A 57,182-nucleotide genomic window follows, 5' to 3' on the forward strand; every position below is an offset into this window, starting at 1 on the left:
CCGAACACAGCAGTTAAGCCCTAGAACGCCGGAAGTAGTTGGGGGTTGCCCCCTGTGAGATATGGAAGTCGCTTAGCAAGAGGAGTCAGGGAGCTGGCTCCACTCTTTTGGGAGTTTAGCTCAGCTGGGAGAGCATCTGCCTTACAAGCAGAGGGTCAGCGGTTCGATCCCGTTAACTCCCATATAGGTCCCGTAGTGTAGCGGTTATCACGTCGCCCTGTCACGGCGAAGATCGCGGGTTCGATTCCCGTCGGGACCGTTTAAGATAACGGAAGTTATTTTAGACTCGTTAGCTCAGTTGGTAGAGCAATTGACTTTTAATCAATGGGTCACTGGTTCGAGCCCAGTACGGGTCATATTTGCGGGTTTGGCGGAATTGGCAGACGCACCAGATTTAGGATCTGGCGCTTAACGGCGTGGGGGTTCAAGTCCCTTAACCCGCATAATAGAAAGCAGCCGGCTTAGCTCAGTTGGTAGAGCATCTGATTTGTAATCAGAGGGTCGCGTGTTCAAGTCATGTAGCCGGCATTTTTTTATATAGAATAAGAGGTCGATGCGAACGTAGTTCAGTGGTAGAACACCACCTTGCCAAGGTGGGGGTCGCGGGTTCGAATCCCGTCGTTCGCTTAGAGAGGCCGGGGTGGCGGAACTGGCAGACGCACAGGACTTAAAATCCTGCGATTGGTAACGATCGTACCGGTTCGATTCCGGTCCTCGGCATATAATGATGAGCACCCTTAGCTCAACTGGATAGAGTACCTGACTACGAATCAGGCGGTTAGAGGTTCGACTCCTCTAGGGTGCATTTTTTTATTTAACGCGGGAAGTAGCTCAGCTTGGTAGAGTACTTGGTTTGGGACCAAGGTGTCGCAGGTTCGAATCCTGTCTTCCCGATCGATTAAGGGGATACTTAAGTGTATCTTTTTTATTTGATAAATTGTAAAATATAGTGCAACAAAAAAACTCATAGCGTTTCATTGGTGTAAACTGTAAGTAACCACACAAACAGAATCCCGAGGAAAAACTATGAGCTACTCCCATCTTACCATAACGGACCGAATAAAGATAGAAATCTACATCGAATTAGGTTTAAAATCTTGCCAAATTGCAAGTAAACTTAGCGTCCATAAGTCTACCATTTCAAGAGAGTTAAGACGATGTCAAAATGGTTACTCCGCAGTCTTAGCACAGGAACAGTACGACCACAGGGCTAAGCAAAAAGGTCGGAAGTCTTGTTTAACACCAAAGTTGAAAAAGGAAATTAAGAACGGTTTAAAATCCTCTTGGTTGCCTGAACAGATTTGTGGGCGCTATCAGCTTGAACAAAAGCCAATGGTCGCTTTTAAAACCATCTATAACTGGCTCTATGCTGGTTTGATTGATCTAGATTTAAGCGTCCTTCGTCGTAAAGGGAAGACTCGACAACCCAAAGAAACACGTGGAAGATTTAGGATTAGCACGTCGATTGTCAAACGTCCTAAAGAGATCCGGAATCGTAAAACTTTTGGCCACTGGGAACTTGATACTGTAGTGTCTTCCAGAGGCAAAAGCAAGGGATGTTTAGCGACTTTTCTAGAGCGAAAAACTCGTTTTTACTTAGCTTTCAAGCTACCAGATAGAACAGCCAAAGCCATGTTTTCACCCATCGAACAACTTTGTAAGCTATTTCCAAAAGAGACTCTTAAAACCTTTACTTCAGACAGGGGAAAAGAGTTCGCCTGCTATCCTCTGGTAGAGAATTTAGGAATTTCTTTTTTCTTTGCGGACGCCTAATCATCCTGGCAGAGAGGAAGCAATGAAAACGCAACTGGCTTACTAAGAGAATATTTCCCAAAGAAAACAGATTTAGCTGTATATCTGATGAGGCTTTGAACAAGGCCTTATATGATATCAATCACAGACCGCGAAAATGTTTAGCTTATTCTTGCAATTTATCATTTAGTAAGGAGATTCCGAGAATCTTCTTTTTTTGTTTATCGAACAAAGTTGTCTAAACTAGCAGTGCTTAAGGAATGGTAGTGGTTATATATTTTCTTTAATTATGGTAAAATAGTAAGAGAATAATGTGAGGAAATTGGATGTCAAGTAAGTTTGAAATTTTAATGAATCAAATAGGAGTCTCTGATCAATTGAGACAGGATCCTGCTCTTGTTAATGCAAGTATTGAGCGTGTTGTGGTTCATAAAATTAGTAAGATTTGGGAATTTCATTTTGTATTTTCTAATATTTTACCGATTGAAATCTTTTTAGAGTTAAAGAAAGGACTGAGTGAAGAATTTTCTAAGACAGGGAATCAAGCTGTTTTCGAAATCAGGGCTCTCTCTCAAGAATTTTCAAATGAACTCTTGCAGGTCTACTATAAGGAGGCTTTTTCTGAAGGTCCATGTGCTAGCCAAGGGTTTAAGTCTCTTTATCAGAATTTACAAGTTCGTGCAGAGGGGAATCAGCTCTTTATTGAAGGTTCAGAGGTGATTGATAAGGAACACTTTAAGAAAAATCATCTTCCTAATTTAACAAAGCAACTTGAAAAATTTGGTTTTCCAGCTTTTGTCTGCCAAATCGAAAAGAATGATGCTCTTACACAGGAGCAGGAGGAAGCCTTCCATACGGAGAATGAACAAATCGTTCAGGCTGCTAATGAAGAAGCTTTGCGTGCTATGGAACAACTGGAACAGATGACTCCCCCTCCAGTAGAAGAGAAGTCGGCCTTTGATTTTCAGGCTAAAAAGACTGCGGCAAAACCAAAATTGGATAAGGCTGAAGTTACCCAGATGATTGATGTGACGACTGAGGAAAATCGTTTGGTCTTTGAAGGGGTCGTTTTTGATGTGGAGCATAAGGTGACCAGAACTGGTCGCGTTTTGATTAACTTTAAAATGACGGACTACACTTCAAGTTTTTCAATGCAAAAATGGGTTAAGAATGAAGAAGAGGCTCAGAAGTTTGACATCATTAAGAAAAATTCTTGGCTTCGTGTTCGTGGGAATGTAGAGATGAATAACTTCACACGCGATTTGACAATGAACGTGCAGGATGTGCAGGAAGTTGTTCACTATGAGCGGAAGGATTTGATGCCAGAAGGTGAGCGTCGGGTTGAGTTTCATGCTCATACTAATATGTCGACCATGGATGCTCTGCCAGAAGTAGAGGAAATCATTTCGACAGCTGCAAAGTGGGGACACAAGGCGGTTGCCATCACGGACCATGGAAACGTTCAGTCTTTCCCACATGGCTACAAGGCAGCTAAGAAAGCTGGAATTCAGCTGATCTATGGAATGGAAGCCAATATCGTTGAAGACCGTGTTCCTATCGTTTACAACGAAGTGGAGATGGACTTGTCAGAAGCAACCTACGTGGTTTTTGACGTGGAAACGACGGGACTTTCAGCTATCTATAATGACTTGATTCAGGTTGCGGCTTCTAAGATGTATAAGGGAAATGTTATTGCCGAATTTGATGAATTTATCAATCCTGGATATCCCTTGTCAGCCTTTACTACCGAGTTGACTGGAATTACAGATGATCATGTCAAAAATGCCAAACCACTGGAACAAGTTTTGCAAGAATTCCAAGAATTTTGCAGGGATACGGTTCTAGTTGCCCACAATGCTACCTTTGACGTTGGCTTTATGAATGCTAACTATGAGCGTCATGGTTTGCCTAAGATTAGCCAGCCAGTTATTGATACGCTCGAGTTTGCTAGAAACCTCTATCCTGAGTATAAACGTCATGGTTTGGGACCTTTGACCAAGCGTTTTGGTGTGGCACTGGACCACCACCACATGGCCAACTACGATGCGGAAGCTACTGGTCGTTTGCTCTTTATCTTTATCAAGGATGTAGCAGAAAAACATGGTGTGACTGATCTGGCTAGACTGAATATTGATTTGATTAGTCCAGACTCTTATAAAAAAGCTCGGATCAAGCATGCGACCATCTATGTCAAGAATCAAGTAGGTCTAAAAAATATCTTTAAGCTGGTTTCGTTGTCCAATACCAAATACTTTGAAGGGGTACCACGGATTCCGAGAACGGTTCTAGATGCTCATCGGGAGGGCTTGATTTTAGGAACAGCTTGTTCTGAAGGTGAAGTTTTTGATGCAGTCGTTTCCCAAGGTGTGGATGCGGCGGTTGAGGTGGCCAAGTATTATGACTTTATCGAGGTTATGCCACCAGCTATCTACGCTCCCTTGATTGCTAAGGAGCAGGTCAAGAATATGGAGGAGCTCCAGACTATTATCAAGAGTTTGATAGAGGTCGGAGACCGTCTTGGCAAACCTGTTCTGGCTACGGGAAATGTCCACTATATCGAACCGGAAGAAGAGATTTACCGTGAAATTATCGTCCGTAGTTTGGGCCAGGGGGCTATGATTAACCGAACCATCGGTCACGGTGAGCATGCCCAACCAGCTCCTTTGCCAAAGGCTCATTTTCGAACAACCAATGAGATGTTGGATGAATTTGCCTTCTTGGGCGAGGATCTAGCACGCAAATTAGTCATTGAAAACACCAATGCCTTGGCAGATATCTTTGAACCTGTTGAGGTCGTTAAGGGTGACTTGTATACACCTTTCATCGACAAGGCTGAAGAAACGGTTGCTGAGTTGACCTATAAGAAAGCTTTTGAGATTTATGGAAATCCGCTGCCAGATATCGTTGATTTGCGGATTGAAAAAGAATTAACTTCCATTCTGGGGAATGGATTTGCCGTGATTTATCTGGCATCGCAGATGCTGGTGCAACGTTCCAATGAACGGGGCTACTTGGTTGGTTCTCGTGGGTCTGTTGGGTCCAGTTTTGTTGCGACCATGATTGGGATTACGGAGGTTAATCCTCTCTCTCCTCACTATGTCTGTGGTCAGTGTCAGTACAGCGAGTTTATCACGGATGGTTCTTACGGTTCAGGTTTTGATATGCCCAATAAGGATTGTCCAAACTGTGGTCACAAACTCAGCAAAAATGGGCAGGATATTCCGTTCGAGACCTTCCTTGGTTTTGATGGAGATAAGGTTCCCGATATTGACTTGAACTTTTCGGGAGAAGATCAGCCTAGCGCTCACTTGGATGTGCGTGATATCTTTGGTGAAGAATATGCCTTCCGTGCGGGAACGGTTGGTACGGTGGCTGCCAAGACTGCCTATGGATTTGTAAAGGGCTACGAGAGAGACTATGGGAAGTTTTATCGTGATGCAGAGGTGGAACGCCTCGCTCAGGGTGCGGCTGGTGTCAAGCGGACTACAGGACAACACCCAGGGGGAATCGTTGTTATTCCGAACTACATGGATGTCTACGATTTTACGCCTGTTCAGTATCCAGCAGATGACGTGACGGCTGAATGGCAGACGACTCACTTTAACTTCCACGATATCGACGAGAACGTCCTCAAACTTGATGTACTGGGGCATGATGATCCGACCATGATTCGGAAATTGCAGGACTTGTCTGGTATTGACCCTAATGAAATTCCCATGGATGATGAAAGCGTTATGGCTCTCTTTTCTGGAACGGAAGTTTTAGGGGTGACGCCTGAGCAAATTGGAACTCCGACGGGTATGTTGGGAATTCCAGAGTTTGGAACTAACTTTGTACGTGGAATGGTAGATGAGACACATCCGACGACTTTTGCGGAGTTACTTCAGCTGTCTGGTCTGTCCCACGGTACCGATGTGTGGTTGGGAAATGCCCAGGATCTGATCAAGCAAGGAATTGCGGACCTATCAACTGTTATCGGTTGTCGGGACGATATCATGGTTTACCTCATGCATGCAGGTCTCGAACCTAAGATGGCCTTTACCATCATGGAACGGGTACGTAAGGGTTTGTGGCTAAAGATTTCCGAAGAGGAGCGAAATGGCTATATCGAAGCTATGAAGGCCAATAAGGTGCCAGAGTGGTATATCGAGTCCTGTGGGAAAATTAAGTACATGTTCCCTAAAGCCCATGCGGCAGCCTATGTTATGATGGCCTTGCGTGTAGCCTACTTCAAGGTTCACCATCCAATTTATTACTACTGTGCTTACTTCTCAATCCGTGCTAAGGCTTTTGATATCAAGACCATGGGTGCGGGCTTGGATACTATCAAGCGTAGAATGGAAGAAATCTCTGAAAAACGGAAAAACAACGAGGCTTCTAATGTGGAAATCGATCTCTATACAACTCTTGAGATTGTCAATGAGATGTGGGAACGTGGGTTCAAATTTGGGAAACTCAATCTTTATCGCAGTGATGCGACTGAATTCCTCATCGATGGGGATACCCTCATTCCGCCATTTGTAGCAATGGATGGTCTAGGAGAGAACGTTGCTAAGCAGTTGGTGCGAGCGCGTGAAGAGGGAGAATTCCTCTCTAAAACAGAACTACGCAAGCGTGGCGGACTCTCATCAACCTTGGTTGAAAAGATGGATGAAATGGGGATTCTCGGCAATATGCCAGAGGACAACCAGTTGAGTTTGTTTGATGATTTGTTTTAAGAATTAGAACGGAGAACATCTTTATGAAACTTAGAATCTTTGCGGAAGACAAACCAGCTGAAAAGGTTTTTGACTATCAGCTAGAGCTGGCAGATGAAACAATTATCCTATCGACAGTGCTTCTGTCGGGTGCCATTGCTTTAGCAGGATTGTTTTCTGCTTTAAAAGAAAAATAGAAAAGGAAGAATAGAATGGTTTTACCAAATTTTAAAGAAAATCTAGAAAAATATGCGAAATTATTGGTTGCGAACGGAATTAACGTGCAACCTGGTCACACCTTGGCTCTCTCTATCGATGTGGAGCAACGCGAGTTGGCTCATCTGATCGTGAAGGAAGCCTATGCCTTGGGTGCGCATGAGGTCATCGTTCAGTGGACAGATGATGTCATCAACCGTGAGAAATTCCTCCACGCGCCGATGGAGCGTCTAGACAATGTGCCAGAATACAAAATTGCTGAGATGAACTATCTCTTGGAGAACAAGGCTAGCCGTCTTGGAGTTCGCTCATCTGATCCAGGTGCCTTGAACGGAGTGGATGCTGACAAATTATCAGCTTCTGCTAAAGCGATGGGACTTGCCATGAAGCCAATGCGTATCGCAACTCAATCCAACAAGGTTAGCTGGACAGTGGCGGCCGCTGCTGAACTTGAGTGGGCTAAGAAAGTCTTTCCAAATGCTGTGAGCGATGAAGAAGCAGTTGATCTCCTTTGGGACCAAATCTTCAAAACTTGCCGTGTCTACGAAGCAAATCCTGTTAAGGCTTGGGAAGAACATGCAGCCATCCTTAAGAGCAAGGCGGAAATGCTCAATAAAGAGCAATTCTCAGCCCTTCACTACACAGCGCCAGGGACAGATTTGACACTTGGTTTGCCTAAGAACCACGTTTGGGAATCAGCTGGTGCTATCAATGCACAGGGCGAAGGGTTCTTACCAAATATGCCAACAGAAGAAGTCTTTACGGCGCCTGACTTCCGTCGTGCAGATGGTTATGTCACTTCTACAAAACCACTTAGCTATAACGGAAATATCATTGAGGGAATTAAAGTAACCTTTAAGAATGGAGAAATAGTAGATATCACTGCTGAGAAGGGTGATCAGGTCATGAAAGACCTTGTCTTTGAAAATGCGGGTGCGCGTGCCTTGGGTGAATGTGCCTTGGTACCAGATCCAAGTCCAATTTCTCAGTCAGGCATTACCTTCTTTAATACCCTTTTCGACGAAAATGCTTCAAACCACTTGGCTATCGGTGCTGCCTATGCGACCAGCGTTGTTGGTGGAGCAGAGATGAGCGAAGAAGAGCTTGAAGCAGCAGGACTTAACCGTTCAGATGTTCACGTGGACTTTATGATTGGGTCTAGTCAAATGGATATCGATGGTATCCGTGAGGATGGAACACGCGTACCCCTCTTCCGTAATGGAGACTGGGCAAATTAAGGAGAAGCTATGATTGGAAGCATGTTTGTCGGCCTTTTAATCGGACTATTAGCTGGAGCTATCACCAATCGTGGAGAACGTATGGGATGCTTTGGGAAGATGTTCCTCGGCTGGATTGGTGCCTTTCTAGGACAATTACTCTTTGGTTCTTGGGGGCCAAGCCTAAACGGTACAGCCATTATCCCAGCAGTTCTCGGTGCCATGATTGTCTTAGCTATCTTCTGGGACAGAGGAAGTTAGCTTTCCGACTCTGAAAAGGAAAGGAGGTTGGTCATTGAGCCAGCCCCTCCTTTTGAGTATGATATAATAGTTCTATGAGATTAGATAAATTTTTAGTTGCCTGTGCTGTGGGGAGTCGAACAGAGGTCAAAAACTTGCTCAAGGCTGGGCGCGTGACGGTAAATGGTAAAAAAGAAAAGTCAGCAAAGCTGCAAATAAATGAAGAAAAAGATGAGATTCACTTTGATGGTCAAGTGCTAGAGTACGAGGAGTTTGTTTACTACATGATGAACAAGCCCCAAGGAGTCATTTCGGCGACTGAAGATCCCAAGCATAGAACTGTTTTAGACTTGTTAGATGACTATGCTCGCGCCAAGGAAGTCTTTCCAGTGGGGCGCTTGGATATTGATACCCATGGTCTTTTGCTTTTGACTAATGATGGTCAACTGGCTCATGCCCTTCTTTCACCCAAACGTCATGTGGATAAAACTTACTTGGCTCAGGTCAAGGGGATTATGACCCAAGAAGATGTGGAAACATTTGCCAAGGGCATTTCTCTCAAAGACTTTACCTGCCAGCCTGCTAGACTGGAGCTTGTTTCTACAGATACAGAAAAGAATCAAAGTTTGGTTCGTGTAACCATTGCAGAAGGGAAGTTCCATCAGGTCAAGCGTATGGTATCCTACTGTGGCAAGGAAGTAGTGGACCTACAACGTTTGACGATGGGAACTTTAGCTTTGGACGAGAATTTAGAACGAGGAGAATGGCGTCGCCTGACCAAGGAGGAGTTAGAAATTCTCCTTGCTAGTATTGCTTAGTTTGGATTATGTTAGGAAAGGTGAGGGAGAATGTCCTTACCTTTTTCGTTTTTCAGTTGCTTCCTTTGTGAAAAGAGTTATAATAGACAGTAGAATAAAAGGAGGAATCTATGAACGCGATTCAAGAATCATTTACAGATAAACTTTTTGCCAACTATGAAGCAAATGTCAAATACCAAGCGATCGAAAATGCTGCCAGCCATAACGGAATTTTTGCAGCCCTAGAACGTCGCCAAAGCCATGTAGACAATACACCTGTTTTCTCGCTTGATTTGACCAAGGACAAGGTGACCAACCAGAAAGCATCTGGTCGTTGCTGGATGTTTGCAGCTCTCAACACCTTCCGCCACAAACTCATCTCTCAATACAAACTGGAAAACTTTGAGTTGTCACAAGCCCACACATTCTTCTGGGACAAGTACGAGAAATCCAACTGGTTCTTGGAGCAAGTGATTGCGACTGCAGACCAAGAATTAACGAGCCGCAAGGTTAGCTTCCTACTCCAAACTCCACAACAAGATGGTGGACAATGGGATATGGTCGTTGCCCTCTTTGAGAAATACGGTGTCGTTCCTAAGTCAGTTTACCCTGAGTCCGTTTCTTCTAGCAGCAGTCGTGAGCTCAATGCCATCCTTAACAAATTGCTCCGTCAAGATGCTCAAATCTTGCGTGACTTGCTCGCTTCTGGTGCAGATCAAGCGACTGTTCAAGCTAAGAAAGAAGACCTCTTGCAAGAAATCTTTAACTTCCTTGCTATGTCACTAGGACTTCCACCACGTAAGTTTGACTTTGCTTATCGTGATAAGGATGATAACTACCAAAGCGAAAAGGGGATCACACCACAGGAATTTTACAAGAAATATGTCAATCTACCTCTAGAAGATTATGTTTCTGTTATCAACGCCCCAACTGCTGACAAGCCTTACGGTAAATCTTACACAGTTGAGATGTTGGGGAATGTCGTTGGTAGCCGTGCAGTTCGCTACATCAACGTACCTATGGAGCGTTTGAAAGAATTGGCGATTGCCCAAATGCAAACAGGAGAAACTGTTTGGTTTGGTTCAGATGTCGGTCAACTTAGCAACCGCAAAGCTGGAATTCTTGCGACTGATGTTTATGACTTTGAATCAAGCATGGATATTCAACTCACTCAAGACAAAGCTGGACGTTTGGACTACAGCGAAAGTTTGATGACTCACGCCATGGTCTTGACAGGTGTGGATTTGGATGAAAATGGCAAGTCAACCAAGTGGAAGGTTGAAAACTCATGGGGAGACAAGGTCGGTACAGATGGTTACTTCGTTGCCTCAGATGCTTGGATGGATGAATACACTTACCAAATCGTTGTCCGTAAGGAATTGCTGACAGCAGAAGAACGGGCTGCTTATGAAGCAGAACCAATCGTACTTGCACCATGGGATCCAATGGGTGCCTTGGCAGAATAAAGTATAAAGAAAAGAGGTTAGGGGAATCCTAGCCTCTTTTTAAGTTCTTCTTAAAGTGGCGATAGATGATGCTTGCCAAGGGAGTTCTTCTTATTTTGAGTCTTTAAGTGACAGAGAAAAGGATATGTGTTACTATAGTAGTACAAAAGGATATCGGAGTAGAAATGAAGTATTTAAGTAGTCAAGACATCAAGGATCGTCAACGAAATATCAGCGACATTAAACCTTATAAAACAACCAAGGAAATTGTCGTTTCAAATATCTTTACCTTTTTTAATGCTATGAACTTGGCTCTGGCAGTTCTGGTAGCCACAACCTTGCGATTTGAAAATATGCTCTTTTTAGGTGTGATTGCTATCAATACAGCCATTGGGATTTTCCAAGAAGTGCGTTCAAAAAATACTTTGGAAAAACTAAGTTTGCTTGGTAAAAGTAAGTACAAAGTCAATCGAGATGGTCAAACAATCGAGATTGATCCAGAGGACATCGTTCTGGGTGAGTATCTGCATCTCAATCTGGGTGATCAGGTGCCTGTCGATGCAGAAGTCCTTGAAGGGAATATTGAAGTGGATGAGTCCTTGCTGACTGGTGAGAGTGATTCGGTCTTTAAAACAGCAGGTGACAAGCTGATGAGCGGAAGCAATGTTGTCAGCGGTACTTGTCTGGTTACGGCGACGGCTGTGGGTCCAGATAGTTATATCAATAAACTCGCAAAATCCAGCAAGGAATTCAAAAAATATCCTTCTCAGCTGCGCGATTACATGGATAAGATTTTAAAAATCGTCTCCATCTTGCTGGTGCCAGTTGCCATTCTGCTTTATGTCAGAGGTTTTAGTCTAGGACGGTCTTATGTTGAAATTGTTTTGGGAAGTTCAGGTGCCTTGGTCGGCATGATTCCAGAGGGCTTGATTCTCCTGGTTAGCGTCTCCCTAGCGGTAGCGGCCATGAAGCTGGCTAAAAAGAAGGTTCTGGTGCAGGAGCTATACTGTGTGGAAACTTTGGCGCGAGTAGATGTTCTTTGTTTTGATAAGACAGGAACTATCACGACGGGGAATATGAAGGTCCAAGAAATGGATGCTAATGTAGCAGAGAAACTATCTTCTTATTTGGCTTATTTTGAGGATGAAAATGCAACTTCACGAGCTCTGAAGACTTACTTAACCTGTGAGAAAAAGTGGGAAGTTCAAGAAGTCGGTGCCTTTTCAAGCAAAAACAAGTATTCCTTTGTCCAAGTAAAAGATGGTGGGACCTATTTCTTCGGTGCCTATGAGTTTTTAGGCTTTACCCAGCCGATGGATGCCTACTATGAACATCTGAAGCGGCAAGGTTTTCGAATCTTAACACTTGCCCATAGTAAGGACCAGATTACGAGTCCAGCCAATATGGAACTACTGGGGCACGTCGTTTTGTCAGATGAGATTAAGGACAATACCAAGGAAACCTTTGACTATTTCGAATCTCAAGGTGTTGAGGTGAAGATTATCAGTGGTGATAATCATGTGGCTGTATATGGGGTGGCTCGTAAGGCAGGTTTTAAGGAAGAAGCACAGGCGATTGATATGAGCAAGGTGAGCAATGATGACTTTGAAAGAGTAGTTTTGGAACATGATATCTTTGGGCGCGTGACACCAGAACAAAAACAAAAGATGGTGACCGTTTTGCAAAATGCTGGTAAGACAGTTGCCATGAGTGGTGACGGGGTCAATGATGTTCTAGCTCTTAAGAAAGCAGATATTAGTTTCGCCATGAAGGGAGCAACGAGCGCAGCCAAAAGTGTGTCCAATATTGTTTTTTTGACCGATGATTTTGCGGTATTTTATGATATCTTGATGGAAGGTCGCCGGGTCATCAATAACATCCAAAAGGTAGCCTCTCTCTTTCTGACAAAGACCTTCTTCTCCATCGTGTTTGCGATTTTAAGTGTGGTATTTGGTTTGGAATTTGCCTTTATCCCCATTCAGTTTACAATCATTTCAGCCATTACGATTGGGATTCCATCTTTCTTCCTAACTTTTGAGTCCAATAAAGAAAAGGTTAGCACACATTTTATGCGAGATATTTTGACCAATGCTGCGATTGGTGGTGGCATTCTGGTTGCTAGTGTTCTCCTGACGAACTTCTTTATCACTGTCCCAGGTCAGGTCAAATTTATTTGCTTCCTCCTTGCCCTGATCAATGGTCTGTGTCTAGTTGCCAAGGTCAGTCTGCCTTTTAATCGATACAAACTGGTCTTGCTCGTACTTTTGAGCCTTACAGCCCTTGTTGGAGTGCTTGCCAATACCTTTATCCTGCAAGGAGCGTATGTGCCTTTAGAAACCACCCAAGTTGTCTATGTAGCCATCCTAGCAGTGGTGATTGGGGGCTTGCATTATTTGACTAGAAGAAAAAGTTGATACACAAAAAGAATCAAGACTTAATCCTGATTCTTTTTTATTTATATTCTCGATGGTTTACATGATACCGAAGAAACGAGCTGCAATACCTACTGCAAAGAGAGCAAGGATGATTGCGATTGGTGATACTTTTTTCTTAAGCAACCACATGCAAAGGAAAGTAAGGAGAAGTCCCATCAATCCTGGAATCAATGAGTTCAACTGACCTTGAAGAGTTTGTGGTTGAACGCTATCCAAGCTCAATCCGCTGAGTGCTTGACCAAGGATTCCCTTCAATTCTCCACCTGTTACAGCGCCTTCTGGGAAGTTGATGTAGGCACCTTCAGCCAATTGTTTACCTGGAAGGTTCACAGTAAAGTTGATAGATACCCAACGTTGTACAAGAACGGCAAGGATGAACATACCAAGGATAGATGCTCCTTTAGTGATATCTTTCAAGATGCCACCAGACATGTCTTTAGTGATTTCAGATCCAGCTTTGTAACCGAACTCTTGTGTATACCATAGGAAGGCCATACGGATAGCATTCCATCCAAAGAAGAAGAGAAGAGGACCAACAATATTACCAGATGCAGCAAGTGATGCACCAAGGGCTCCAAGGATAGGACGAACTGTAAACCAGAATACTGGGTCACCAATACCAGCAAGAGGTCCCATCATACCGATCTTAACCCCTTGGATAGCCGCGTCGTCGATCTCAACACCGTTAGCGCGCTCTTCTTCAAGTGCAAGAGTAACCCCCATGATTGGAGCAGCTACGTATGGGTGAGTGTTGAAGAATTCAAGGTGACGCTCAAGAGCAGCCGCTTGGTCTTCTTTTTTAGTGTACAATTTTTTGATAGCTGGGATCAATGAGTAAGCCCAACCCAAGTTTTGCATACGTTCGTAGTTCCAAGAACCTTGAAGGAATTGTGAACGCCACCAAACTTTTTGACGATCTGATTTTGATAATTGAATTTTTTCAGCCATGATTGTTCCCCTTTCTAGTAGTCTTCTAGGATATCACCGATTGGGTCGTTAGAAGTCGCAGCTCCGCCGCCACCGTTTCCACCTTGTTTTGAAAGGTTAAGGTAGATGAAGGCAAGAGCAACACCGATGACACCAAGGGCAATCAAAGTCAATTGAGAGATTGCTGCAAGAGCAAAACCGATAGCGAAGAATGGCCATACTTCACGAGTTGCCATCATGTTGATAACCATAGCGTAACCAACGGCAACGACCATAGCACCACCGACAGCCATACCACCATTCAACCATTCTGGCATTAGGCCAAGAGCGTCTTGAACAGCAGAAGCAGGGATAGCGATAAGGAAGGCTGCAGGGATAGCGATACGAAGACCTTGAAGAACAAGGGCAAAGTAGTGAGCGCGTTCAACAGCCGCAATGTTTCCTTCTTTTGCAGCTGCGTCAGCTGAGTGAACCAAGGCAACTGAGATTGTACGAACAATCATTGTCAAGAAAAGTCCAGCTACAGCAAGAGGGATAGCTGTGGCTGTTGCGACGGCGATACCTTCAGTAGTAAAGTTACCACCTTTGATCAAGATGATCGCTGCAGCAACAGATGCAAGAGCAGCGTCAGGAGCTACGGCAGCTCCGATGTTAGCCCAACCAAGGGCGATCATTTGAAGAGATCCACCAAGCATAACACCTGCTTCGAGGTTACCTGTTACAAGTCCGATAAGGGTACATGCGACGATTGGTTGATGGAATTGGAATTGGTCGAGGATACCTTCAAGACCTGCAAGGAAGGCAACAACTACAACCAAGATAGCAGAAATGATTGAAATATCTGACATGGTTTTATTCCTTTTCTATTTAGTTTTAATAAAGTACTTAATCCTGTTTTCAAAAATGATAGAAACAGATTAAAATTATTGGACGTTCGCTTTGTTAATCAAGTCAAACAAATCTTTTTTCGTGTCGTTTGGTACTTTACGTACATCAAATTCAACACCGAGGTCACGCATTTTTTCAAATGTTGCAACATCATCTTTGTCCATAGACAAGACGTTATTGATCATTGTTTTACCTGTTGAGTGGGCCATAGAACCAACGTTAAGGGTCTTGATTGGTACGCCACCTTCGATGGCACGAAGAGCATCTTGAGGTGTTTCAAATAAGATAAGAGCATGTGTGTTACCAAAACGAGGATCTTTTGCAACCTCAATCAATTTTTTGATTGGTACAACGTTGGCTTTTACTCCGTTAGGAGCTGCTTGCTTGATCAATTCTTTACGCAACTCGTCGTTTGCAACGTTATCTGAAGCAACGATGATACGGTCTGCTTTTGAATCTGGTGTCCAAGCAGTTGCGACTTGTCCGTGAAGAAGACGTGTGTCAAGACGGGCAAGATTGATTTTCAATTTACCGTCTCCGATAACAGTTCCTTCTGGAATAGCAGCTTGGGCAACTGGAGCAGCCGCAACACTAGCCCCTTCCTCAACTGGGTTAAGCTCTTCTGGAAGAGCTTTGATGCCATCTTTGGCTTCTTTAATGATATTCGCAGCGACTTTATCCACACCTGCAGTAGCGTCCATAAGGCGCTCAGTATAGGCTTGAATCAACATCGGCAAGTTAAGCCCTGTGATGATGGCAAATTTACGCTCAGGGTTTTCTCCCATCACGCGGCTAGCTTGGTTGAATGGAGATCCACTCCAAAGGTCAGCCAATACTAGAACCTCATCTTCTGCGTCAAATGCAGCCACAGCGTTGTTGAATTTAGCGTAAAGATCATCTGGACCTTCATTTGGCATAAAGGTTACAACTTGAACCTTTTCTTGTTCACCAAAGATCATAGATCCTGACTGATGAATACCCGCAGCAAATTCGCCGTGGCTCGCAATAATGATTCCGATACTCATTATTGTCATTCCTCCTTTTAAAATGTTTGACTTATAGGTTTCCTAAAAAACCTCAGACGTACCTAGTATAAATCGTTTTTATATAAAAATCAACTACTTTTTCGAAAATTGTAAAAGTTTTCAATGAAAATAGGCTTACAAAATGTTAATATATAAATAATTTCAAAAAATATATGAAAATAGAAATAGAAAATTTAATATAAAAATACTGAAAATGAGTGACCTCTATGAAAATAGAATGAAAATAAAAAAGAAAAGATTGCAGAGCAGCAATCCTCCTTTTTATAGGAATAAAGTTTGTAAAGCGTGGGCTACCCCGTCTTCTTCGTTGGTCAGAGGAAGTTGCTCGTCTGCATATGGAAGGAGAGCAGGATTGGCGTTTTTCATAGCATATCCCTTGCCTGCAAATGCCAACATTTCGGTGTCATTATGTTCATCACCAAAGGCGATTAAGTCTTTTTTATCACGATTCATAACATTGAGCAAGTACTCTAGAGCAAAGGCTTTGTTTACCCCCTTGGGTGTACATTCGAGGATGTTGAGAGGGCCACCCCAGGTATTGATAGCTAGTTGATGCTGATAAAAACGATTCATCTCGTCCGCTAGAGCGTATTTGTCCTCAACCCTTGTTTGCAAGAGAATGCAGTTAGGATTCTTGGTTACTCGTTCGGGTTTGAATTGATTTTCCGGTTGGAAGTTCTCTACGCCAAATAGTTTAGGGTCCGCAATTTCTTCATTTGGAGCTGTAATGTAAAATTTCTTACGGTATTCTCCTGCAATAAAGTCGGCCTGAATATCCTCTTTACGTTTGACCATATCTAGGAGATATTTTTTGTCCAAGGTTAAGCATCTTTCGTGCTCCCAAGCCTGTCCTGGTAGATGGGTGAGGGAACCATTAAAGTTAATCATAGGAGTATGTAGCTCTAGTTCGCGGTAGAAGTCTTTTGCCATGCGATACGGACGCCCCGTCGTGATGATGACATGGTGTCCTTTTTCTGAAATTTTTTTGATCGTCTCTTTGGTAAAATCGGAGAGCTTGCTTTCGCTATTCAGCAGGGTTCCGTCCAAATCGACTGCGATAATTTTTTTAGTCATATAAACCTTCCTAGTCGTTTCCAGATAAGATGTCTACTATTATATCAAAAAGAAAGAAGAAAAGCAGACTCGAGATAAAAAACAAAAATTGTTCCAATTTGGTAAATAAACCAAATAAATATATTGAAAAGGTGAATGATAAGTGGTATAATACTAATATTGTTCGTAAAAAACAAAAGGAGATTCATAATGGATAAACTATTTAAACTAAAAGAGAACGGGACGGACGTTCGTACGGAGGTTCTCGCTGGTTTAACAACTTTCTTTGCAATGAGTTACATTCTCTTTGTAAACCCACAAATGCTTGCGCAGACAGGGATGCCTGCTCAAGGTGTTTTCCTAGCAACAATTATTGGTGCAGTAGCTGGTACCCTGATGATGGCCTTCTATGCGAACCTGCCATACGCTCAAGCACCAGGTATGGGACTCAATGCCTTCTTTACCTTTACAGTCGTATTTGGGCTTGGTTATTCATGGCAAGAGGCCTTGGCTATGGTCTTTATCTGTGGGATTATTTCGCTAATCATTACCTTAACAAATGTTCGTAAAATGATTATTGAATCCATTCCCAATGCGCTTCGTTCGGCTATTTCAGCAGGTATCGGTGTCTTCCTTGCCTATGTAGGGATTAAGAATGCTGGTCTTTTGAAATTCTCTATTGATCCAGGAAGTTATACAGTTGCTGGTGAGGGTGCTGATAAGGCCCAAGCAGCCATTACAGCAAACTCTTCAGCAGTTCCAGGTCTGGTTAGCTTTAATAATCCGGCTGTTTTAGTGGCTATTGCAGGTTTGGCTATTACGATTTTCTTTGTTATTAAGGGCATCAAGGGAGGAATTATTCTTTCTATCCTAACAACGACAGTTCTTGCTATCGCTGTTGGTTTGGTTGATGTATCAAGCATTGATTTTTCTAATAACCATGTAGGTGCAGCCTTTGAAGATTTGAAGACAATCTTTGGTGCAGCACTTGGCTCACAAGGATTGGGTGCTTTAATCTCAGACACTGCTCGTCTACCGGAAACACTTATGGCTATTCTGGCCTTCTCGTTGACAGATATTTTTGACACAATTGGTACCTTGATTGGTACAGGTGAAAAAGTCGGTATCGTAGCGACAAATGGTGAAAATCACCAATCAGATAAGTTGGATAAGGCTCTTTACTCTGACTTGATTGGTACTTCGATTGGTGCCATCGCAGGTACTTCAAACGTGACAACCTATGTTGAGTCTGCAGCGGGTATCGGTGCGGGTGGACGTACTGGTTTGACTGCCTTGGTAGTTGCGGTTTGTTTTGCAATTTCAAGTTTCTTTAGTCCACTTTTGGCAATTGTTCCATCAGCTGCGACGGCTCCAATTTTGATTATCGTTGGGATTATGATGCTCGGTAGCTTGAAAAACATCCACTGGGATGATATGGCTGAAGCTGTCCCTGCCTTCTTTACGTCTATCTTCATGGGATTCAGCTACTCTATCACACAAGGGATTGCAGTTGGTTTCTTGACTTATACGTTAACAAAAGTTGTCAAAGGTCAAGCCAAGGATGTGCACGCGATGATTTGGATTTTGGATGCCTTGTTTATCCTTAACTATATCAGTATGGCGCTTTAAATGATATAATAGTAAGAGGGGGGTTCCCCCTTTTACTATAAGGAGGTATATCATGAAAGAAAAGACGATCTGGCGAGAGGTTTGGGACAGAGGGAAGTGGATCCTCATCCTTTTAGCAGCTTTTGTCCTATCACAATTTCCTTTAGGGTTATCCGCTTGGTTGACTTCTAGACAATTTCCGCTTTTGCAGTCAGGACTCTTAGTTGGTGCCTTGTCTATTGTCGTTTTGGTGGTATTTATTATTGGTGCGCGGAAAACAAAGCTTGCTACCTTTAATCTATCCTTTTTTAAAGCTAAGGACCTAGCTCGCTTGGTATTGAGTTATCTAGTAATCTTTGCTACTAATTTATTGGGCTCAGCTTTGCTTCGCATGATGAATGAAACAACGACGAGTAATCAATCAACGCTTAATGGTTTGGTTCAGAATAGTTCCTTGATTTCTACCTTCTTCTTGATTGTATTGGTTGCTCCGATTTGTGAGGAAATTTTGTGTCGTGGGATTATTCCCCAAAAGATTTTCCGTGGAAAAGAAAAACTAGGTTTTATTGTTGGTGCAATCGTCTTTGCCTTGCTCCATACGCCAACTAATTTGCCTTCTGTGATTATTTATGGAGGGATGTCAACAGTTTTGACTTGGACAGCCTATAAGACTGAGCGTTTGGAGATGTCCATTTTGCTTCATATGATTCTCAATGGTATTGCATTTTGTTTGTTGGCCTTATTGGTATTGATTAGTAGAAATCTAGGTCTATCATTCTAAGCCATTGACCTACTTGGAAAAGATGAATACTAGCGTGTCCATCTTTTTCTTTTTATGGTAAAATAGAGGGATAATATGGTAAAGAACCTTAAGGAAGTGACCGTTATGTCCAATAAAGTCAACCACGTAAAAACAGCCATTTGTGGCATTATCAATGTAACCCCAGATTCTTTTTCAGATGGTGGGCAGTTTTTTGCTCTTGAGCAGGCACTCCAGCAGGCTCGTAAATTGATAGCAGAAGGAGCGAGCATGCTAGATATCGGTGGAGAATCGACTCGGCCGGGCAGTAGTTATGTTGAGATAGAAGAGGAAATCCAGCGAGTTGTTCCAGTGATTAAAGCTATCCGTGAGGAAAGTGATGTTCTCATTTCCATCGATACTTGGAAAAGTCAGGTGGCAGAGGCTGCTTTGGCTGCTGGTGCCAATCTGGTCAATGATATCACTGGTCTCATGGGAGATGAGAAAATGGCGGATGTAGTTGCTAAGGCTGGAGCAAAAGTGGTTATCATGTTTAATCCAGTTATGGCTCGTCCTCAGCATCCTAGTTCGCTCATCTTTCCTCATTTTGGTTTTGGACAAGCTTTTACAGAAGAAGAGTTAGCTGACTTTGAAAAAGTGACAATCGAAGACTTGATGGAGGCTTTCTTTGAACGTGCCCTAGCGAGAGCGAATCAAGCTGGGATAGCAAGAGAAAACATTTTGCTGGATCCAGGAATTGGTTTTGGTCTCACCAAGAAAGAAAATCTGCTCCTTCTACGGGATCTGGATAAACTACACCAGCAAGGCTATCCGATTTTTCTTGGAGTTTCGCGTAAGCGGTTTGTCATTAATATCCTGGAGGAAAATGGCTTTGAAGTTAATCCCGGGACCGAACTTGGTTTCCGCAATCGAGACACAGCTTCGGCTCATGTAACCAGTATCGCTGCGAGACAGGGTGTGGAAGTAGTGCGCGTGCACGATGTAGCCAGTCACAGGATGGCGGTTGAAATTGCGTCAGCCATTCGATTGGCAGAAGATGCGGAAAATCTAGATTTAAAACAATATAAGTAAGATGAACGAAATTCAAAACAATCAATGGATTGCCCACTATCGGACCGACCAACCGCATTTCGGTTTGGAACGAATGGTAGAACTCCTAGCTCTGCGAGGCAATCCCCATCTCAAACTCAAGGTTATCCATATCGGCGGAACAAATGGTAAAGGTTCAACCATTGCTTTTTTGAAAAAGATGCTGGAAAAGCTAGGTCTAAGAGTTGGTGTGTTCAGCTCGCCCTATCTCATTCATTATACAGACCAGATTAGCATCAATGGGGAATCCATCCCAGAAGCGAGGCTGGAGGCCCTCATGGCAGACTATCAGTCTTTGCTTGAGGGGAAATCTGCTGACAATTTGCAGGAAACGACTGAGTTTGAGATTATCACAGCCCTAGCCTATAATTACTTTGCCTCAGAGCAAGTAGATGTAGCCATCATGGAAGTCGGTATGGGAGGCCTTCTGGATAGTACCAATGTTTGCCATCCAATTTTAACAGGAATTACGACCATTGGACTGGATCATGTGGCCCTACTTGGTGACACCTTGGAAGCCATAGCAGAGCAGAAGGCTGGTATTATCAAGCAAGGCATTCCCTTGGTGACAGGTTATATTGTTCCAGAAGCCCTGGCTGTTATTGACCGCATTGCGGAAGGGAAAGATGCACCGAGAATAAGATATGAGAGAGATTATCAAGTCAGTTATCAAGAAAGCGTAGTAGCGGGTGAAATCTTTGATTATACCAGTTCTGTCAGACAAGGTCGCTTTCAAACAGGCCTGCTCGGTTTGCACCAGATTGAGAATGCGGGGATGGCACTTGCTCTCCTAGACACTTATTGCCAGGAGACTGGGCGGGAGTTAGCAAGTAATGACTTGGTTGCTCAAGCTTTGAAAGAAACCAGATGGCCAGGGCGTTTGGAGGTCGTGTCTAGTGCCCCCTTCTTGCTTTTAGATGGGGCCCACAATCCCCATGCTATCAAGGCCTTATTAGCAACCTTGCAAGAACGCTTTGCGGATTATCATAAGGAAATCCTCTTTACCTGCATCAAAACCAAGGCCTTGGAGGATATGCTGGATTTGCTAGAAACGGTGCCAGATAGTCAATTGACTGTAACCCATTTTGACGATAGTCGGGCGACTGATGAAAGCGTGCTGAAAGAGACAGCCAAGTCTAGAAATCTCAATTACCAAAGTTGGCAGGATTTTCTAGAGCAGAAATTGACAGATAAAAATGAAGAGAAACAAACAGTTAGGATTGTCACGGGTTCCTTGTATTTCTTGAGCCAAGTGAGAGCCTATCTGATGGAGAGGAAGAACGAGAATGGATATACAAAAGATTGAAGCAGCTGTAAAAATGATTATCGAGGCTGTAGGAGAGGATGCTAACCGCGAGGGATTGCAGGAAACACCTGCTCGCGTAGCCCGTATGTACCAAGAGATTTTTTCAGGTCTTGGCCAAACTGCTGAGGAACATTTATCAAAATCCTTTGAGATTATTGATGATAATATGGTAGTGGAAAAGGATATCTTTTTCCATACTATGTGTGAGCACCACTTTTTGCCATTTTATGGTAGAGCCCACATTGCCTACATTCCAGATGGACGTGTGGCAGGCTTGTCCAAGCTAGCCCGTACGGTTGAAGTTTATTCTAAAAAACCACAGATTCAAGAACGGTTGAATATCGAAGTGGCCGATGCCTTGATGGAGTATCTGGGGGCTAAAGGAGCCTTTGTTGTCATTGAGGCGGAACATATGTGTATGAGCATGCGTGGCGTCAGAAAACCAGGCACAGCAACTTTGACGACAGTAGCTCGTGGTCTATTTGAAACAGATAAGGACCTCCGAGATCAGGCTTATCGTCTAATGGGACTATAAAAGAATCCGCTATAAGCGGATTTTTCTAGAAAGGACTAGTTATGGATCAACTGCAGATTAAAGATTTGGAAATTTTTGCCTATCATGGTCTTTTTCCTAGTGAGAAGGAATTGGGGCAGAAGTTTGTTATTTCCGCAAGCTTATCCTATGATATGAGCAAGGCGGCTACAGACTTGGATTTGACAGCCTCTATCCATTACGGAGAACTGTGTCAGCAGTGGACGACTTGGTTTCAGGAAAGCACTGAGGACTTGATTGAAACGGTAGCCTACAAACTAGTTGAACGTACCTTTGAGACCTATCCTCTTGTCCAAGAGATTGAGTTGGAACTAAAAAAACCGTGGGCGCCAGTGCATTTACCGCTAGATACCTGCTCGGTGACCATTCACCGTCGTAAGCAGCGGGCCTTTATCGCTCTAGGAAGCAATATGGGGGACAAGCAAGCAAACTTGGAACAAGCCATTGACAAGCTGCGAATTCGAGGTATCCATATTCTCAAAGAGTCCAGTATCTTGACGACGGAGCCTTGGGGTGGTGTGGAGCAAGATAGCTTTGCCAATCAGGTGATTGAAGTAGAAACCTGGCTTCCAGCATCAGTCTTGTTAGAAACCTTGTTAGCCATTGAGTCAGAAATGGGACGGGTTCGAGAGGTGCATTGGGGGCCACGTTTGATTGATTTGGACCTGCTTTTTGTAGAAGACCAAGTCATCTATACAGACGACCTCATCTTGCCTCACCCTTATGTAGCAGAACGCCTCTTTGTCCTTGAACCGTTAGTGGAAATAGCTCCCCATTTTATCCATCCAATCTTAAAGCAACCAATTCGCTACTTGGTTGACCAGTTGGAGCAAGGAAATGCCTAAATTTTCCGAGAGCTATAGCAAGTGGAAGAGTATTGGGGAGGGGCTACTTGCTATTGTTTTAGGGATTCTCTTGATTCGTTTTGGACAAGTTGTGCCACGGATAGGGTACCAGTTGCTGATGGCCTACTTTTCCTTGTCAGCAGTTTGGCACTTGTTGACTCGCTGGTTTCAGGATAAAAAACGTCGGGAAAATATCTTTGTAACCTTGGGCAAGCTGGTGGTTGCGGCTCTCGTGTTTGACTCCATCATCTTGCAAGACCTTGCCCTCTATCTCCTGGTTTTTATCATTGCGAGCTACCAGCTGTTTACAGGCATCATTAGTCTTGTGACCTGGTCTCTCTATCGAAAAAATGCCATTCATCCTCGGCTCCATCATCTCTTCGATGCTGTATGGATGATAGGATTCGGTCTTTATAGCATCTCTCCTTTTCACGATGCAGCGAATTTTGAACTGCTCTTGCTTGGATTTTACTTGCTCATGCTAGGAGCTAGCAGTCTTCGAGACGGTTTCTTTTTTGAGAGGATAGAAAGCAATCCCAACCTGAAACGGCGAATGCGAATGACCTTGCCAATCTTTGTGACGGCTCTGATCCCTATCAGCACCTTGCGCAAATTGAATGAGTGGTTGTCAAATCATGAAAGCCAAGAAGGAAAAGTTCATTCAGAAAGAAAAAATGACCAGACGGTTGATTTGGAAATTTTTGTCCATACATCTGAAACCTCTTTTTTCCTCGCCATGGGACATGTGGATATTTGTTATCAAGGGAAGGTTATTTCCTATGGCTCGTATGATCCCCAATCGGAGCGTTTATTCGGCATGGTTGGAGATGGTGTTTTGTTTAAGGCCAATCGGGAAAAATACATCGAGCTCTGTAAGAGGGAAAGTCAGAAGACCTTGTTTGCTTATGGTCTGAGTTTGACAGATCAACAGAAAGTGGCTATCCAAGCTCGTTTGGCAGAGATAGAAGACCTGTTAATTCCTTGGGAGCCAAGCTCGCAGTTGATGAAAAGAAGAGAGGGTGAGGTCAAGCATACCTACTCCTACCAACTGAAACAGGAAGCAGATGCGACCCTCTATAAATTTAGCTCATCTGAGTTTAAGACCTACTTTGTTCTCAGTACCAATTGTGTCTTACTGGCAGACTCAATCGTGGGAAAAGCTGGGACAGATATATTAAGTCCTCAAGGCTTCATTGTACCAGGGACTTACCAGGATTACCTTGACTTAGAGTATACAAAACCCAATGGTCTGGTTGTTAGTCGCTCCATTTATTAGAAAAAGAAAACTCTAGTTCCTCAGCAGTTTGCGCCGAGAAACTAGAGTTTTTAAAATAGGTCATTTTCTTCTGGAAGGAGGATGGTTTCTCTGCCGTCCATGTCTACAACAAGGACTCTAGGAGGGTAAAGGGGATCAAAAGGATGATTGAAGTCAAAAATCAATGCTAGTCGGAAGGTTCTGACTAGAGAAATGGAAGGTGATTGTCCCCTTATTGTTGATCAGTTGAAACTCAAGCTCTTCTTCTAATTCAAAGACATTTTTCAGGAAATGATCAATAATATACCATAAAGAGTCAATGACATCATCAGGCAAGCTGGTCACGACACCAAAACTAGCGGATCGTCTCTGTGTATTTGTAAAAGCCATGCTTTCCTCCCCCCTTTTATTTTCCTTATCATACAGCAAAATGTCTTAAAAATCAAGAAATCGTACTTGCTTTTTCAAAATGGGAATAAACTGTGAAATTTTTTCAAAGTTTCTCTAAAAAATACTTGAAAGTGTTTACAATAAGTGATAAAATGGAGTAAGTAGATGCGTGAAAGCGAAATTTTCATTATAGAAAGGAAACGGAATGAACACAGATGATACAGTAACGATTTATGACGTCGCCCGTGAAGCAGGAGTTTCAATGGCAACAGTTAGCCGTGTCGTTAATGGCAACAAGAATGTTAAAGAGAACACTCGAAAAAAAGTCCTAGAAGTGATTGATCGCTTGGACTATCGTCCAAATGCGGTAGCCCGTGGTTTAGCTAGCAAGAAAACAACGACAGTCGGAGTTGTGATTCCTAACATTACCAATGGTTATTTCTCAACACTTGCTAAGGGGATTGACGACATTGCTGAAATGTACAAGTATAACATTGTCCTAGCAAATAGTGATGAGGATGATGAAAAGGAAGTTTCAGTGGTTAACACGCTCTTTTCAAAACAAGTCGATGGGATTATCTTTATGGGCTATCACTTGACTGAAAAGATTCGTTCAGAATTCTCTCGTTCACGGACACCGGTTGTTCTTGCTGGTACTGTGGATGTAGAACACCAACTTCCAAGTGTGAATATCGACTACAAACAAGCAACGATTGATGCTGTGGGCTACCTTCTCAAAGAAAACGAGAAAATTGCTTTTGTAAGTGGACCACTTGTCGATGATATCAATGGCAAGGTTCGTTTGATCGGTTACAAGGAAGCGTTGAAAAAAGCTGGACATTCTTATAGCGAGGGATTGGTCTTTGAATCAAAATACAGCTATGACGATGGTTATGCCTTGGCAGAACGCTTGATTTCATCACAAGCTACAGCCGCAGTTGTAACAGGCGATGAATTGGCAGCAGGTGTCCTAAATGGTTTGGCTGACCACGGTGTGTCTGTGCCAGAAGAGTTTGAAATCATTACGACAGATGACTCTCAAATTGCACGATTCACTCGTCCAAACTTGACGACTATTGCCCAACCTCTTTATGACTTAGGTGCTATCAGCATGCGTATGTTGACTAAGATTATGCATAAGGAAGAGTTGGAAGAACGCGAAGTTCTCCTACCTCATGGTTTGACAGAACGCCGCTCTACACGAAAACGTAAATAGAAAAAATCAGGGAATCGTGAAGATTTCCTGATTTTGCGTTCTAGAGAAGGAGTTATACTCAATGAAAATCAAAGAGCAAACTAGGAAGCTAGCCGCAGGTTGCTCAAAGCACTGCTTTGAGGTTGTGGATAGAACTGACGAAGTCAGTAACCATACCTACGGTAAGGCGACGCTGACGTGGTTTGAAGAGATTTTCGAAGAGGATTAGCCTTCCATATAGTCTTTTAAGGCCTGTCCTTTTAGTCCAGCATTAAGGGCGATTAATAATTTGAGACGAGCTTTTTGGGCGTTGAGTTCTTTAACAAAGAAAACGCCTGCCTTTTGCAACTGCACGCCCCCACCTTGGTAGGCATAAACTGGTTCAGCAATACCGTTAAAGCATCGTGAGACCAAGGCGACTGGGATTCCTTTTTGGAGGAGATTTTCCAACTTTTGAGCTGTTTCTTTGGGAACATTGCCTGCTCCGAAGGCCTGAATGACTAAGCCATCCAGCTGTTCCAAGTCTAACATATCGATCAGCTCGTCTGTCATACCGGCATAGGCAGAGATGATGGGAACCAGACCCTGAATATGCTCGAGATCAAAACGGACACGAGGTTCAGCCGTTTTGAAGTAGAGGATTTCTTGCTTCATGATGAGGCCAAGTGGTCCATGTGTTGGGGTTTGAAAGGTGCTGACGTTGGTCGTATGAGTTTTGGTAACATACTTGGCTGCGTGGATCTCGTCGTTCATGACGACCAGCACCCCCTTGTCGGCTGCTTTATCATCGCTAGCAACTCGCAAAGCGCTCAGATAGTTATAAACACCATCGCTACCAAGTTCGTTTGAACTACGCATGGCCCCTGTTAGAACGATGGGGATGGGTGGGATTTTCATGGTATCAAGGAAGTAAGCTGTTTCTTCTAAGGTATCTGTACCATGTGTGATGACAACACCATCGTAGTTATCAGCTTCTTCTTTGATTTTATGATAGAGCACAAGCATATGCTTGGGTTTGATATGGGGACTGGGCAGATTAAAAAAGTCTAGGGCATGAACTTCAATCCCTTCAAGTGGATTGGAAACATGGTTCATGGGATTGTCTTGGCTAGTTACAACTGCCCCAGTGGCGTCAGCTTGCATGGAAATAGTCCCACCTGTATGTAAAACAAGGATTTTCTTAGGCATGATTTAGTCACTCTTTCTGAAATGTGGTATAATCATTGTAACACAAAAGGGGAGAATGGGATAGGATGGAAGTCAAGGCTGTTTTTTTTGATATCGATGGAACGCTAGTCAACGATCGCAAGAGTGTTTTGAAATCCACTAAGGACGCGATTAAGATTGTCAAAGAGCAAGGGGTACTTGTTGGAGTAGCGACAGGACGAGGGCCGTTTTTTGTCAAGGAATTGATGGAAGACTTGGACTTAGACTTTGCGGTGACCTACAATGGCCAATACATTTTTAATAAAGAAAAGGTACTCTTTGCAAGTCCGATTGCTAAATCAAGCCTGCGTCAACTGATTGCTTATGCTAAAAAGGAGCGTAAAGAAATCGCTCTTGGAACTGAGCATGCCGTTGTTGGTTCGAAGATTATGTCATTTGGTCTCGGATCCTTTTCCCAACTGGTTAGTCGTTTTATTCCGACTGTGCTGACAAGAACTGTTAGCCGTTCTTTTAATCGAATGGTCAGCAAGGCAGTTCCTCAAAGGGAAGACGACTTGCTTAACTTGATTAATCAACCCATTTATCAAGTTTTGATGCTGATGACGCCAGAAGAATCTGAGAAGGCAGCAGCTGATTTTGAAGATTTGAAATTAACTCGAAGCAATCCTTTTGCCGCAGATATCATTAACCAAGGAAATTCCAAACTAGAAGGCATTCGCCGAGTAGGAAAAGAATATGGCTTTGATCTCAATCAAGTCATGGCCTTTGGTGATTCAGATAACGACCTGGAAATGTTGGCAGGTGTTGGTATGTCAGTCGCTATGGGAAATGGCAGTAGCAGTGCCAAAGAGGTTGCTAAACACATTACAGCAAGCAATCAACAAGATGGCATCCACAAGGCGCTTGAGCACTTTGGCGTTTTAGCTTCAGAAAAAGTGTTTGTCAGTCGGGACTACCACTTTAATAAAGTCAAGACCTTCCACCACATGATGGATGAACGAACTCAAGAAGAGCCACAGGCATGGGATGCTGAAGGTGCAACCCACCGCGCAGATTTTAAAATTGAAGAATTAGTAGAGTTTGTTCGCGCGGCAAGTTCTTCGGAGGAAGAATTTCAAGCCTCCCTTGCAAGTATGCATGAAGCACTTGATAAGGCGGCAGAGAAAGTGGCGAAAAAGACACCTGCTAAGCAAAATCTGGTCGGTCAAGTGGATGCTTTGATCGATACATTGTATTTCACATATGGCAGTTTTGTTTTGATGGGAGTAGATCCAGAACGCATTTTTGATATTGTCCATGAAGCAAATATGGGGAAGGTTTTCCCTGATGGAAAAGCTCATTTTGATCCAGTTACACACAAAATTTTAAAACCGGATGACTGGGAAGAAAAATATGCTCCAGAACCTGCCATTAAACAGGAGCTACAACGTCAGCTTAAGGCTTATGAGCGACATAAAGAAAGAAATAGAAATAATAAGTAACAAAAAGGAGCTCTAGGCTCCTTTTTTAATAATTATAATGTTTTTTCACTTTCTCTCACGACCAGCAAATCGACTTTTGCATGGCGGAGAATATATTCAGATGAAGAACCGACTAAGAGGCGTTCAAAGGCATTGAGACCTGTAGCACCAACTAAAATCAAGTCAACATTTTCTGCGTCCGGAATCGTCCGAGCGAGGAGAGTTTTGGGATTTCCCATTTCGATGACGATGTGGATATCCGTTAAACCAGCGTCTTTTGCACGCTTTTCATACTCTTTCATCATGCTTTCAGCATCGGCTTGGAGTTCTTCGTAAACTTCAGCATCAAAGGTAGATACGCTTTGAAGAGCGCGTGTGTCAATAACATGGACAATGGTGAGCTTGGATTCATTGCGTAGAGCAGTGTAAACCCCTTTGACAAAAGCCAAGTCCGCTTCTTTAGAACCATCAATTGCGACCATAACATTTTGGTAACGTTGTGCCATAATGAAACCTCCTGAAATTTTCTTACTTTTATTGTAACCCTTTTCACTAAAGAAGTAAAGTAAAAATCATATTTTAAACCATATTGTTAGTCATAGACTTAGTGCGTATATATAAATAAAAGAAAAGAGAATTGGTGAGGATTCTCTTTGTCAATGTTTTTCTTTTGCTTCCTTGTTTATGGAAGCTTGTCGCAGCGACTTTCTAGTGGTATAATGTTACTATCCTGACGAATTGAGGAAAAAAGATGAAAGAATTTAACAAATCTAGCAAGCTAGAGCATGTTGCTTATGATATCCGTGGTCCTGTTTTAGAAGAAGCCATGCGTATGCGAGCAAACGGAGAAAAGATTTTACGCCTGAATACAGGGAATCCAGCAGAATTTGGCTTTACAGCGCCAGATGAGGTCATTCATGATTTGATTATGAATGCGCGTGATAGCGAAGGGTACTCTGATTCCAAGGGTATTTTTTCGGCGCGTAAGGCTATCATGCAGTATTGCCAACTGAAGAAATTCCCAAATGTGGATATTGATGATATTTACCTTGGAAATGGTGTCAGTGAGCTGATTGTCATGTCCATGCAAGGGCTTTTGGACAATGGAGATGAGGTCTTGGTGCCTATGCCAGACTATCCTCTCTGGACAGCGGCTGTCAGCCTAGCTGGGGGGAATGCCGTTCACTATATCTGTGATGAGGCTGCAGAATGGTACCCTGATATTGACGATATCAAGTCAAAAATCACTTCAAATACCAAGGCTATTATTCTCATCAATCCAAATAATCCGACAGGAGCTCTTTATCCCAAGGAACTCTTGTTAGAGATTATCGAGATTGCACGTCAAAACGACTTGATCATCTTTGCAGATGAAATTTACGACCGCATGGTGATGGATGGACATGTTCATACACCGGTAGCAAGTCTGGCTCCAGATGTCTTCTGCGTCAGTATGAATGGTCTGTCGAAATCCCACCGTATCGCTGGTTTCCGTATAGGATGGATGGTCTTATCTGGACCTAAGACACATGTCAAGGGCTATATTGAAGGTCTCAATATGTTGTCTAACATGCGCCTTTGCTCTAACGTTTTGGCCCAGCAAGTCGTACAAACCTCGCTAGGTGGGCACCAGTCGGTGGACGAATTGCTCCTTCCTGGTGGACGGATCTACGAGCAAAGAAACTTCATTTACAATGCCATTCAAGATATACCTGGTTTATCTGCTGTTAAACCCAAAGCCGGACTTTATATTTTCCCTAAAATTGACCGCAATATGTATCGCATCGATGATGATGAACAGTTTGTCCTCAATTTCTTGAAGCAAGAGAAGGTTCTTTTGGTTCATGGTCGCGGTTTTAACTGGCAAGAACCAGACCATTTCCGTATTGTTTATCTTCCTCGTGTAGATGAATTAGCACAAATCCAAGAAAAGATGACTCGTTTCTTGAAACAGTATCGTAGATAGGGCTTACATGAGAAAAAGCTGGAAACATTTGCCTAGAGCTATTGACAAAAGTATCAGAATCAGATAGAATAGTAAAGTATGTTTAGTAACTGATCACTTTATAGCCGGCTAAACGAATACAAAATCTATGAGGAGGTATTCATCGTGAAACGTACTTATCAACCAAGTAAAATTCGTCGTGCGCGCAAACACGGATTCCGTAACCGTATGTCAACTAAAAACGGTCGTCGCGTATTGGCAGCTCGTCGTCGTAAAGGACGCAAAGTTTTGGCTGCATAATCCAAACAAATTCAGCAAAGAAGTCAGTAGGAACTCGAGTCTACTGGCTTTTGTTTTGCTCAACAAGTATAGATAGTGAAGGATTCATACATTTCAGTATGAGTTTTGTATCATGGAATAAGTCTCTGATCTATGAGAAAATTTGAGAAGTTTAGATAAAAAAGCTCAAAATCAAAAACAAATGATTTTGAGTTTTTGTTTATTCTTTTAAGTGATAAGAGTAGCTAGCGACAACGACATCTTCGTGCCATCTGAGAGCGTATTTTAGTTTGAGGCTCATTTGATTGTGGAGGATATTTTGCCAAGGCTTGTTAGGGATAAACTGTGGGACGAGGACTGTAACGGTATAGTTTTTTTGCTTGGCTTCTTGGGCGATTCGTTTGACATACTTGACGCTAGGGGTGATGATGTTTCGGTAGCTAGTGTTGATATTTTTCAGAGTGATATTTGGGAAGTAATCGGCAAATTCCTGAAGAATTTCTTGGTCTTTTTCCGCCGTTTCTTTAGTAGAAATGTGCATGGCCAACACTTCGTCACCGATACTTTGAGCGTAGTTGATGGCTCCGACACTTACTCGAGTGACATTTCCTACTAGGACAAGGACAAGGTTACCGTCATAAGTGCGTTTTTCAATTCCTTCGTAGAGTCGTAGTTGTTTTGCCACTTTTTGGTAATGGTTGTGAATGGACAAAAAGAGGAAGGTCAAGACCAAGATAATTGGGAAGAAAGGCCAGATATCACCTAGTCTGAAGAAGAGTAAAATGAGGACAATGGCATAACAAATGATGGCCCCAAGGATATTAGCAAAGGCAGGTTTTAAGAAGTTTGCTCCTTTTTCCTTTTTCCAATGGCGAATCATCCCAGTTTGAGATAGGGCAAAGGGAACGAAGACCCCGATAGTATAAAGGGGAATCAAGCGTTCAGTATTCCCGTTAAAAATGAGAAGAAGGATCATAGCTCCAAAAGCCAGAGTTAAGATACCGTTGGAGTAGCCAAGACGGTCCCCTTTTTCCATAAAGAGATGGGGCATGTACTTGTTTTTTGCCATATTGTAGGCCAGCATAGGGAAGGCTGAAAATCCAGTATTTGCAGCTACAGCTAGAATCAAGGCTGTCGAGAACTGGAAGAGATAGTAGCTAGCATGACCAAAGAATGAATCACCAAGAATGCCCTTGGCCATTTGCGAGAGAATGGTTTCTCCGTTTTGAGGTGTGATGCCCATCCAGTAGTTTAGGAAGGTAATACCTGCAAAAAGAAAACCTAGAATTAGTGACATGATGGTCAAGGTCTGAGCAGCATTCTTTTCTTTTGGAGTTTTGAAAAATGGGACTGCATTTGAAATAGCCTCAACCCCAGTTAGAGAGGCTGAACCGCTAGTAAAGGCTCTCAATAGGAGAACGATGGAAAGGCTTGGAACAGTTTGCCCAATGGTTGAAGTCGCCTGATAGTTTAGGGAACCTGTAGATAGTTGAAAGAACCCATAAAGCAAGAGAAAGACGGTACTGAAGATAAAGAGGTAGACGGGAATCATCAGAGAGCTGGCAGATTCTTTTAATCCTCTTAAATTCAAGAGCATGAGCAGGCAGACTAGGAAAATAGAGATATGAAGATTGTAGGGATGGAGGGCAGGGATGGCTGCTGTAATTGCATCAGCTCCAGAAGCAACGGATACGGCTACTGTCAGCATATAGTCAACAAGGAGGCTGCCCCCTGCAATCAAGCCTAGTTCAGGGGAGAGGTTTTCCCGAGTGACCATATAAGCCCCACCACCTTGAGGATAGGCATGAATGATTTGACGATAGGAAATGGTCAAACTAGCGAGGAGTAAGAGGACAAAAATACCGATAGGGAGGCTCCACCAAATAGCGAGAGGAGAGAGGCTAACTAAAACGAGAATGACTTGTTCAGGTCCATAGGCAATAGAAGACAGGGCATCACTGGATAACATTGCAAGTGCCTGCATTTTTCCTAATAATCCTCCTTCGCCGTCTGTGAGAGACTTGAGTGGTCGACCGATAAAGGTATATTTTAATTTTCTAAACATTTTCTTTTCCTTTGATGAAAATTTCAATAAGTGTTATTATACTGCTTTGAAAAAAGGCAGTCAAGAGAGAATGACTGGTTTTTGGATATTTTTCCAAGCCGAGGGATGCTATTTTTGGTATAATAGATGGAAGAATGAGGTTAGAAGAGATGATTTTTGATACGCACACACATTTAAATGTAGAAGAATTTGCAGGACGCGAGGCAGAAGAACTCGCCCTGGCTGCTGAGATGGGTGTGACACAGATGAATATTGTTGGTTTTGACAAGCCGACCATTGAACGTGCCCTAGAGTTGGCAGATGAGTATGAGCAACTCTACGCAACTATTGGCTGGCATCCGACGGAAGCAGGGACTTACACAGACGAGGTCGAAGCTTACTTGCTTGAAAAGCTAAAACATCCCAAGGTTGTTGCTTTAGGTGAGATTGGTCTGGACTATCACTGGATGACAGCACCTAAGGAAGTGCAGGAGCAGGTTTTTCGTCGTCAGATTCAGTTGTCTAAGGACTTGGATTTGCCTTTTGTGGTCCACACTCGTGATGCGCTGGAAGATACTTATGAGATTATCAGGAGCGAGGGCGTTGGTCCTCGTGGTGGGATTATGCATTCATTTTCAGGCTCTCTCGAGTGGGCTGAGAAGTTTGTCGAGCTTGGCATGACCATTTCCTTCTCAGGTGTGGTGACCTTTAAGAAAGCGACGGATATCCAAGAGGCTGCTAGGGAACTTCCTTTGGATAAAATCCTCGTTGAGACAGATGCCCCTTACCTGGCTCCTGTTCCTAAACGTGGCCGTGAAAACAAGACAGCCTACACCCGCTATGTAGTGGACTTTATCGCGGATTTGCGTGGGATGACGACTGAGGAGTTAGCCGCAGTAACAACTGCAAATGCAGAGCGTATCTTCGGATTGGACAGCAAGTGATGAAAGAAAAAATTTCCCAAGTCATCGTGGTCGAAGGTCGCGATGATACGGCCAATCTCAAACGTTACTTTGATGTAGAGACCTATGAAACACGAGGTTCTGCCATAAATGATCAGGATATAGAACGCATTCAGCGCCTGCATGAATTGCATGGAGTCATTGTCTTTACCGATCCAGATTTTAATGGGGAGCGGATTCGGCGTATGATTATGACGGCCATTCCAACGGTGCAGCATGCCTTTCTCAAGCGAGATGAGGCTGTTCCCAAATCCAAGTCCAAGGGATGTTCTCTGGGAATCGAACACGCCAGCTATGAAGACCTAAAAACAGCGCTGGCTCAGGTGACAGAGCAATTTGAAAATGAGAACGAATTTGACATCAGTCGTGGTGACTTGATTCGCCTAGGTTTCTTAGCGGGAGCAGACAGTCGTAGGCGCAGAGAGTATCTAGGCGAACAGCTCCGCATCGGCTATTCCAACGGCAAGCAACTCCTCAAGCGCTTAGAGTTATTTGGGATAACCTTGGCAGAAGTGGAAGAGACTATGGAAAGTTATGATAATAGCTAGATAGCCCAAAAATACAAAGGGAATGTGTTACAATAGAGGTACTTAGATTTATTTTGATAGCGTTCAAATAGAAACTTATAAGGACAGAGCGAAATGAAAATACAAGTTGACAGAGATTCTGTGTGTATGGGGGATGATGTATTGCCCCATGAGACAGAATTTGATGTTCCTGAAGATATGACGGTGAAAGATTTTTTTGGTTTTCTAGAAAAGGGACGTTATTTGCCGTCTGTTCAAGGAAATAATGTGGCCTGGGAACTCCGTAATCGGAATGGTGAACAAGGTGTTTATTTCACTAAAACAGGAGAGATTATCCATCTAGATGCGGTCTTAAAAGAGACGTTGAGAGGAATGAATGAGCCCCCCTTATTTGTTTTGCTTTATCATAGTACCCCGGAAGCATACTATATTAGTAAAGAGAATAGATAAGAATTGCGATTATAGCGTGACCAAGGTCAAACTGGCTATGTATCGTTATTACCACTCAGTGCTTTTATGAAACATCTTTTTAAATGAAGTCTAGCTTTTCGATTAGGCAAAAAAATTGGAAACTTTATAGTTTTATCTACATCCTGCTTGAACCACTGACCGACTTAAAAGATTATGAAAGGAAACAACATGGCCAATAGAAGCCATATTTACTTAAAAAACGGAGATGAAGCCCGTATTCTAACAGAGGGAATTTACACGATACCATATTTTTGGCAATTATTTTGGGATGAAGGAGATCTAAAAGCTCCCATTGCTCTCTGGGAAACAGCAGAAAAACTCGAAGAAGATGAAGAGGAAGCAGAAAAGTTTTACCAAGAGCAGAATGTAGATATCTTACTTTCTATTGAAAAATTCCAGCAAAATGCCCTCCAAAATCGGTCTTTTTTAGAAGAAAATGCCCCGCAAGCCTTGCAACTATATGATGCCTTTGTTCGTTATATTCTTGCAAATGTCAAAGACGGTGATGTGCTTGGATTTGATGTTTTGGATGTAGTTTTTATGAATCAAGTGTCTGTAGTTTCTGATAAACTGTTAAAAAATATCCGAGCTATTCAGGAAAATCAACCAGAAGATTTGGATTTTTCTCTAACGGATAAGAACCTAATTGGCCTTGCTATGGGTTTTCCTGATTATTATGCTTCAGAATTATTGCCAGAAGACAATATTCTAGATTCGGTTGCCTATCAGGATGAATTGAAGAAAATGAACCCCCAAGAAGATAAGAAAGCGCTTGATATGACTGGATCCGATTCAAACAAGCATCGTATTCATTTTGTGTTTTGGATTGTATTGGTACTAGGAATTATATGGGTTCTATATATTGTTTTTAGCTAATAAATAGAAAAGAGAATAAATGAGAATTGCAGATTATAGCGTGACCAAGGCAGTGCTGGAGCGTCACGGTTTTACCTTTAAAAAGTCCTTCGGGCAAAATTTCCTGACGGATACCAATATCCTTCAAAAAATCGTGGATACGGCTGAGATTGATGACCAGGTCAATGTCATCGAAATTGGCCCAGGAATTGGTGCCTTGACGGAGTTTTTGGCTGAGCGTGCGGCAGAAGTTATGGCATTTGAGATTGACCACCGTTTGGTACCGATTTTAGCAGATACTTTACGTGATTTTGACAATGTTACTGTAGTCAATGAGGATATTCTTAAGGTTGACTTGGCGCAGCATATCCAGAATTTTAAAAATCCTGACCTGCCCATTAAGGTGGTAGCCAACTTGCCTTACTACATTACGACACCTATTCTCATGCACTTGATTGAAAGTGGCATTCCTTTTAGTGAGTTTGTCGTTATGATGCAAAAAGAAGTGGCAGATCGTATCTCCGCACAGCCAAATACTAAGGCTTACGGTAGTTTGTCGATTGCTGTCCAGTATTACATGACAGCCAAGGTTGCCTTTATCGTGCCTCGTACGGTCTTTGTACCAGCACCAAACGTGGACTCAGCTATCCTGAAAATGGTGCGCCGTCCAGAGCCAGCTGTAGCAGTGAAAGATGAACAGTTCTTCTTTAAGGTTTCCAAGGCTAGTTTCACTCATCGTCGCAAGACCTTGTGGAACAACTTAACAGGTTACTTTGGCAAGACTGAAGAAGTCAAGGAAAAGTTGACCAAGGCTTTGGATCAAGCAGGTTTGTCACCAAGTGTACGTGGAGAAGCTCTCAGCTTAGCAGAATTTGCTAGCTTAGCAGATGCACTTAAAGGACAAGGATTCTAAGATGCAGGGACAAATCATTAAAGCCTTGGCGGGATTCTATTATGTAGAGAGTGGTGGTCAAGTTTACCAGACACGTGCGCGTGGGAATTTTCGTAAAAAAGGCCACACACCCTATGTTGGAGACTGGGTAGATTTTTCTGCGGAGGAAAATTCTGAAGGTTATATTCTCAAGATTCACGAACGGAAAAACAGTCTGGTCCGTCCACCTATTGTCAATATTGACCAAGCTGTGGTGATCATGTCCGTCAAGGAACCGGACTTCAACAGCAATTTGCTGGATCGTTTCTTGGTTCTTTTGGAGCACAAGGGTATCCATCCTGTTGTCTATATTTCTAAAATGGATTTGCTAGAAGATAGGGAAGAATTAAGTTTTTACCAACAAACCTATCGTGCTATTGGTTATGATTTTGTGACCAGTAAGGAAGAACTCCTGCCACTTTTGACAAACAAGGTGACGGTCTTTATGGGACAGACAGGTGTTGGGAAGTCAACCCTTCTCAATAAAATCGCACCGGACCTCAATCTAGAAACGGGAGAAATTTCTGATAGTCTAGGTCGTGGTCGTCATACCACTCGGGCGGTTAGTTTTTACAATCTCAATGGTGGAAAGATAGCTGACACACCCGGATTTTCATCGCTGGACTATGAAGTATCAAGTGCTGAAGAGCTGAACCAGGCCTTTCCAGAGATTGCCAGTGTCAGTCGAGACTGTAAGTTCCGTACTTGTACCCATACCCATGAGCCGTCCTGTGCGGTCAAACCGGCTGTCGAAGAAGGTGCCATTGCGTCCTTCCGTTTTGATAACTACCTGCAATTTCTCAGTGAGATTGAAAATCGCAGAGAAACCTATAAAAAAGTCAGCAAAAAAATTCCAAAATAAGGAGAAACCTATGTCTCAATACAAGATTGCTCCGTCAATTCTGGCAGCAGATTATGCCAACTTTGAACGTGAAATCAAACGCCTAGAAGCAACTGGGGCAGAATATGCCCATATCGATATCATGGATGGTCATTTTGTACCGCAAATCAGTTTTGGTGCGGGTGTGGTCGAGAGTCTTCGTCCCCATAGCAAGATGGTCTTTGATTGCCATTTGATGGTGTCAGACCCTGAGCATCATTTAGAAGACTTTGCGCGTGCAGGTGCAGACATTATCAGTATCCATGTAGAAGCGACGCCTCATATCCATGGAGCCCTCCAAAAAATTCGTTCGCTTGGTGTTAAACCTTCGGTTGTTATCAATCCCGGGACACCTGTTGAAGCGATTAAGCACGTGCTTCACCTAGTTGACCAAGTCTTAGTCATGACGGTTAACCCTGGCTTCGGTGGTCAAGCCTTTCTGCCTGAGACCATGGATAAGGTCCGTGAGTTGGTTGCCATTCGTCAGGAAAAAGGTTTGAACTTTGAAATCGAAGTGGATGGTGGTATTGATGATCAAACTATTGCCCAAGCCAAAGAAGCTGGTGCGACCGTTTTTGTAGCAGGTTCCTATGTCTTTAAGGGAGATGTCAATGAGCGAGTACAAACTCTCAGAAAACAACTGGACTAGGGTTGCCGTTTTTGCTGGCGGAGACCGCGGTCATTATCGGACGGATTTTGATTGCTTTGTCGGTGTGGATCGCGGTTCGCTCTGGGTCTTGGAAGAAGACCTTCCTCTCACTCTAGCAGTTGGGGATTTTGATTCTGTCACTGCAGACGAACATCAGTTGATTCAAAAACGTGCCCAACATTTTGTTCAAGCCCAGCCAGAAAAGGACGATACGGATCTGGAATTGGCTCTCTTAACCATCTTTGAGCAAAATCCCCAGGCTCAGGTCACTATTTTTGGTGCTTTGGGTGGTCGGATTGATCATATGCTGGCCAATGTTTTTCTACCTAGCAATCCCAAGTTGGCACCCTATATGCGTCAGATAGCGATTGAGGATGGGCAAAATGTGATTAGCTATTGTCCAGAAGGGACCAGTCAGCTAGAGCCCTGTTCAGACTACGATTATCTAGCCTTTATGCCGGTTCGGGATAGCCAGCTGACCATTCTCGGTGCCAAGTATGAGTTGACAGAGGAAAATTTTTTCTTTAAAAAAGTATACGCTTCTAACGAATATATAGATAGGGAAGTTTCGGTAACTTGCCCAGATGGCTATGTCGTCGTGCTGCATAGCAAGGACAGGAGGTAGGATGGAGACTGTATTATTACTATTATTAATTGCCAACCTAGCTGGACTCTTTCTGATTTGGCAAAGGCAGGATAAGCAAGACAAGTACCTAGCCAAGAGTTTGGAGGATCAGGCAGACAATCTTTCAGATCAACTGGATTATCGTTTTGACCAAGCTAGGCAAGCCAGTCAGCTAGATCAAAAAGACTTAGAAGTAGCTGTAAGTGACCGTTTGCAGGAAGTGCGAATGGGGTTGCACCAAGGCCTGACTCAAGTTAGACAGGAGATGAACGAGAATCTCCTCCAAACCAGAGATAAGACCGACCAACGCCTCCAAGCCCTGCAGGAGTCTAATGAGCAACGTTTGGAGCAAATGCGCCAGACGGTCGAAGAAAAGTTAGAAAAGACCTTGCAGACACGCTTACAGGCTTCCTTTGAGACAGTTTCCAAGCAACTAGAGTCTGTCAATCGTGGTCTTGGAGAGATGCAGACAGTTGCCCGCGATGTTGGTGCCCTCAACAAGGTTCTCTCTGGAACCAAGACGCGAGGGATTCTAGGCGAATTGCAACTGGGGCAGATCATCGAAGACATCATGACACCTGCCCAGTACGAACGAGAATTTGCAACGGTTGAAAACTCTAGCGAGCGAGTAGAGTATGCCATCAAGTTACCTGGACAGGGTGACCAGGAATATGTCTATTTACCGATTGACTCCAAGTTTCCACTGGCGGATTATTATCGCTTAGAAGAAGCTTATGAAGCAGGCGATAAGGACGAGATTGAACGCTGTCGCAAGTCACTCCTAGCTAGCGTCAAGCGCTTTGCCAAGGATATCAAGAGCAAGTACATAGCACCACCTCGGACGACCAATTTTGGAGTCTTGTTTGTTCCGACAGAAGGTCTTTATTCAGAGATTGTTCGCAATCCGGTCTTCTTTGATGACTTGAGACGGGAGGAGCAGATTATTGTTGCTGGTCCAAGTACCCTATCAGCCCTGCTTAATTCCCTATCAGTTGGCTTCAAAACCCTCAATATCCAAAAGAGTGCTGACCATATCAGCAAGACCCTAGCTAGTGTCAAGACTGAGTTTGGCAAGTTCGGAGGCATTCTGGTCAAGGCGCAAAAGCATCTCCAACATGCTTCTGGCAATATTGATGAATTATTAAACCGTCGTACTACAGCTATCGAGCGGACGCTCCGTCACATTGAGTTATCAGAAGGTGAGCCTGCGCTTGATCTACTCCATTTCCAAGAAAATGAGGAAGAATATGAAGATTAGTCACATGAAAAAAGATGAGCTGTTTGAAGGTTTTTACCTGATTAAGTCAGCTGACCTGAGGCAGACACGTGCTGGGAAAAACTACCTAGCATTTACCTTCCAAGACGATAGTGGCGAGATTGAAGGGAAACTCTGGGATGCCCAACTGCATAACGTTGAGGCCTTTACCGCTGGGAAAGTAGTCCACATGCAGGGACGCCGAGAAGTGTACAATAATACTCCTCAAGTCAATCAAATCACGCTTCGTTTACCTCAGCCTGGCGAACCTAATGATCCAGCAGATTTCAAGGTCAAGTCACCAGTCGATGTCAAGGAAATCCGTGACTACATGTCACAAATGATTTTCAAGATTGAAAACCCTGTCTGGCAGCGTATCGTTCGTAGTCTCTACACCAAGTATGATAAGGAATTCTACTCTTATCCGGCTGCCAAGACCAACCACCATGCCTTTGAAACGGGTTTGGCCTATCATACAGCAACCATGGTGCGCTTGGCAGATGCCATTAGCGACATCTATCCTCAGCTCAATAAGAGTCTCCTCTATGCCGGGATTATGCTGCATGATTTGGCCAAGGTTATTGAGTTGACGGGACCAGACCAGACGGAGTACACAGTGCGAGGCAATCTCATCGGCCATATAGCACTCATCGATAGTGAAATTACCAAGACAGTCATGGAACTGGGCATCGATGATACTAGAGAAGAAGTGGTGCTACTGCGCCATGTCATCCTCAGTCATCATGGCTTACTGGAGTATGGTAGTCCAGTCCGTCCACGCATTATGGAGGCAGAGATTATTCATATGATTGACAATCTAGATGCCAGCATGATGATGATGTCAACAGCTCTAGCTTTGGTGGACAAAGGAGAGATGACCAATAAAATCTTCGCTATGGACAATCGTTCCTTCTATAAACCAGATTTAGATTAATAATTTAAGAAAAACGAGCATTTTTTACGCAATAATGTTCGTTTTTTATGTGAATGTGGTATAATGGATAAAATATCAAAATTAAATGGAATGGTAAATAAAAATGAAATTAAGAAGAAGTGATCGGATGGTTGTCATTTCCAACTATTTGATTAATAATCCATACAAACTAACAAGTCTCAATACCTTTGCAGAAAAGTACGAATCTGCTAAATCATCAATTTCAGAGGACATCGTGATTATCAAGCGAGCCTTTGAGGAAATTGAAATCGGCCATATTCAGACTGTGACTGGAGCAGGTGGTGGCGTTATCTTTACACCATCAATCTCGAGTCATGAAGCCAAAGAAATGATCGCAGATTTGCGTGACAAACTTTCAGAAAGTGACCGTATCTTGCCAGGTGGCTACATCTACCTGTCTGATTTACTCAGTACGCCTGCCATTTTGAAAAATATTGGACGCATCATTGCCAAGAGCTTTATGGACCAAAAAATCGATGCTGTTATGACAGTAGCAACAAAAGGTGTGCCACTCGCAAATGCAGTTGCCAATGTCCTCAATGTTCCATTTGTCATTGTGCGTCGTGACTTAAAAATTACCGAAGGTTCAACGGTCAGTGTCAACTATGTTTCAGGTTCCAGCGGTGACCGCATTGAGAAAATGTTCCTTTCAAAACGCAGTCTCAAGGCTGGCAGTCGTGTCTTGATCGTGGATGACTTTTTGAAAGGTGGGGGAACTGTCAATGGGATGATCAGTCTCTTGCGTGAGTTTGACTCTGAACTGGCTGGTGTTGCAGTCTTTGCAGATAATGCCCAAGAAGAACGTGAAAAGCAGTTCGATTACAAGTCACTCTTGAAAGTAACCAATATTGATGTTAAGAACCAATCCATCGATGTTGAGATTGGAAATATCTTTGACGAAGACAAATAAGAGATAGAACTAAAGGTTGGAACGATTGTCCCAGCCTTTCTTTGCAAACAGAATAGAAGGATGCTTATGAAAACACCATTTATCAGCCGAGAAGATTTAGAAACGATTGTTGCAGAGTTTCCGACTCCCTTTCACTTGTATGACGAGAAGGGAATCCGTGAAAAAGCAAGAGCCGTCAACCAGGCCTTTTCTTGGAATAAGGGATTCAAAGAATATTTTGCAGTTAAGGCTACTCCAACCCCAGCCATCTTGAAAATCCTCCAAAAGGAAGGTTGCGGTGTGGACTGCTCTAGTTATGTAGAGCTCTTGATGAGCCATAAACTGGATTTTCCGGGTTCTGAAATCATGTTCTCTTCTAACAACACGCCTGACAAGGAATATGCCTATGCGCGTGAATTGGGCGCAACTATTAACTTGGATGCCTTTGAAGACATTGAACATCTGGAGCGAGCGGCAGGCATTCCAGAAATCATCTCTTGTCGTTACAATCCTGGAGGCGTTTTTGAGCTAGGAACAGATATCATGGACAATCCTGGGGAAGCCAAGTTTGGCATGACCAAGAATCAACTCTTTGAAGCTTTTGCCATCTTAAAGGAAAAAGGAGCTAAGACTTTTGGGATTCACTCTTTCCTAGCATCCAATACTGTCACCCATCTCTATTATCCAGAGTTGGCACGTCAGCTCTTTGAATTGGCTGTTGAAATCAAGGAAAAGTTGGGCATTTCGCTAGACTTTATCAATCTTTCTGGTGGTATTGGTGTTAACTATCGTCCGGAGCAGGAACCAAATGATATCGCTGTGATTGGTGAAGGTGTGCGTAAGGTTTATGAAGAAGTCCTTACGCCGGCAGGTCTTGGTCAGGTCAAGATTTTTACTGAATTGGGCCGCTTTATGTTAGCCCCTCACGGAGCTTTGGTCACAAGAGTCACTCATAAGAAAAAAACTTACCGTGCCTATCTAGGTGTGGATGCATCAGCAGTCAACCTCATGCGTCCCGCCATGTATGGAGCCTACCACCATATCACCAATCTGACCCATCCAGATGGACCTATTGAGGTGGTAGATGTGGTCGGTTCACTCTGTGAAAACAATGATAAATTTGCAGTGAATCGCGAACTACCTCATACAGAAATCGGTGATTTGTTGGTAATTCATGATACAGGTGCACATGGATTCTCCATGGGTTATCAGTACAATGCCAAACTACGCTCGGCAGAAATCCTCTATACCGAAGAAGGAAAAGCTCGCCAAATCCGCCGTGCAGAGCGCCCTGAGGACTATTTCGCAACCTTGTATGGTTTTGATTTTGAATCGGATCATTAAAAGAAATTGAAAATGAAAGTGAAAAACAGATTGCTTTCTAAAAAATAGACAAAAAAACCTTGTTTTTCACCTTACTCGTGATATAATAAAACTATAAAACGGTTTCAAGGAAGGTGACGATATGTCTGAAGAAACAATTGACTATGGACAAGTGACAGGAATGGTGCATTCGACAGAGAGTTTTGGGGCGGTAGATGGCCCCGGGATTCGTTTCATTGTCTTTTTGCAGGGTTGTCACATGCGTTGCCAGTACTGTCATAACCCTGATACATGGGCTATGGAGACCAATAAATCACGCGAACGGACAGTAGACGATGTCTTGTCAGAAGCTCTTCGCTACCGTGGTTTTTGGGGAGACAAGGGAGGAATTACTGTCAGTGGAGGAGAAGCTCTCTTACAGATTGATTTCTTGATTGCCCTTTTTACCAAGGCCAAGGAAAAAGGGATCCACTGTACCTTGGATACCTGTGCCCTTCCATTCCGTAATAAACCACGTTATCTCGAAAAGTTTAATAAACTCATGGCGGTGACAGATTTGGTTCTCTTGGATATCAAGGAAATCAACGACGAACAACACAGGATTGTTACTAGCCAAACCAATAAAAACATCTTGGCTTGTGCAAAATATCTATCAGATATCGGGAAGCCTGTGTGGATTCGCCATGTGCTGGTTCCAGGCTTGACAGATAGAGATGAGGACTTGATTGAACTCGGCAAATTCGTCAAAACCCTCAAAAATGTTGATAAGTTTGAAATTCTACCTTATCACACTATGGGAGAATTCAAGTGGCGTGAACTTGGAATTCCATACTCACTTGAAGGGGTAAAACCACCAACAGCAGACCGTGTCAAGAATGCCAAAAAACTTATGGATACAGAAAGCTATCAAGACTATATGAAACGTGTACATAGATAAAAAAGAAGCCTGATGGGGAACATCAGGCTTTTGTGATGCAAAAAAGGCCTAGCCTTTCAGCTAAGCCGTTACTTTATTTTCTAGAATGTTGTTTACCAGCATTGCGTTTTTTATGTTTCTTAGTAGTCGTAATTGCAGTTGCTTGGTTAGGAGTGATATCTTTTCGCCCGCCTGTAGTTGATGCTGAACTTGCTTTTGGTGGATTTTTGGCAAATTCTTCACGTACTTTTTGACGAAGTTTTGGACGAACAACATAGTTAACGATGAACTGTTGGAGAATCATCATGAAACCACCGACAACCCAGTAAAGTGTCACACTGGCTGGTGCGAAGAGGGAGAAGACGACAATCATGAGTGGGCTCATGTAAATCATTTTCTTGAGTTGATCTCTTTGCATCTCGTCTTCTACTCCGTGAAGTGAAAGGAGTGATTGGAGATAGTAGAGGATACCAGCGAAGGCGACAAGGATTATACTTGGGGAACCGAGATTGATACCCAAGAAGGTAGAGCTAGATACTCCATCAGTATACTGGGCTGCAAAGTAGATAGCAGAGAAGAACGGCATCTGAATAAGGATAGGGAAGCATCCTACACCACCGAACATGCTGATGCCGTTTTCTTTTTGTGCAGCAAAGAGAGCCTGTTGTGCTTCTAGTTTTTCTTCTTGAGTTGTTGCCTCTTTAAGGCGTGTTTGATGTGGTTCGAGCACGTGTTTGAGGGCATTCATCTTTTCAGAGTGAAGTGTCGCCTTCCATGATTGGTAGATACCAAGTGGCAAGATAATCAAGCGCACGATAATGGTTACGATAATGATAGCCACACCAAAGCCTAGACCTTTATCAGTAGCGAAGTACTTGATAGCCTCTGCCATAGGCGATCCGATAGTGTTCCAGATAAAACCAGTAGGTTGTCCTGTTGCTTTGTCTACTTGGACACAGCCTGTCAAGACGAGTAGCATAGCCACTCCCATAGCAGAGAGGGCAAAACGTTTAATAGATTTCAATGTTTTCATTCCTTCTTTAAAAATTATACCTTTCTATTCTACTGTTTTTTTGTAAAATATACAATAGTTCTAGAGACCTAATTTGCGACTTTGAAGTCTGGATAGGATGAAAAGTTGCTCATTTGCACATCCAGGTAGGTGACTTTTGAAAAGGGTGTCGGACCTTTTCGGATTTCTTGGATAAATTTTGCTATAGTGGCAGAGGAGTCTGCCTGAGCAAGAATTTCCACTGTGCCATCGTCGTTATTCCAGACACGACCAGTGATGCCACCAATTTCAAGAGCTAAAGTATAAACACCCCAGCGAAAACCAACACCTTGCACCCTGCCTTGGGCAATCATTCTAACCTTTTGCATACCAAACCCCTTTGATTGTGTTATAATATTTCTATGACTATTATAACCTCAAAAGCCAATTCTGTGGTAAAAAATGCCAAGAAATTACATCAAAAAAAATATCGAAGGTCTGCCTATTTGATTGAAGGTTGGCACTTATTCGAAGAAGCTGTTCAAGCTGGGGTGACGATTGAGAGGATCTTTGCTCTGGAAAGTTACCGAGATCAGTTAGCTGCTTTTCCTCAAACGGTCTGGGTTTCAGAGGAAATTTTGCGGGATTTAGCCGATACGCAAACCCCTCAAGGCATTGTTGCAGTTATTCAAAAAGAAGAAGCGGGGCTGCCTGATTTTAGTCAGGGTAAGTTTCTAATTTTAGAAGATGTCCAAGATCCAGGTAATGTGGGTACCATGATTCGGACTGCGGATGCTGCAGGTTTTACAGGGGTCATTGTTTCAGACAAGTCAGCAGATATCTACAGTCTCAAGACCCTGCGTTCCATGCAAGGAAGCCATTTTCATTTGCCCATCTATCGTATGCCTGTTGCTACCTTTATAGAAGAAGCAAAGAAGAGCAACTTGCCTATTCTGGCAACAACCTTATCGAGAGATTCCAAGGATTATCGTGAGCTTTCTCTCGTAGAAGACTTTGCTTTAGTCATGGGGAATGAAGGGCAGGGGATTAGTCCTATCATGGCTGAAAGTGCCAATCAGCTGGTTCATATTGGTATGAAAGGTCGAGCAGAGAGCCTCAATGTAGCAGTTGCCGCAGGCATATTGATGTTTTATTTCAGCTAATTTATAAAATCTTTGTTATAATCAAGACATAGTTATAGAGAAAAGGAGAATCGGAATGAATCAAACAATTATTCAAGAACGTTCAGGTCTCAATCAATTTTACGCTAAGGTTTATGCTTTTGTGGGACTTGGGATTGGTCTATCAGCTCTCGTGTCAGCTTTGATGTTGACAGTTTTTCAGTCTCAATTGACTTACTTTTTAATGCATGGCCGTCTCTGGTTGATGATTGCAACTTTTGCAGAACTTGCTCTAGTCTTTGTTGCAAGTAGCATGGCTGCGAAGAACAGCCCAGCAGCTCTCCCAGTATTTTTAGTTTATTCTGTTTTAAATGGATTTACGCTCAGTTTTGTCGTAGCCTTCTATACACCTGGGACCGTCTTATCAGCCTTTGTATCCAGCGCCCTTCTCTTCTTTGTCATGGCGGTAATCGGAATTTTCACCAAGAAAGATTTGGGTGGAATAGGACGAGCTTTGATGGCAGCACTTGTCGGCCTCATCATTGCCATGGTCGTGAATCTATTTTTAGCCAATAGCTTCTTTGACTACATGATTAGTATTGCCATGGTCTTGGTTTTCTCAGGTTTGATTGCTTGGGACAACCAAAAGATTCGCTATGTTTATGAGCAGTCACGAGGACAAGTAGCGACAGGTTGGGTCATCTCAATGGCACTCAGCATCTACTTAGACTTTATCAACCTCTTCCTTAGCATCTTACGAATCTTTGGTCGAAACGATTAATGAATGACAGAGTCAGTGTTCGAAAGAGCACTGACTTTTTCTCGTTTACTCTTTTCTTTTCTTGGAAATAGGTGTATAATGCTTTTAACTAATTTTTGAGGAGTCGTTTATGAAGAAAAGTTTTATCCATCAGCAAGAAGAGATTTCCTTTGTCAAAAACACCTTTACCCAGTATTTGAAAGATAAGTTAGAAGTTGTTGAAGTTCAAGGTCCTATCTTGAGCAAGGTTGGTGATGGGATGCAGGACAACCTGTCCGGTGTTGAACATCCAGTATCCGTAAAGGTCTTGCAGATCCCAGATGAAACTTATGAAGTCGTTCACTCACTAGCCAAATGGAAACGCCACACCTTGGCTCGTTTTGGTTTTGGTGAAGGTGAAGGTCTGTTTGTTCACATGAAGGCCCTTCGTCCAGACGAAGATTCGCTTGATGCGACCCACTCTGTATATGTAGACCAGTGGGACTGGGAAAAAGTGATTCCAAATGGTCAACGCAATATCGCTTATCTCAAAGAAACCGTTGAGAAGATTTACAAGGCTATTCGTCTGACAGAGCTAGCCGTAGAAGCGCGCTACGATATTGAATCCATCTTGCCAAAACAAATCACCTTTATCCATACAGAAGAGTTGGTGGAACGCTATCCAGATTTGACACCGAAAGAGCGTGAAAATGCAATCTGTAAAGAGTTTGGTGCTGTCTTCTTGATTGGTATTGGTGGCGAGTTGCCTGATGGCAAACCTCATGACGGCCGTGCACCTGACTACGATGACTGGACAACAGAGTCTGAAAATGGCTACAAAGGGTTGAATGGCGATATTCTAGTTTGGAACGAATCTCTTGGATGTGCCTTTGAACTTTCATCAATGGGGATTCGGGTAGATGAAGACACCCTTCGCCGCCAAGTGGCTCTTACAGGAGACGAAGATCGTCTGGAGTTGGAATGGCATAAAGCCCTGCTCAACGGCCTTTTCCCATTGACAATTGGTGGAGGGATTGGACAGTCTCGGATGGCCATGTTCCTTCTTCGTAAGAAACACATTGGAGAAGTTCAGACTAGTGTTTGGCCTCAAGAGGTCCGCGATACTTACGAAAATATCTTGTAGAGAATCGAACCGCAAGGTTCGGTTTTCTTTCTCTTTTTGCCTATAATTTGGTATAATAAACGGTATGAAAATCGTATCAGGAATCTACGGAGGGCGTCCTCTCAAGACGCTAGAAGGAAAGACGACGAGGCCGACATCGGATAAGGTGCGTGGAGCTATCTTTAACATGATAGGTCCCTATTTTGATGGTGGTCGTGTATTGGATCTCTATGCTGGCAGTGGCGGCTTATCTATTGAGGCAGTCTCGCGTGGGATGTCCCATGCTGTCCTAGTGGAACGGGATAGAAGAGCCCAAGCTATCATCGCTGCAAATATCCAGATGACCAAGGAAGTTGGAAAATTTCAATTCCTCAAGATGGAGGCTGACCGAGCCCTAGAGCAAGTCGGAGGCACATTTGATCTGGTCTTTTTAGATCCTCCCTATGCCAAGGAACAAATCGTTGCAGATATCGAAAAAATGGCAGAAAGAAATCTTTTCTCCGAAGAGGTCATGGTTGTCTGCGAAACCGATAAGTCTGTAGAACTTCCAGAAGAAATCGCCTGCTTAGGCATCTGGAAGGAAAAAATATATGGAATTAGTAAGGTGACAGTCTATGTCAGATAAAATTGGATTATTTACAGGTTCATTTGATCCGATGACAAATGGACATCTGGATATCATTGAACGTGCCAGTAAACTCTTTGATAAGCTTTATGTTGGGGTGTTCTACAATCCCCACAAACAAGGTTTTCTTCCTGTTGAAAATCGCAAACGAGCAGTCGAAAAAGCTGTGGCACATATAGATAATGTAGAGGTCCTGGCTTCTCATGACCAACTAGTCGTCGATGTTGCCAGAAGACTGGGTGCTAAAACCCTTGTCCGTGGCTTGCGGAATACCACCGACTTGCAATATGAGTCTAGTTTTGATTACTACAATCATCAACTGGCTCCAGAAATCGAGACCATTTACCTATATAGTCGCCCAGAGCATCTTTATATTAGCTCTTCGGCTATGAGAGAACTTCTGAAGTTTGGTCAGGAGATTCAGCAATATGTCCCAAACAGCGTTGTGGAGGAATTAGAACATGAAGAAAAAAACTAGATGGCCCTTATATGTCATCCTAGCATTAGTATTGACTTTTTTAGCCTTTGTAGTACCTTTACCTTACTACATAGAAGTTCCAGGTGGAGCGGAAGATATTCGTCGCGTTTTGAAAGTCAATGAAACAGAGGATACGGAAGCAGGAGCTTACCAGTTTGTGACAGTCGGTATTCGGCATGCAACTCTGTCGCATCTTGTCTATGCTTGGTTAACACCTTTTACGGATATTAGAAGTGCCAAGGAAACTACGGGTGGCTCTACGGATGCAGAGTTTATGCGGATCAATCAGTTCTATATGCAAACGTCCCAAAACATGGCCAAGTATCAAGGATTGAAGACGGCTGGAAAGGATATCGAACTCAAGTATCTGGGAGTTTACGTCTTAACCGTGACAGACAATTCAACTTTTAAAGGCATTCTGAACATTGCAGACACAGTGACGGCTGTTAACGACAAAACATTTGACAGTTCCAAAGACTTGGTCGACTATGTCAACTCTCAACAATTAGGGGACACGGTCAAGGTAACCTATGAAGAAGACGGAAAAGTCAAGTCTGCAGAAGGTAAAATTATCACTCTCGAAAACGGGAAAAACGGGATTGGGATTGGTTTGATTGACCGTACGGAAGTGACCAGTGATGTTCCAATTCGCTTTTCAACAGCTGGTATCGGCGGTCCAAGTGCAGGTCTCATGTTTAGTCTAGCTATCTATACCCAGATAGCAGATCCAGGCCTTCGTAATGGCCGTATCGTTGCGGGAACGGGAACCATTGATCGCGATGGAAATGTTGGTGATATTGGTGGAATTGATAAAAAAGTGGTTGCAGCCTCTCGTCAGGGAGCCAACGTCTTTTTTGCTCCTGACAATCCAGTCACTGAGGAAGCAAAAAAAGCAGATCCCAATGCGAAAAGCAACTATGAAACAGCCTTAGAAGCGGCTAAAACGATCAAAACAGAGATGAAAATCGTTCCTGTTAAGACCCTGCAGGATGCGATTGATTACCTTAAAAACAATCCCTAATTTGTAGAAAAATCGAAAACTAGCGCGCAAGCGGATAAGATGGTATAATAGTCAAATGGTTCAATTATTATTCACTATAAGTAGTCATATACTCTTTATTTATTTGAGTTTTTACCTTTTAAAAGATCTTGTAAGATGGGAAAAGGTTTTAAAAGTAACTGCTACTAACGCGAAAAAAGTTCGTCTGTTGGTCGGCTTCTGTAGTATTGTAATGGGCTGCATCTTGAGTTCATTCTTTATCAGTTTGTACCAACTGTGGCAAGAAGCACTTAGAGGACTATTATAAAATCAAAAGTAAAGGAAACAACTATGGAAAAAATTGTGGTTCAAGGCGGAGATAATCGTCTGGTCGGAAGTGTGACGATTGAGGGAGCAAAGAATGCAGTCTTGCCCTTGTTGGCAGCGACTGTTCTAGCAAGCAAGGGTAAGACAGTCTTGCAGAACGTCCCAATCTTGTCAGATGTTTTCACCATGAATCAAGTAGTTCGTGGTCTGAATGCCAAGGTGGACTTTGATGAGGAAGCTCATGTTGTCGAGGTTGATGCGACTGGTGATATCACGGAGGAAGCTCCTTATAAATATGTCAGCAAGATGCGAGCATCCATCGTTGTCTTGGGACCAATCCTTGCTCGTGTAGGTCATGCCAAGGTATCCATGCCAGGTGGTTGTACTATTGGAAGTCGTCCCATCGACCTCCACCTCAAAGGTTTGGAAGCTATGGGGGCTAAAATCACTCAGACAGCTGGCTACATCGAAGCCAAGGCAGACCACTTGCATGGCGCTCATATCTACATGGACTTCCCTAGTGTCGGCGCAACACAAAACTTGATGATGGCAGCAACTTTAGCTGATGGTGTGACAGTGATTGAAAATGCTGCGCGTGAGCCAGAAATTGTTGATCTCGCTATCTTCCTTAATGAAATGGGAGCCAAGGTCAAGGGAGCTGGCACAGAAACAATCACCGTGACTGGTGTCGAGGACCTCCATGGTACGACTCATACTGTAGTACAGGACCGTATTGAAGCTGGAACCTTTATGGTAGCAGCAGCTATGACAGGTGGGGATGTTCTCGTTCGTGATGCAGTCTGGGAGCATAATCGTCCCTTGATTTCAAAACTACTTGAAATGGGCGTTGAAGTGACAGAGGAATCAGAAGGTATTCGTGTTCGTTCTCAACTTGAAAATCTCAAGGCTGTTCATGTAAAAACCTTACCACATCCAGGATTCCCAACAGATATGCAGGCACAATTTACAGCTCTGATGACAGTTGCAAAAGGGGAATCAACCATGGTGGAAACGGTGTTTGAAAATCGCTTCCAACACTTGGAGGAAATGCGCCGTATGGGTTTGCATTCAGAGATTATCCGTGACACAGCACGTATTGTTGGGGGACAGGCTTTACAGGGGGCAGAAGTTCTATCAACAGACCTTCGCGCTAGTGCGGCTTTGATTTTGACAGGTCTGGTGGCGCAAGGAGAAACAGTTGTTGGTAAGTTAGTCCACCTTGATAGAGGTTACTACCGCTTCCATGAGAAGTTAGCTCAGCTAGGAGCGAAGATTCAGCGAATCGAGGCAAATGATGAAGAAGAATAAAAACTTACGCTATGTGCTCCGTCGCTTACTGTTGATTTTTATTGTTCTCTTGATAGGTTTCCTTGCTTTAGGAATCGGATTGATGGTTGGCTATGGCATCCTAGGAAAGGGACAGGATCCATGGGCTATCTTGTCTCCAGCAAAGTGGCAGGAATTGATTAGCAAATTTACAGGAAATTAGACTGGGAGGCCAGTCTTTTTCTAAAGAAATAAGGAGAAAAATGGACAAAAAAACAAGACAGACTTTGATAGGGTTACTTATATTCTTACTCTTGGCTGCTGGAAGCTATTATATCAAGCAGATGCGGTCAGCTCCAAATAGCCCTAGAACTAAGGTTAGTCAGAAAAAACAAGCTCCAGAAGCTCCCAGTCAGGAGCTGGCAGAAAGTGTCTTAACTGAGTCAATTAAGAACCAAATCAAGGGGGACCTCGAGTGGAATGGAGCAGGGGCCTTTGTTGTCAATGACAATAAAACCAATCTAGATGTCAAGGTTTCAAGCAAACCCTATGCGGATAATAAAACAAAGACAGTTGGAAAAGAAACAGTCCCGACTGTTGCCAATGCCATCTTATCCAAAACGACTCGGCAGTATAAGAATCGTGAAGAAACAGGCAATGGCTCCACCTCTTGGACGCCACCGGGATGGCATCAGATCAAGAATCTAAAGGGGGCTTACACGCATGCAGTCGATAGAGGACACCTGCTGGGCTATGCCTTGATAGGTGGTTTGGATGGTTTTGATGCCTCTACCAGCAATCCCAAGAACATTGCAGTCCAGACAGCTTGGGCCAATCAGGCTCAGGCTGAGGATTCGACAGGTCAGAACTACTATGAGAGTTTGGTCAGAAAAGCCTTGGACCAGAATAAGAGAGTCCGTTATCGGGTAACTCTCCACTATGCTACGAATGAGGATTTGGTTCCTTCCGCTTCACAAATCGAAGCCAAGTCTTCGGATGGCGAGTTGGAATTCAATGTCCTAATCCCTAATGTTCAAAAGGGGATCCAGCTTGATTACCGAACAGGTCAAGTCACGGTGACAAACTAGAAACAATCTACAAAAGAACAAAAATTGCTCCCTTGTCCGTCATTGATAAGGGAGCAATTGTATAAATTAGAAAATAATGTGATTCCTACGCAGATTTATGATATAATGGAACACAAGATACTATTTTAGGAGAAAGACCATGGAAGACCCGAGCAGTCAGGATTTGTTACTGCAATTTGTACTTTTAGTTGTATTGACCTTTTTAAATGCCTTTTTCTCAGCTACAGAAATGGCTATGGTGTCACTAAATCGTGCCCGAGTGGAGCAAAAGGCAGAAGAGGGAGACAAACGTTACATTCGTTTGTTAAAGGTACTTGAAAATCCTAACCACTTTTTATCAACGATTCAAGTCGGTATCACCTTGATTACCATCTTGTCTGGGGCCAAATTGGCGGATACCCTTGGACAAGTGATTGCATCTTGGATAGGAAGCGGAGAGACGGCTTACGCCATTGCAAGTTTCCTCTCTTTGGCATTCTTGACCTACATCTCTATTGTTTTTGGTGAACTATATCCTAAACGGATTGCCCTCAATCTGAAAGATGCTTTGGCAATTCGAACAGCACCAATTATTATTGGTCTTGGAAAGATTGTCAGTCCCTTTGTCTGGCTGTTATCTGCTTCAACCAATTTGTTAAGTCGTTTAACACCAATGACCTTTGATGATGCGGATGAAAAGATGACACGTGATGAAATTGAGTACATGCTCACTAACAGCGAAGAAACACTGGATGCAGATGAGATTGAAATGCTACAGGGAGTCTTTTCTTTAGATGAACTAATGGCTCGTGAGCTAATGGTGCCTCGAACAGATGCCTTTATGGTGGATATTCAGGATGACAGTCAAACGATTATCGAGAGTATTTTAAAGCAAAATTTCTCACGTATCCCTGTTTATGATGGGGATAAGGATAATGTTATTGGTTTGATTCACACCAAGCGCTTGTTGAATGCCGCTTTTGTGGATGGATTTGACAATATTGTCTGGAAACGAATTCTCCAAACGCCACTGTTTGTTCCTGAGACTATCTTTGTGGACGATCTCCTTAAAGAACTTCGAAATACCCAAAATCAAATGGCCATCTTACTAGATGAATACGGTGGAATGGCTGGTTTGGTAACTCTGGAAGACCTCTTAGAAGAAATTGTTGGTGAGATTGATGATGAGACTGACAAGGCTGAAATTGAAGTCCATCAAATAGGAGAAGACACCTATATCGTTCAAGGTACCATGAATCTTAATGATTTTAATGACTACTTTGATGTGGAACTGGAAAGTGATGATGTTGATACCATCGCTGGTTATTATTTGACGGGTGTGGGAATGATCCCAACGACTGAAAAACTCAGTTATGAATTGGTCAGCCAAAACAAACAAATCATCCTAACCAATGACAAGGTGAAAAACGGACGTGTTACCAAGGTAAAAGTCCAAATCACTGAAATAGAGACTGAAGAAGAAACAGAATAAAGCAGTGACTTGAGTCACTGCTTTTTGTAAATCTATATGGTAGACACAGTTATCCCTATCTATTTGGAATAACAAAAAAGCCCAATTGTACGGGCTTTTCATTCGGTTAATTCCTGCTAGTTCAGGTACTGAAAGGCGGTAGACGGATTTGAACCGACGATCAAGCTTTTGCAGAGCCGTGCCTTACCACTTGGCTATACCGCCTCAACGTTTATTATTATACCTTGAAAATCATTTTCCGTCAATAGTTTCTTATTCTAAAATCCAATTTAAGAAGATAGATTATGTCATGTGAAGAAAAAAGGGAAAAGCAACTTGTAAAAATCAAACTTACAGAGCTAGACAAATTAATTTTCTTTTCTCATAAATACAAATAAAGAATGGGGAAATTCTGACAAAGAGAAGTTTTTTGTAGATATACGCCTAAATATTCTGAAAATTCGTTTACTTTTTAGAAGATATATGTTATAATTTCCAATAAGCCTAAATTTTTCAAGAGGAGTTATATACATGAAAAAAAGCAGAGTATTGGTTGCAGCAGGGGTTGCCTTATTAGCGACTGGCGTACTAGCTGCCTGCGGTTCTTCTAAATCATCTGATTCAACAGCACCAAAAAATTATGGTTATGTCTATTCAGCTGACCCAGAAACGTTGGATTACCTCATTTCAGGGAAACAAAGTACTAAGATTGCCACTTCAAATGGCATTGATGGTCTCTTCACAAATGACAAATATGGGAATTTGACTCCCGCAGTTGCAGAAGACTGGTCAGTCTCAAAAGATGGTTTGACTTATACCTACAAAATCCGTAAAGGTGTTAAATGGATGACATCTGATGGAGAAGAGTACGCTGAAGTAACAGCTAAAGATTTCGTAAATGGTTTGAAACACGCAGCAGATAAGAAATCCGAAGCTCTGTATCTAGCAGAAACTTCTGTTAAAGGATTGTCTGATTATTTGTCTGGAAATTCAAAAGACTTTTCTACGGTAGGTGTGAAGGCAGTTGATGATTATACTCTTGAGTATACCTTGAACCAGCCAGAACCATATTGGAACTCTAAGATGGCTTACTCAATCTTCTGGCCATTGAACGAAGATTTTGAAAAATCAAAGGGATCAGATTTTGCTAAAGCAACAGATCCTACATCATTGCTTTATAATGGTCCGTTCTTGCTAAAAGGTTTGACTACTAAATCTTCTATCGAATTTGCTAAGAATGAGCAGTACTGGGATAAGGATAACGTTCACCTTGATAAAGTTACCCTTGCTTTCTATGATGGGTCCGACCAAGAGTCCATTGAGCGTAACTTTACAAGTGGAGCATACAGCTATGCTCGCCTTTTCCCTACAAGTTCAAACTACTCTAAGGTAGCAGAAAGTTATAAGGATAATATCTTTTACACTCCATCGGGACCTGGTATTTTTGGTTTAGGTGTCAATATTGACCGTCAAGGTTACAAATACACTTCTAAGACAACTGATGAAGAAAAGTCTTCTACTAAGAAAGCCCTTCTTAACAAAGACTTCCGTCAGGCCTTGAACTTCGCCTTTGACCGTACAGCTTACTCCGCACAAGTAAATGGGACCGAGGCTGCTTCTCTTGCAGTTCGCAACCTCTTTGTGAAACCTGACTTTGTTTCTGCAGGAGACAAAACCTTCGGTGACTTGGTAACTGAAAAGATGGCTACTTATGGTGATGAATGGAAGAATGTAAACTTTGCTGATGGTCAAGATGGTCTCTTCAATGCTGATAAAGCCAAGGCTGAATTTGCGAAAGCCAAAACTGCATTGGAAGCAGAAGGTGCAAAATTCCCTATCCATTTAGACATTCCAGTAGACCAAACCAATAAGAACTATATTGCTCGTATTCAATCCTTTAAACAAACAGTTGAAAAAGTACTCGGTGAGGATAATGTAGTGATTGATATCCAACAAGTTTCTAAAGATGAGCTGAACAATATCACCTACTATGCAGCAAGCGCTGCGGCAGAAGATTGGGATCTCTCAGGAGCAGTTGGATGGAATCCAGACTACGAAGATCCATCAACTTACCTTGATATCTTAAAAACAACTAATAGCGAGCAAACAAAAACATACATGGGTTACGACGATCCAGCAAATGCAGCAGCTGCACAAGTTGGTTTGAAAGAATATGATAAGTTAGTTGATGAAGCTGCTAAAGAAACTGACGATTTGAACGCTCGTTATGAAAAATACGCAGCAGCTCAAGCTTGGTTGACAGATAGCTCTCTCTTCCTTCCTGCTATGTCAGGTAGTGGAGCAGCACCATTCATTTCTCGTGTAGTACCATTCTCTGCGTCATACAGTCAATCTGGAGATAAGGGCTCAGATGTATACTTCAAGTATATTCAGTTGCAAGACAAGGTTGTAACGAAAGCTGATTACGAACAAGCTCGTGAGAAATGGCTCAAAGAGAAAAAAGAATCAAACGAAAAAGTTCAAAAAGAATTGACGAATCACGTTAAATAAATAACTCTCAAGAGAACTTTCTCTCCATGAGGAGAAGGTTCTTTTGGGATTTTAAAAGGAAACGATATGAAAAAATATATTTTTATGCGTGTCTTGCGCTCATTGTTGTCTATTTTCTTGGTGACAACCTTGACCTACACGATTATCTATACGATGGTTCCTCGGAAACTGATTTTCAAGCAGGATACCAACTACAACAAGATTGCAACGACTCCAGATAAGCGGGATAATTATGAGAATACCGTTTATGAACGTATGGGCTATATCGAGTACTACGATACTAAGGAGTTGCAAGAAAAAGCTAGCACAATGGACTCATCTGTAACAGTAGATGCCAATGACACCAATAAGGCAATCTACGAAAAATACATCAACCAACTTGGGAATGGTTGGACGTTAGGTGTCTTTTCAGAGAGTGGTCAGTTCTATGCTACGCGTGAAATTCCGATTTTTGAACGTGTTTTCAAATTCTATGCGAACTTACTTGATATTGATCATACAAACAAGATTCAAGACCCTGAGAATCCAAACTTGGAACGTTATCTTCGTTTTGAAAATGACCCTGCTATCGGTTGGTCATTGGTTGGTTCAGGTACCAAACATAAATACCTTTTGTATTTCAACAATCAATTCCCGT

General features: G+C 42.9%; 54 protein-coding genes, 10 tRNA genes and 2 pseudogenes (1 of these 66 running past the window's edge). 55 read left to right on the forward strand and 11 right to left on the reverse strand.

All coding sequences use genetic code 11. The features are described from left to right. Positions 1-109 precede the first annotated feature (109 nt). The 17 genes and pseudogenes from ACIY14_RS07225 to ACIY14_RS07305 all read left to right on the forward strand — a co-directional run bounded on the left by ACIY14_RS07225 (position 110) and on the right by ACIY14_RS07305 (position 12,778). Positions 110-182 (forward strand) — tRNA-Val (locus tag ACIY14_RS07225). A 4-nt stretch (positions 183-186) separates the two neighbouring features. Beyond that, positions 187-259 (forward strand) — tRNA-Asp (locus tag ACIY14_RS07230). Positions 260-283: 24 nt separating this feature from the next. Further along, positions 284-356 (forward strand) — tRNA-Lys (locus ACIY14_RS07235). Positions 357-361: 5 nt separating this feature from the next. After that, positions 362-443: transfer RNA gene (locus tag ACIY14_RS07240), tRNA-Leu, on the forward strand. Positions 444-455: 12 nt separating this feature from the next. Continuing rightward, positions 456-528: transfer RNA gene (locus tag ACIY14_RS07245), tRNA-Thr, on the forward strand. Positions 529-555: 27 nt separating this feature from the next. Continuing rightward, positions 556-627 (forward strand) — tRNA-Gly (locus ACIY14_RS07250). A 7-nt stretch (positions 628-634) separates the two neighbouring features. Then, positions 635-720, forward strand: a tRNA-Leu gene (locus ACIY14_RS07255). Positions 721-731: 11 nt separating this feature from the next. Further along, positions 732-805: transfer RNA gene (locus ACIY14_RS07260), tRNA-Arg, on the forward strand. A gap of 15 nt (positions 806-820) precedes the next feature. Continuing rightward, positions 821-894, forward strand: a tRNA-Pro gene (locus tag ACIY14_RS07265). 132 nt (positions 895-1,026) lie between these two features. Next, positions 1,027-1,994: pseudogene (locus ACIY14_RS07270) on the forward strand (IS30 family transposase). An 84-nt stretch (positions 1,995-2,078) separates the two neighbouring features. Further along, positions 2,079-6,470: a PolC-type DNA polymerase III gene (locus ACIY14_RS07275; RefSeq protein WP_409002093.1), complete on the forward strand. Its 4,392-nt coding sequence runs from the start codon at positions 2,079-2,081 to the stop codon at positions 6,468-6,470. 23 nt (positions 6,471-6,493) lie between these two features. Beyond that, a complete protein-coding gene (locus ACIY14_RS07280; protein WP_000776620.1) occupies positions 6,494-6,646 on the forward strand; it encodes a hypothetical protein in 153 nt (50 codons plus the stop codon). A gap of 15 nt (positions 6,647-6,661) precedes the next feature. After that, the gene (locus ACIY14_RS07285; RefSeq protein WP_409002094.1) at positions 6,662-7,903 is read left to right on the forward strand and encodes an aminopeptidase; all 1,242 of its coding nucleotides are present in this window, start codon (positions 6,662-6,664) and stop codon (positions 7,901-7,903) included. 9 nt (positions 7,904-7,912) lie between these two features. Continuing rightward, positions 7,913-8,143, forward strand: coding sequence for a GlsB/YeaQ/YmgE family stress response membrane protein (locus tag ACIY14_RS07290; protein WP_000580440.1), 231 nt, complete (start codon positions 7,913-7,915; stop codon positions 8,141-8,143). 74 nt (positions 8,144-8,217) lie between these two features. Then, entirely contained in the window at positions 8,218-8,940 is a 723-nt protein-coding gene (locus ACIY14_RS07295; RefSeq protein ID WP_409002095.1) for a pseudouridine synthase, read from the forward strand. Positions 8,941-9,050: 110 nt separating this feature from the next. Further along, positions 9,051-10,385, forward strand: a complete 1,335-nt coding sequence (gene pepC / locus ACIY14_RS07300; protein ID WP_409002096.1) for an aminopeptidase C — start codon at positions 9,051-9,053, stop codon at positions 10,383-10,385. A gap of 164 nt (positions 10,386-10,549) precedes the next feature. Beyond that, positions 10,550-12,778, forward strand: a complete 2,229-nt coding sequence (locus ACIY14_RS07305) for an HAD-IC family P-type ATPase (RefSeq protein ID WP_409002097.1) — start codon at positions 10,550-10,552, stop codon at positions 12,776-12,778. Between the two features lie 57 nt (positions 12,779-12,835). Here the strand turns inward: ACIY14_RS07305 and ACIY14_RS07310 are convergent, their stop codons facing one another. The 4 genes from ACIY14_RS07310 to ACIY14_RS07325 form a co-directional block, all read right to left on the reverse strand. After that, positions 12,836-13,747: a PTS system mannose/fructose/sorbose family transporter subunit IID gene (locus ACIY14_RS07310; protein WP_000818316.1), complete on the reverse strand. Its 912-nt coding sequence runs from the start codon at positions 13,745-13,747 to the stop codon at positions 12,836-12,838. Positions 13,748-13,761: 14 nt separating this feature from the next. Further along, the gene (locus tag ACIY14_RS07315) at positions 13,762-14,574 is read right to left on the reverse strand and encodes a PTS mannose/fructose/sorbose transporter subunit IIC (protein WP_001280325.1); all 813 of its coding nucleotides are present in this window, start codon (positions 14,572-14,574) and stop codon (positions 13,762-13,764) included. A 75-nt stretch (positions 14,575-14,649) separates the two neighbouring features. Continuing rightward, the gene (locus ACIY14_RS07320) at positions 14,650-15,639 is read right to left on the reverse strand and encodes a PTS sugar transporter subunit IIB (RefSeq protein WP_409002098.1); all 990 of its coding nucleotides are present in this window, start codon (positions 15,637-15,639) and stop codon (positions 14,650-14,652) included. A 282-nt stretch (positions 15,640-15,921) separates the two neighbouring features. Then, the gene (locus ACIY14_RS07325) at positions 15,922-16,734 is read right to left on the reverse strand and encodes a Cof-type HAD-IIB family hydrolase (protein WP_084874469.1); all 813 of its coding nucleotides are present in this window, start codon (positions 16,732-16,734) and stop codon (positions 15,922-15,924) included. Between the two features lie 189 nt (positions 16,735-16,923). Between ACIY14_RS07325 and ACIY14_RS07330 the strand changes: the two genes are divergently transcribed. The 7 genes from ACIY14_RS07330 to ACIY14_RS07360 all read left to right on the forward strand — a co-directional run bounded on the left by ACIY14_RS07330 (position 16,924) and on the right by ACIY14_RS07360 (position 24,150). Continuing rightward, on the forward strand, positions 16,924-18,342 hold the full coding sequence (locus tag ACIY14_RS07330) for an NCS2 family permease (protein WP_000359305.1): 1,419 nt from the start codon (positions 16,924-16,926) through the stop codon (positions 18,340-18,342). A 52-nt stretch (positions 18,343-18,394) separates the two neighbouring features. Next, positions 18,395-19,102: a CPBP family intramembrane glutamic endopeptidase gene (locus tag ACIY14_RS07335; protein WP_084874471.1), complete on the forward strand. Its 708-nt coding sequence runs from the start codon at positions 18,395-18,397 to the stop codon at positions 19,100-19,102. Positions 19,103-19,177: 75 nt separating this feature from the next. Continuing rightward, the gene (gene folP, locus ACIY14_RS07340; protein ID WP_409002099.1) at positions 19,178-20,152 is read left to right on the forward strand and encodes a dihydropteroate synthase; all 975 of its coding nucleotides are present in this window, start codon (positions 19,178-19,180) and stop codon (positions 20,150-20,152) included. A 1-nt stretch (position 20,153) separates the two neighbouring features. Further along, a complete protein-coding gene (locus ACIY14_RS07345) occupies positions 20,154-21,476 on the forward strand; it encodes a bifunctional folylpolyglutamate synthase/dihydrofolate synthase (protein ID WP_409002100.1) in 1,323 nt (440 codons plus the stop codon). Continuing rightward, positions 21,457-22,011 carry a GTP cyclohydrolase I FolE gene (gene folE / locus ACIY14_RS07350; RefSeq protein WP_409002101.1) on the forward strand — a complete coding sequence of 185 codons (555 nt, stop codon included), beginning with the start codon at positions 21,457-21,459 and terminating at the stop codon, positions 22,009-22,011. The genes ACIY14_RS07345 and folE overlap by 20 nt, the downstream gene beginning before the upstream one ends. 41 nt (positions 22,012-22,052) lie before the next feature. Then, positions 22,053-22,874: a 2-amino-4-hydroxy-6-hydroxymethyldihydropteridine diphosphokinase gene (gene folK, locus ACIY14_RS07355; RefSeq protein WP_409002102.1), complete on the forward strand. Its 822-nt coding sequence runs from the start codon at positions 22,053-22,055 to the stop codon at positions 22,872-22,874. Then, the gene (locus ACIY14_RS07360) at positions 22,867-24,150 is read left to right on the forward strand and encodes a DUF308 domain-containing protein (RefSeq protein ID WP_409002103.1); all 1,284 of its coding nucleotides are present in this window, start codon (positions 22,867-22,869) and stop codon (positions 24,148-24,150) included. Before folK ends, ACIY14_RS07360 begins: the two co-directional genes overlap by 8 nt. A 50-nt stretch (positions 24,151-24,200) precedes the next feature. On the opposite strand, the pseudogene ACIY14_RS07365 reads toward ACIY14_RS07360, so the two are convergent. Further along, positions 24,201-24,519, reverse strand: a pseudogene (locus ACIY14_RS07365) (DUF960 domain-containing protein). 205 nt (positions 24,520-24,724) lie between these two features. On the opposite strand from ACIY14_RS07365, the gene ccpA reads away from it, so the two are divergent. Both ccpA and ACIY14_RS07375 read left to right on the forward strand, forming a co-directional pair. Further along, entirely contained in the window at positions 24,725-25,735 is a 1,011-nt protein-coding gene (gene ccpA / locus ACIY14_RS07370) for a catabolite control protein A (RefSeq protein ID WP_195217336.1), read from the forward strand. A 61-nt stretch (positions 25,736-25,796) separates the two neighbouring features. Further along, positions 25,797-25,943 (forward strand): hypothetical protein, encoded by a 147-nt coding sequence (locus ACIY14_RS07375; RefSeq protein ID WP_409002104.1) that lies wholly within the window; start codon positions 25,797-25,799, stop codon positions 25,941-25,943. Here the strand turns inward: ACIY14_RS07375 and ACIY14_RS07380 are convergent. Further along, complete coding sequence (locus ACIY14_RS07380; protein WP_409002105.1) at positions 25,940-26,902, reverse strand: asparaginase; 963 nt, start codon at positions 26,900-26,902, stop codon at positions 25,940-25,942. The two genes, ACIY14_RS07375 and ACIY14_RS07380, sit on opposite strands and share 4 nt — an antisense overlap. 65 nt (positions 26,903-26,967) lie before the next feature. Here ACIY14_RS07380 and ACIY14_RS07385 point away from each other — a divergent pair, with 65 nt between their 5' ends. Next, positions 26,968-28,362 (forward strand): Cof-type HAD-IIB family hydrolase, encoded by a 1,395-nt coding sequence (locus tag ACIY14_RS07385; RefSeq protein WP_409002106.1) that lies wholly within the window; start codon positions 26,968-26,970, stop codon positions 28,360-28,362. A gap of 32 nt (positions 28,363-28,394) precedes the next feature. Here ACIY14_RS07385 and ACIY14_RS07390 read toward each other — a convergent pair whose 3' ends face one another. After that, positions 28,395-28,847 (reverse strand): universal stress protein, encoded by a 453-nt coding sequence (locus tag ACIY14_RS07390; RefSeq protein ID WP_000079164.1) that lies wholly within the window; start codon positions 28,845-28,847, stop codon positions 28,395-28,397. 245 nt (positions 28,848-29,092) lie between these two features. Between ACIY14_RS07390 and ACIY14_RS07395 the strand changes: the two genes are divergently transcribed. Then, complete coding sequence (locus ACIY14_RS07395; protein ID WP_409002107.1) at positions 29,093-30,307, forward strand: pyridoxal phosphate-dependent aminotransferase; 1,215 nt, start codon at positions 29,093-29,095, stop codon at positions 30,305-30,307. A 144-nt stretch (positions 30,308-30,451) separates the two neighbouring features. Continuing rightward, on the forward strand, positions 30,452-30,586 hold the full coding sequence (gene rpmH, locus ACIY14_RS07400) for a 50S ribosomal protein L34 (protein ID WP_000831902.1): 135 nt from the start codon (positions 30,452-30,454) through the stop codon (positions 30,584-30,586). Positions 30,587-30,785: 199 nt separating this feature from the next. Here rpmH and ACIY14_RS07405 read toward each other — a convergent pair whose 3' ends face one another. Then, entirely contained in the window at positions 30,786-32,630 is a 1,845-nt protein-coding gene (locus tag ACIY14_RS07405; RefSeq protein WP_409002108.1) for an APC family permease, read from the reverse strand. 149 nt (positions 32,631-32,779) lie between these two features. Between ACIY14_RS07405 and ACIY14_RS07410 the strand changes: the two genes are divergently transcribed. The 13 genes from ACIY14_RS07410 (at position 32,780) to pflA (ending at position 43,868) form a co-directional block, all read left to right on the forward strand. Beyond that, on the forward strand, positions 32,780-33,553 hold the full coding sequence (locus ACIY14_RS07410) for a TatD family hydrolase (RefSeq protein ID WP_409002129.1): 774 nt from the start codon (positions 32,780-32,782) through the stop codon (positions 33,551-33,553). Then, on the forward strand, positions 33,553-34,119 hold the full coding sequence (gene rnmV, locus ACIY14_RS07415; RefSeq protein WP_409002109.1) for a ribonuclease M5: 567 nt from the start codon (positions 33,553-33,555) through the stop codon (positions 34,117-34,119). The genes ACIY14_RS07410 and rnmV overlap by 1 nt, the downstream gene beginning before the upstream one ends. A 93-nt stretch (positions 34,120-34,212) precedes the next feature. After that, positions 34,213-34,548 carry a hypothetical protein gene (locus ACIY14_RS07420; RefSeq protein WP_409002110.1) on the forward strand — a complete coding sequence of 112 codons (336 nt, stop codon included), beginning with the start codon at positions 34,213-34,215 and terminating at the stop codon, positions 34,546-34,548. A gap of 189 nt (positions 34,549-34,737) precedes the next feature. Next, the gene (locus ACIY14_RS07425) at positions 34,738-35,445 is read left to right on the forward strand and encodes a dimethyladenosine transferase (protein WP_409002111.1); all 708 of its coding nucleotides are present in this window, start codon (positions 34,738-34,740) and stop codon (positions 35,443-35,445) included. Between the two features lie 19 nt (positions 35,446-35,464). Beyond that, positions 35,465-36,337, forward strand: a complete 873-nt coding sequence (gene rsmA, locus ACIY14_RS07430) for a 16S rRNA (adenine(1518)-N(6)/adenine(1519)-N(6))-dimethyltransferase RsmA (protein ID WP_409002112.1) — start codon at positions 35,465-35,467, stop codon at positions 36,335-36,337. A 1-nt stretch (position 36,338) separates the two neighbouring features. Continuing rightward, on the forward strand, positions 36,339-37,217 hold the full coding sequence (rsgA, locus tag ACIY14_RS07435) for a ribosome small subunit-dependent GTPase A (RefSeq protein ID WP_409002130.1): 879 nt from the start codon (positions 36,339-36,341) through the stop codon (positions 37,215-37,217). A gap of 10 nt (positions 37,218-37,227) precedes the next feature. Further along, a complete protein-coding gene (gene rpe, locus ACIY14_RS07440) occupies positions 37,228-37,884 on the forward strand; it encodes a ribulose-phosphate 3-epimerase (RefSeq protein ID WP_409002113.1) in 657 nt (218 codons plus the stop codon). Further along, positions 37,847-38,509: a thiamine diphosphokinase gene (locus ACIY14_RS07445; RefSeq protein ID WP_409002114.1), complete on the forward strand. Its 663-nt coding sequence runs from the start codon at positions 37,847-37,849 to the stop codon at positions 38,507-38,509. Before rpe ends, ACIY14_RS07445 begins: the two co-directional genes overlap by 38 nt. Position 38,510: 1 nt before the next feature. Continuing rightward, positions 38,511-39,767 carry a DNA recombination protein RmuC gene (gene rmuC / locus ACIY14_RS07450; RefSeq protein WP_409002115.1) on the forward strand — a complete coding sequence of 419 codons (1,257 nt, stop codon included), beginning with the start codon at positions 38,511-38,513 and terminating at the stop codon, positions 39,765-39,767. After that, positions 39,757-40,698 carry a 3'-5' exoribonuclease YhaM family protein gene (locus ACIY14_RS07455; RefSeq protein ID WP_409002116.1) on the forward strand — a complete coding sequence of 314 codons (942 nt, stop codon included), beginning with the start codon at positions 39,757-39,759 and terminating at the stop codon, positions 40,696-40,698. The genes rmuC and ACIY14_RS07455 overlap by 11 nt, the downstream gene beginning before the upstream one ends. 103 nt (positions 40,699-40,801) lie before the next feature. Then, the gene (gene purR, locus ACIY14_RS07460; RefSeq protein ID WP_002874197.1) at positions 40,802-41,629 is read left to right on the forward strand and encodes a pur operon repressor; all 828 of its coding nucleotides are present in this window, start codon (positions 40,802-40,804) and stop codon (positions 41,627-41,629) included. A 66-nt stretch (positions 41,630-41,695) separates the two neighbouring features. Continuing rightward, positions 41,696-42,952, forward strand: a complete 1,257-nt coding sequence (locus ACIY14_RS07465) for a diaminopimelate decarboxylase (protein WP_409002117.1) — start codon at positions 41,696-41,698, stop codon at positions 42,950-42,952. Positions 42,953-43,073: 121 nt separating this feature from the next. Further along, on the forward strand, positions 43,074-43,868 hold the full coding sequence (gene pflA, locus ACIY14_RS07470; RefSeq protein WP_409002118.1) for a pyruvate formate-lyase-activating protein: 795 nt from the start codon (positions 43,074-43,076) through the stop codon (positions 43,866-43,868). A 73-nt stretch (positions 43,869-43,941) separates the two neighbouring features. Here pflA and yidC read toward each other — a convergent pair whose 3' ends face one another. Further along, positions 43,942-44,871, reverse strand: a complete 930-nt coding sequence (yidC, locus tag ACIY14_RS07475) for a membrane protein insertase YidC (RefSeq protein ID WP_409002131.1) — start codon at positions 44,869-44,871, stop codon at positions 43,942-43,944. Between the two features lie 77 nt (positions 44,872-44,948). Then, complete coding sequence (locus ACIY14_RS07480; protein WP_409002119.1) at positions 44,949-45,227, reverse strand: acylphosphatase; 279 nt, start codon at positions 45,225-45,227, stop codon at positions 44,949-44,951. 33 nt (positions 45,228-45,260) lie between these two features. On the opposite strand from ACIY14_RS07480, the gene ACIY14_RS07485 reads away from it, so the two are divergent. The 11 genes from ACIY14_RS07485 (at position 45,261) to ACIY14_RS07535 (ending at position 54,055) form a co-directional block, all read left to right on the forward strand. Then, entirely contained in the window at positions 45,261-46,001 is a 741-nt protein-coding gene (locus ACIY14_RS07485; protein WP_409002120.1) for a TrmH family RNA methyltransferase, read from the forward strand. A gap of 55 nt (positions 46,002-46,056) precedes the next feature. Then, positions 46,057-46,740, forward strand: a complete 684-nt coding sequence (locus ACIY14_RS07490; protein ID WP_409002121.1) for a Bax inhibitor-1/YccA family protein — start codon at positions 46,057-46,059, stop codon at positions 46,738-46,740. 109 nt (positions 46,741-46,849) lie between these two features. Next, complete coding sequence (gene asnA / locus ACIY14_RS07495; RefSeq protein WP_000747987.1) at positions 46,850-47,842, forward strand: aspartate--ammonia ligase; 993 nt, start codon at positions 46,850-46,852, stop codon at positions 47,840-47,842. Positions 47,843-47,906: 64 nt separating this feature from the next. Further along, a complete protein-coding gene (rsmD, locus tag ACIY14_RS07500; RefSeq protein WP_409002122.1) occupies positions 47,907-48,446 on the forward strand; it encodes a 16S rRNA (guanine(966)-N(2))-methyltransferase RsmD in 540 nt (179 codons plus the stop codon). Further along, on the forward strand, positions 48,436-48,924 hold the full coding sequence (gene coaD, locus ACIY14_RS07505; protein WP_409002123.1) for a pantetheine-phosphate adenylyltransferase: 489 nt from the start codon (positions 48,436-48,438) through the stop codon (positions 48,922-48,924). The genes rsmD and coaD overlap by 11 nt, the downstream gene beginning before the upstream one ends. Continuing rightward, positions 48,908-49,945, forward strand: coding sequence for a SepM family pheromone-processing serine protease (locus tag ACIY14_RS07510; protein ID WP_057489243.1), 1,038 nt, complete (start codon positions 48,908-48,910; stop codon positions 49,943-49,945). Before coaD ends, ACIY14_RS07510 begins: the two co-directional genes overlap by 17 nt. A gap of 55 nt (positions 49,946-50,000) precedes the next feature. After that, a complete protein-coding gene (locus ACIY14_RS07515; RefSeq protein WP_409002124.1) occupies positions 50,001-50,231 on the forward strand; it encodes a DUF1146 family protein in 231 nt (76 codons plus the stop codon). A gap of 23 nt (positions 50,232-50,254) precedes the next feature. Continuing rightward, positions 50,255-51,538, forward strand: a complete 1,284-nt coding sequence (gene murA / locus ACIY14_RS07520; RefSeq protein ID WP_409002125.1) for a UDP-N-acetylglucosamine 1-carboxyvinyltransferase — start codon at positions 50,255-50,257, stop codon at positions 51,536-51,538. After that, positions 51,525-51,719, forward strand: coding sequence for a DNA-directed RNA polymerase subunit beta (locus ACIY14_RS07525; protein WP_061415718.1), 195 nt, complete (start codon positions 51,525-51,527; stop codon positions 51,717-51,719). The genes murA and ACIY14_RS07525 overlap by 14 nt, the downstream gene beginning before the upstream one ends. Positions 51,720-51,759: 40 nt before the next feature. Continuing rightward, a complete protein-coding gene (locus tag ACIY14_RS07530) occupies positions 51,760-52,584 on the forward strand; it encodes a DNA/RNA non-specific endonuclease (RefSeq protein ID WP_409002126.1) in 825 nt (274 codons plus the stop codon). Between the two features lie 139 nt (positions 52,585-52,723). After that, positions 52,724-54,055 carry a hemolysin family protein gene (locus ACIY14_RS07535; RefSeq protein ID WP_409002127.1) on the forward strand — a complete coding sequence of 444 codons (1,332 nt, stop codon included), beginning with the start codon at positions 52,724-52,726 and terminating at the stop codon, positions 54,053-54,055. A gap of 133 nt (positions 54,056-54,188) precedes the next feature. Here the strand turns inward: ACIY14_RS07535 and ACIY14_RS07540 are convergent. Then, a tRNA-Cys gene (locus tag ACIY14_RS07540) sits at positions 54,189-54,259 on the reverse strand. Between the two features lie 306 nt (positions 54,260-54,565). On the opposite strand from ACIY14_RS07540, the gene ACIY14_RS07545 reads away from it, so the two are divergent. Further along, the gene (locus tag ACIY14_RS07545; protein ID WP_409002128.1) at positions 54,566-56,545 is read left to right on the forward strand and encodes a peptide ABC transporter substrate-binding protein; all 1,980 of its coding nucleotides are present in this window, start codon (positions 54,566-54,568) and stop codon (positions 56,543-56,545) included. Positions 56,546-56,611: 66 nt separating this feature from the next. Next, positions 56,612-57,182, forward strand: partial view of an ABC transporter permease gene (locus tag ACIY14_RS07550; RefSeq protein ID WP_386704387.1) — the 5' portion only. Its footprint extends 926 nt past the window's final position; only the first 571 of its 1,497 coding nucleotides appear in the window; its start codon is at positions 56,612-56,614; the stop codon falls past the right edge of the window.

Source organism: Streptococcus sp. ST16 (genome assembly GCF_046098135.1).
GTDB lineage: Bacteria > Bacillota > Bacilli > Lactobacillales > Streptococcaceae > Streptococcus.

Bases quoted from the DNA above. Each gene is read 5' to 3' on its own strand.
- ACIY14_RS07275 (WP_409002093.1), top strand. From the start codon at position 2,079: ATGTCAAGTAAGTTTGAAATTTTAATGAATCAAATAGGAGTCTCTGAT.
- ACIY14_RS07280 (WP_000776620.1), top strand. From the start codon at position 6,494: ATGAAACTTAGAATCTTTGCGGAAGACAAACCAGCTGAAAAGGTTTTT.
- ACIY14_RS07285 (WP_409002094.1), top strand. From the start codon at position 6,662: ATGGTTTTACCAAATTTTAAAGAAAATCTAGAAAAATATGCGAAATTA.
- ACIY14_RS07290 (WP_000580440.1), top strand. From the start codon at position 7,913: ATGATTGGAAGCATGTTTGTCGGCCTTTTAATCGGACTATTAGCTGGA.
- ACIY14_RS07295 (WP_409002095.1), top strand. From the start codon at position 8,218: ATGAGATTAGATAAATTTTTAGTTGCCTGTGCTGTGGGGAGTCGAACA.
- pepC (WP_409002096.1), top strand. From the start codon at position 9,051: ATGAACGCGATTCAAGAATCATTTACAGATAAACTTTTTGCCAACTAT.
- ACIY14_RS07305 (WP_409002097.1), top strand. From the start codon at position 10,550: ATGAAGTATTTAAGTAGTCAAGACATCAAGGATCGTCAACGAAATATC.
- ACIY14_RS07310 (WP_000818316.1), bottom strand. From the start codon at position 13,747: ATGGCTGAAAAAATTCAATTATCAAAATCAGATCGTCAAAAAGTTTGG.
- ACIY14_RS07315 (WP_001280325.1), bottom strand. From the start codon at position 14,574: ATGTCAGATATTTCAATCATTTCTGCTATCTTGGTTGTAGTTGTTGCC.
- ACIY14_RS07320 (WP_409002098.1), bottom strand. From the start codon at position 15,639: ATGAGTATCGGAATCATTATTGCGAGCCACGGCGAATTTGCTGCGGGT.
- ACIY14_RS07325 (WP_084874469.1), bottom strand. From the start codon at position 16,734: ATGACTAAAAAAATTATCGCAGTCGATTTGGACGGAACCCTGCTGAAT.
- ACIY14_RS07330 (WP_000359305.1), top strand. From the start codon at position 16,924: ATGGATAAACTATTTAAACTAAAAGAGAACGGGACGGACGTTCGTACG.
- ACIY14_RS07335 (WP_084874471.1), top strand. From the start codon at position 18,395: ATGAAAGAAAAGACGATCTGGCGAGAGGTTTGGGACAGAGGGAAGTGG.
- folP (WP_409002099.1), top strand. From the start codon at position 19,178: ATGGTAAAGAACCTTAAGGAAGTGACCGTTATGTCCAATAAAGTCAAC.
- ACIY14_RS07345 (WP_409002100.1), top strand. From the start codon at position 20,154: ATGAACGAAATTCAAAACAATCAATGGATTGCCCACTATCGGACCGAC.
- folE (WP_409002101.1), top strand. From the start codon at position 21,457: ATGGATATACAAAAGATTGAAGCAGCTGTAAAAATGATTATCGAGGCT.
- folK (WP_409002102.1), top strand. From the start codon at position 22,053: ATGGATCAACTGCAGATTAAAGATTTGGAAATTTTTGCCTATCATGGT.
- ACIY14_RS07360 (WP_409002103.1), top strand. From the start codon at position 22,867: ATGCCTAAATTTTCCGAGAGCTATAGCAAGTGGAAGAGTATTGGGGAG.
- ccpA (WP_195217336.1), top strand. From the start codon at position 24,725: ATGAACACAGATGATACAGTAACGATTTATGACGTCGCCCGTGAAGCA.
- ACIY14_RS07375 (WP_409002104.1), top strand. From the start codon at position 25,797: ATGAAAATCAAAGAGCAAACTAGGAAGCTAGCCGCAGGTTGCTCAAAG.
- ACIY14_RS07380 (WP_409002105.1), bottom strand. From the start codon at position 26,902: ATGCCTAAGAAAATCCTTGTTTTACATACAGGTGGGACTATTTCCATG.
- ACIY14_RS07385 (WP_409002106.1), top strand. From the start codon at position 26,968: ATGGAAGTCAAGGCTGTTTTTTTTGATATCGATGGAACGCTAGTCAAC.
- ACIY14_RS07390 (WP_000079164.1), bottom strand. From the start codon at position 28,847: ATGGCACAACGTTACCAAAATGTTATGGTCGCAATTGATGGTTCTAAA.
- ACIY14_RS07395 (WP_409002107.1), top strand. From the start codon at position 29,093: ATGAAAGAATTTAACAAATCTAGCAAGCTAGAGCATGTTGCTTATGAT.
- ACIY14_RS07405 (WP_409002108.1), bottom strand. From the start codon at position 32,630: ATGTTTAGAAAATTAAAATATACCTTTATCGGTCGACCACTCAAGTCT.
- ACIY14_RS07410 (WP_409002129.1), top strand. From the start codon at position 32,780: ATGATTTTTGATACGCACACACATTTAAATGTAGAAGAATTTGCAGGA.
- rnmV (WP_409002109.1), top strand. From the start codon at position 33,553: ATGAAAGAAAAAATTTCCCAAGTCATCGTGGTCGAAGGTCGCGATGAT.
- ACIY14_RS07420 (WP_409002110.1), top strand. From the start codon at position 34,213: ATGAAAATACAAGTTGACAGAGATTCTGTGTGTATGGGGGATGATGTA.
- ACIY14_RS07425 (WP_409002111.1), top strand. From the start codon at position 34,738: ATGGCCAATAGAAGCCATATTTACTTAAAAAACGGAGATGAAGCCCGT.
- rsmA (WP_409002112.1), top strand. From the start codon at position 35,465: ATGAGAATTGCAGATTATAGCGTGACCAAGGCAGTGCTGGAGCGTCAC.
- rsgA (WP_409002130.1), top strand. From the start codon at position 36,339: ATGCAGGGACAAATCATTAAAGCCTTGGCGGGATTCTATTATGTAGAG.
- rpe (WP_409002113.1), top strand. From the start codon at position 37,228: ATGTCTCAATACAAGATTGCTCCGTCAATTCTGGCAGCAGATTATGCC.
- ACIY14_RS07445 (WP_409002114.1), top strand. From the start codon at position 37,847: ATGAGCGAGTACAAACTCTCAGAAAACAACTGGACTAGGGTTGCCGTT.
- rmuC (WP_409002115.1), top strand. From the start codon at position 38,511: ATGGAGACTGTATTATTACTATTATTAATTGCCAACCTAGCTGGACTC.
- ACIY14_RS07455 (WP_409002116.1), top strand. From the start codon at position 39,757: ATGAAGATTAGTCACATGAAAAAAGATGAGCTGTTTGAAGGTTTTTAC.
- purR (WP_002874197.1), top strand. From the start codon at position 40,802: ATGAAATTAAGAAGAAGTGATCGGATGGTTGTCATTTCCAACTATTTG.
- ACIY14_RS07465 (WP_409002117.1), top strand. From the start codon at position 41,696: ATGAAAACACCATTTATCAGCCGAGAAGATTTAGAAACGATTGTTGCA.
- pflA (WP_409002118.1), top strand. From the start codon at position 43,074: ATGTCTGAAGAAACAATTGACTATGGACAAGTGACAGGAATGGTGCAT.
- ACIY14_RS07480 (WP_409002119.1), bottom strand. From the start codon at position 45,227: ATGCAAAAGGTTAGAATGATTGCCCAAGGCAGGGTGCAAGGTGTTGGT.
- ACIY14_RS07485 (WP_409002120.1), top strand. From the start codon at position 45,261: ATGACTATTATAACCTCAAAAGCCAATTCTGTGGTAAAAAATGCCAAG.
- ACIY14_RS07490 (WP_409002121.1), top strand. From the start codon at position 46,057: ATGAATCAAACAATTATTCAAGAACGTTCAGGTCTCAATCAATTTTAC.
- asnA (WP_000747987.1), top strand. From the start codon at position 46,850: ATGAAGAAAAGTTTTATCCATCAGCAAGAAGAGATTTCCTTTGTCAAA.
- rsmD (WP_409002122.1), top strand. From the start codon at position 47,907: ATGAAAATCGTATCAGGAATCTACGGAGGGCGTCCTCTCAAGACGCTA.
- coaD (WP_409002123.1), top strand. From the start codon at position 48,436: ATGTCAGATAAAATTGGATTATTTACAGGTTCATTTGATCCGATGACA.
- ACIY14_RS07510 (WP_057489243.1), top strand. From the start codon at position 48,908: ATGAAGAAAAAAACTAGATGGCCCTTATATGTCATCCTAGCATTAGTA.
- ACIY14_RS07515 (WP_409002124.1), top strand. From the start codon at position 50,001: ATGGTTCAATTATTATTCACTATAAGTAGTCATATACTCTTTATTTAT.
- murA (WP_409002125.1), top strand. From the start codon at position 50,255: ATGGAAAAAATTGTGGTTCAAGGCGGAGATAATCGTCTGGTCGGAAGT.
- ACIY14_RS07525 (WP_061415718.1), top strand. From the start codon at position 51,525: ATGAAGAAGAATAAAAACTTACGCTATGTGCTCCGTCGCTTACTGTTG.
- ACIY14_RS07530 (WP_409002126.1), top strand. From the start codon at position 51,760: ATGGACAAAAAAACAAGACAGACTTTGATAGGGTTACTTATATTCTTA.
- ACIY14_RS07535 (WP_409002127.1), top strand. From the start codon at position 52,724: ATGGAAGACCCGAGCAGTCAGGATTTGTTACTGCAATTTGTACTTTTA.
- ACIY14_RS07545 (WP_409002128.1), top strand. From the start codon at position 54,566: ATGAAAAAAAGCAGAGTATTGGTTGCAGCAGGGGTTGCCTTATTAGCG.